The sequence below is a fragment of the Spirillospora sp. CA-108201 genome (genome assembly GCF_050936235.1).
Lineage (GTDB): Bacteria > Actinomycetota > Actinomycetes > Streptosporangiales > Streptosporangiaceae > Spirillospora.
The window spans coordinates 1,071,703-1,126,611 of the sequence record NZ_JBNJNE010000001.1; the positions used below are offsets into that span (position 1 = coordinate 1,071,703).

56 protein-coding genes and 1 tRNA gene (2 of these 57 cut by a window edge) are annotated in these 54,909 nt (G+C 74.3%); 31 read left to right on the forward strand and 26 right to left on the reverse strand.

Annotated elements, in window-relative coordinates; genetic code table 11:
• The 7 genes in view from sufB to ACQEU6_RS05155 are tightly spaced (at most 54 nt apart) and all read left to right on the forward strand, a layout consistent with a single transcriptional unit that may run on beyond the window.
• Positions 1 to 474, forward strand: the 3' portion of a protein-coding gene (gene sufB, locus ACQEU6_RS05125; RefSeq protein WP_499329433.1) for a Fe-S cluster assembly protein SufB. It extends 939 nt beyond the left edge of the window; only the last 474 of its 1,413 coding nucleotides appear in the window; its start codon lies off the left edge, out of view; it ends in the stop codon at positions 472 to 474.
• Entirely contained in the window at positions 474 to 1,610 is a 1,137-nt protein-coding gene (sufD, locus tag ACQEU6_RS05130; protein WP_499329434.1) for a Fe-S cluster assembly protein SufD, read from the forward strand. Before sufB ends, sufD begins: the two co-directional genes overlap by 1 nt.
• Positions 1,607 to 1,924 carry a non-heme iron oxygenase ferredoxin subunit gene (locus tag ACQEU6_RS05135; protein WP_499329435.1) on the forward strand — a complete coding sequence of 106 codons (318 nt, stop codon included), beginning with the start codon at positions 1,607 to 1,609 and terminating at the stop codon, positions 1,922 to 1,924. The genes sufD and ACQEU6_RS05135 overlap by 4 nt, the downstream gene beginning before the upstream one ends.
• A gap of 26 nt (positions 1,925 to 1,950) precedes the next feature.
• Positions 1,951 to 2,715 (forward strand): Fe-S cluster assembly ATPase SufC, encoded by a 765-nt coding sequence (gene sufC, locus ACQEU6_RS05140; RefSeq protein WP_149258180.1) that lies wholly within the window; start codon positions 1,951 to 1,953, stop codon positions 2,713 to 2,715.
• Positions 2,712 to 3,998, forward strand: coding sequence for a cysteine desulfurase (locus ACQEU6_RS05145; protein ID WP_499329436.1), 1,287 nt, complete (start codon positions 2,712 to 2,714; stop codon positions 3,996 to 3,998). The genes sufC and ACQEU6_RS05145 overlap by 4 nt, the downstream gene beginning before the upstream one ends.
• Positions 3,999 to 4,052: 54 nt before the next feature.
• Entirely contained in the window at positions 4,053 to 4,511 is a 459-nt protein-coding gene (sufU, locus tag ACQEU6_RS05150) for a Fe-S cluster assembly sulfur transfer protein SufU (RefSeq protein WP_499329437.1), read from the forward strand.
• Entirely contained in the window at positions 4,508 to 4,870 is a 363-nt protein-coding gene (locus tag ACQEU6_RS05155; protein ID WP_499329438.1) for a metal-sulfur cluster assembly factor, read from the forward strand. Before sufU ends, ACQEU6_RS05155 begins: the two co-directional genes overlap by 4 nt.
• Before the next feature lie 42 nt (positions 4,871 to 4,912).
• Here ACQEU6_RS05155 and ACQEU6_RS05160 read toward each other — a convergent pair whose 3' ends face one another.
• Positions 4,913 to 5,467, reverse strand: coding sequence for a hypothetical protein (locus ACQEU6_RS05160; protein WP_499329439.1), 555 nt, complete (start codon positions 5,465 to 5,467; stop codon positions 4,913 to 4,915).
• Positions 5,468 to 5,623: 156 nt separating this feature from the next.
• On the opposite strand from ACQEU6_RS05160, the gene ACQEU6_RS05165 reads away from it, so the two are divergent.
• Positions 5,624 to 6,799 carry a sensor histidine kinase gene (locus ACQEU6_RS05165; RefSeq protein WP_499329440.1) on the forward strand — a complete coding sequence of 392 codons (1,176 nt, stop codon included), beginning with the start codon at positions 5,624 to 5,626 and terminating at the stop codon, positions 6,797 to 6,799.
• Between the two features lie 17 nt (positions 6,800 to 6,816).
• Entirely contained in the window at positions 6,817 to 7,494 is a 678-nt protein-coding gene (locus tag ACQEU6_RS05170) for a response regulator (RefSeq protein ID WP_499340092.1), read from the forward strand.
• Between the two features lie 16 nt (positions 7,495 to 7,510).
• Here ACQEU6_RS05170 and ACQEU6_RS05175 read toward each other — a convergent pair whose 3' ends face one another.
• The 3 genes from ACQEU6_RS05175 to ACQEU6_RS05185 form a co-directional block, all read right to left on the reverse strand.
• The gene (locus ACQEU6_RS05175) at positions 7,511 to 7,960 is read right to left on the reverse strand and encodes a CBS domain-containing protein (protein ID WP_499329441.1); all 450 of its coding nucleotides are present in this window, start codon (positions 7,958 to 7,960) and stop codon (positions 7,511 to 7,513) included.
• The gene (locus ACQEU6_RS05180; protein ID WP_499329442.1) at positions 7,957 to 8,325 is read right to left on the reverse strand and encodes an EAL domain-containing protein; all 369 of its coding nucleotides are present in this window, start codon (positions 8,323 to 8,325) and stop codon (positions 7,957 to 7,959) included. Before ACQEU6_RS05180 ends, ACQEU6_RS05175 begins: the two co-directional genes overlap by 4 nt.
• Positions 8,326 to 8,757: 432 nt before the next feature.
• Positions 8,758 to 9,153, reverse strand: coding sequence for an ABC transporter permease (locus ACQEU6_RS05185; protein ID WP_499329443.1), 396 nt, complete (start codon positions 9,151 to 9,153; stop codon positions 8,758 to 8,760).
• A 67-nt stretch (positions 9,154 to 9,220) separates the two neighbouring features.
• Here ACQEU6_RS05185 and ACQEU6_RS05190 point away from each other — a divergent pair, with 67 nt between their 5' ends.
• From ACQEU6_RS05190 to ACQEU6_RS05200, 3 genes are read left to right on the forward strand one after another with little or no spacing between them, the layout of a single operon-like run.
• A complete protein-coding gene (locus tag ACQEU6_RS05190) occupies positions 9,221 to 9,859 on the forward strand; it encodes an AIM24 family protein (protein WP_499329444.1) in 639 nt (212 codons plus the stop codon).
• Complete coding sequence (locus ACQEU6_RS05195; protein WP_499329445.1) at positions 9,859 to 10,512, forward strand: AIM24 family protein; 654 nt, start codon at positions 9,859 to 9,861, stop codon at positions 10,510 to 10,512. The genes ACQEU6_RS05190 and ACQEU6_RS05195 overlap by 1 nt, the downstream gene beginning before the upstream one ends.
• A 2-nt stretch (positions 10,513 to 10,514) precedes the next feature.
• Complete coding sequence (locus ACQEU6_RS05200; protein ID WP_499329446.1) at positions 10,515 to 11,276, forward strand: AIM24 family protein; 762 nt, start codon at positions 10,515 to 10,517, stop codon at positions 11,274 to 11,276.
• A 48-nt stretch (positions 11,277 to 11,324) separates the two neighbouring features.
• Here the strand turns inward: ACQEU6_RS05200 and ACQEU6_RS05205 are convergent, their stop codons facing one another.
• Entirely contained in the window at positions 11,325 to 12,122 is a 798-nt protein-coding gene (locus ACQEU6_RS05205) for a VOC family protein (protein WP_499329447.1), read from the reverse strand.
• A 269-nt stretch (positions 12,123 to 12,391) separates the two neighbouring features.
• Between ACQEU6_RS05205 and ACQEU6_RS05210 the strand changes: the two genes are divergently transcribed.
• The 3 genes from ACQEU6_RS05210 to ACQEU6_RS05220 all read left to right on the forward strand — a co-directional run bounded on the left by ACQEU6_RS05210 (position 12,392) and on the right by ACQEU6_RS05220 (position 15,293).
• On the forward strand, positions 12,392 to 13,990 hold the full coding sequence (locus ACQEU6_RS05210; protein WP_499329448.1) for an ABC-F family ATP-binding cassette domain-containing protein: 1,599 nt from the start codon (positions 12,392 to 12,394) through the stop codon (positions 13,988 to 13,990).
• A gap of 116 nt (positions 13,991 to 14,106) precedes the next feature.
• Positions 14,107 to 14,319, forward strand: a complete 213-nt coding sequence (locus ACQEU6_RS05215) for a helix-turn-helix domain-containing protein (protein ID WP_021596738.1) — start codon at positions 14,107 to 14,109, stop codon at positions 14,317 to 14,319.
• Positions 14,320 to 14,465: 146 nt separating this feature from the next.
• Complete coding sequence (locus ACQEU6_RS05220) at positions 14,466 to 15,293, forward strand: enoyl-CoA hydratase/isomerase family protein (protein WP_499329449.1); 828 nt, start codon at positions 14,466 to 14,468, stop codon at positions 15,291 to 15,293.
• A gap of 51 nt (positions 15,294 to 15,344) precedes the next feature.
• Here ACQEU6_RS05220 and ACQEU6_RS05225 read toward each other — a convergent pair whose 3' ends face one another.
• Positions 15,345 to 17,273 (reverse strand): Xaa-Pro dipeptidyl-peptidase, encoded by a 1,929-nt coding sequence (locus ACQEU6_RS05225; protein ID WP_499329450.1) that lies wholly within the window; start codon positions 17,271 to 17,273, stop codon positions 15,345 to 15,347.
• A 198-nt stretch (positions 17,274 to 17,471) separates the two neighbouring features.
• Here ACQEU6_RS05225 and ACQEU6_RS05230 point away from each other — a divergent pair, with 198 nt between their 5' ends.
• Complete coding sequence (locus tag ACQEU6_RS05230; protein WP_499340093.1) at positions 17,472 to 19,433, forward strand: ABC transporter ATP-binding protein; 1,962 nt, start codon at positions 17,472 to 17,474, stop codon at positions 19,431 to 19,433.
• Positions 19,434 to 19,440: 7 nt separating this feature from the next.
• On the opposite strand, the gene ACQEU6_RS05235 is transcribed toward ACQEU6_RS05230, so the two are convergent.
• The gene (locus ACQEU6_RS05235; RefSeq protein WP_499329451.1) at positions 19,441 to 20,412 is read right to left on the reverse strand and encodes a sulfotransferase; all 972 of its coding nucleotides are present in this window, start codon (positions 20,410 to 20,412) and stop codon (positions 19,441 to 19,443) included.
• A gap of 140 nt (positions 20,413 to 20,552) precedes the next feature.
• On the opposite strand from ACQEU6_RS05235, the gene ACQEU6_RS05240 reads away from it, so the two are divergent.
• The 5 genes from ACQEU6_RS05240 to ACQEU6_RS05260 all read left to right on the forward strand — a co-directional run bounded on the left by ACQEU6_RS05240 (position 20,553) and on the right by ACQEU6_RS05260 (position 24,541).
• The gene (locus tag ACQEU6_RS05240; protein ID WP_499329452.1) at positions 20,553 to 21,320 is read left to right on the forward strand and encodes an SIR2 family NAD-dependent protein deacylase; all 768 of its coding nucleotides are present in this window, start codon (positions 20,553 to 20,555) and stop codon (positions 21,318 to 21,320) included.
• An 88-nt stretch (positions 21,321 to 21,408) separates the two neighbouring features.
• A complete protein-coding gene (locus tag ACQEU6_RS05245; protein ID WP_499329453.1) occupies positions 21,409 to 22,530 on the forward strand; it encodes a S66 peptidase family protein in 1,122 nt (373 codons plus the stop codon).
• Positions 22,527 to 23,417 carry a hypothetical protein gene (locus ACQEU6_RS05250; protein WP_499329454.1) on the forward strand — a complete coding sequence of 297 codons (891 nt, stop codon included), beginning with the start codon at positions 22,527 to 22,529 and terminating at the stop codon, positions 23,415 to 23,417. The genes ACQEU6_RS05245 and ACQEU6_RS05250 overlap by 4 nt, the downstream gene beginning before the upstream one ends.
• A complete protein-coding gene (locus ACQEU6_RS05255) occupies positions 23,417 to 23,998 on the forward strand; it encodes a glycerate kinase (RefSeq protein WP_499329455.1) in 582 nt (193 codons plus the stop codon). The genes ACQEU6_RS05250 and ACQEU6_RS05255 overlap by 1 nt, the downstream gene beginning before the upstream one ends.
• Positions 23,999 to 24,325: 327 nt before the next feature.
• The gene (locus tag ACQEU6_RS05260; protein ID WP_499329456.1) at positions 24,326 to 24,541 is read left to right on the forward strand and encodes a glycerate kinase; all 216 of its coding nucleotides are present in this window, start codon (positions 24,326 to 24,328) and stop codon (positions 24,539 to 24,541) included.
• On the opposite strand, the gene yczE is transcribed toward ACQEU6_RS05260, so the two are convergent.
• On the reverse strand, positions 24,538 to 25,176 hold the full coding sequence (yczE, locus tag ACQEU6_RS05265; RefSeq protein WP_499329457.1) for a membrane protein YczE: 639 nt from the start codon (positions 25,174 to 25,176) through the stop codon (positions 24,538 to 24,540). The two genes, ACQEU6_RS05260 and yczE, sit on opposite strands and share 4 nt — an antisense overlap.
• Positions 25,177 to 25,270: 94 nt before the next feature.
• Here yczE and yczR point away from each other — a divergent pair, with 94 nt between their 5' ends.
• On the forward strand, positions 25,271 to 26,764 hold the full coding sequence (gene yczR / locus ACQEU6_RS05270) for a MocR-like transcription factor YczR (RefSeq protein WP_499329458.1): 1,494 nt from the start codon (positions 25,271 to 25,273) through the stop codon (positions 26,762 to 26,764).
• Positions 26,765 to 26,792: 28 nt separating this feature from the next.
• On the opposite strand, the gene ACQEU6_RS05275 is transcribed toward yczR, so the two are convergent.
• The 10 genes from ACQEU6_RS05275 to ACQEU6_RS05320 form a co-directional block, all read right to left on the reverse strand.
• On the reverse strand, positions 26,793 to 27,227 hold the full coding sequence (locus ACQEU6_RS05275) for a CBS domain-containing protein (RefSeq protein WP_499329459.1): 435 nt from the start codon (positions 27,225 to 27,227) through the stop codon (positions 26,793 to 26,795).
• A 349-nt stretch (positions 27,228 to 27,576) separates the two neighbouring features.
• Positions 27,577 to 29,190, reverse strand: coding sequence for a phytoene desaturase family protein (locus tag ACQEU6_RS05280; protein WP_499329460.1), 1,614 nt, complete (start codon positions 29,188 to 29,190; stop codon positions 27,577 to 27,579).
• Between the two features lie 50 nt (positions 29,191 to 29,240).
• Positions 29,241 to 31,010 carry an SDR family oxidoreductase gene (locus ACQEU6_RS05285; RefSeq protein ID WP_499329461.1) on the reverse strand — a complete coding sequence of 590 codons (1,770 nt, stop codon included), beginning with the start codon at positions 31,008 to 31,010 and terminating at the stop codon, positions 29,241 to 29,243.
• Positions 31,007 to 31,852, reverse strand: a complete 846-nt coding sequence (locus ACQEU6_RS05290) for a M24 family metallopeptidase (protein ID WP_499329462.1) — start codon at positions 31,850 to 31,852, stop codon at positions 31,007 to 31,009. The genes ACQEU6_RS05285 and ACQEU6_RS05290 overlap by 4 nt, the downstream gene beginning before the upstream one ends.
• Positions 31,853 to 32,111: 259 nt before the next feature.
• Positions 32,112 to 33,044, reverse strand: coding sequence for a metal-dependent hydrolase (locus tag ACQEU6_RS05295; RefSeq protein WP_499329463.1), 933 nt, complete (start codon positions 33,042 to 33,044; stop codon positions 32,112 to 32,114).
• A 162-nt stretch (positions 33,045 to 33,206) separates the two neighbouring features.
• Positions 33,207 to 34,019 (reverse strand): formate dehydrogenase accessory sulfurtransferase FdhD, encoded by an 813-nt coding sequence (gene fdhD / locus ACQEU6_RS05300; protein WP_499329464.1) that lies wholly within the window; start codon positions 34,017 to 34,019, stop codon positions 33,207 to 33,209.
• 64 nt (positions 34,020 to 34,083) lie between these two features.
• Positions 34,084 to 34,710, reverse strand: coding sequence for a trimeric intracellular cation channel family protein (locus ACQEU6_RS05305; protein ID WP_499329465.1), 627 nt, complete (start codon positions 34,708 to 34,710; stop codon positions 34,084 to 34,086).
• Positions 34,707 to 34,898, reverse strand: coding sequence for a DUF3099 domain-containing protein (locus ACQEU6_RS05310; RefSeq protein WP_499329466.1), 192 nt, complete (start codon positions 34,896 to 34,898; stop codon positions 34,707 to 34,709). Before ACQEU6_RS05310 ends, ACQEU6_RS05305 begins: the two co-directional genes overlap by 4 nt.
• 51 nt (positions 34,899 to 34,949) lie before the next feature.
• Positions 34,950 to 35,042: transfer RNA gene (locus ACQEU6_RS05315), tRNA-Sec, on the reverse strand.
• Between the two features lie 10 nt (positions 35,043 to 35,052).
• Positions 35,053 to 36,894: an AMP-dependent synthetase/ligase gene (locus tag ACQEU6_RS05320; protein ID WP_499329467.1), complete on the reverse strand. Its 1,842-nt coding sequence runs from the start codon at positions 36,892 to 36,894 to the stop codon at positions 35,053 to 35,055.
• A 193-nt stretch (positions 36,895 to 37,087) separates the two neighbouring features.
• On the opposite strand from ACQEU6_RS05320, the gene selD reads away from it, so the two are divergent.
• Positions 37,088 to 38,077: a selenide, water dikinase SelD gene (gene selD / locus ACQEU6_RS05325; RefSeq protein ID WP_499329468.1), complete on the forward strand. Its 990-nt coding sequence runs from the start codon at positions 37,088 to 37,090 to the stop codon at positions 38,075 to 38,077.
• 262 nt (positions 38,078 to 38,339) lie between these two features.
• Entirely contained in the window at positions 38,340 to 38,615 is a 276-nt protein-coding gene (locus ACQEU6_RS05330; protein WP_499329469.1) for a GlsB/YeaQ/YmgE family stress response membrane protein, read from the forward strand.
• A 28-nt stretch (positions 38,616 to 38,643) separates the two neighbouring features.
• Here ACQEU6_RS05330 and ACQEU6_RS05335 read toward each other — a convergent pair whose 3' ends face one another.
• Positions 38,644 to 40,614 (reverse strand): propionyl-CoA synthetase, encoded by a 1,971-nt coding sequence (locus tag ACQEU6_RS05335; protein ID WP_499329470.1) that lies wholly within the window; start codon positions 40,612 to 40,614, stop codon positions 38,644 to 38,646.
• A 17-nt stretch (positions 40,615 to 40,631) separates the two neighbouring features.
• A complete protein-coding gene (locus ACQEU6_RS05340; protein ID WP_499329471.1) occupies positions 40,632 to 42,098 on the reverse strand; it encodes an MFS transporter in 1,467 nt (488 codons plus the stop codon).
• A gap of 276 nt (positions 42,099 to 42,374) precedes the next feature.
• On the opposite strand from ACQEU6_RS05340, the gene ACQEU6_RS05345 reads away from it, so the two are divergent.
• Together ACQEU6_RS05345 and ACQEU6_RS05350 are read left to right on the forward strand one after the other, a co-directional pair.
• On the forward strand, positions 42,375 to 44,138 hold the full coding sequence (locus ACQEU6_RS05345) for a SelB domain-containing protein (protein ID WP_499329472.1): 1,764 nt from the start codon (positions 42,375 to 42,377) through the stop codon (positions 44,136 to 44,138).
• Positions 44,139 to 44,186: 48 nt separating this feature from the next.
• Positions 44,187 to 45,380 carry an RtcB family protein gene (locus tag ACQEU6_RS05350; protein WP_499329473.1) on the forward strand — a complete coding sequence of 398 codons (1,194 nt, stop codon included), beginning with the start codon at positions 44,187 to 44,189 and terminating at the stop codon, positions 45,378 to 45,380.
• 51 nt (positions 45,381 to 45,431) lie between these two features.
• On the opposite strand, the gene ACQEU6_RS05355 is transcribed toward ACQEU6_RS05350, so the two are convergent.
• Together ACQEU6_RS05355 and ACQEU6_RS05360 are read right to left on the reverse strand one after the other, a co-directional pair.
• Positions 45,432 to 46,214 (reverse strand): hypothetical protein, encoded by a 783-nt coding sequence (locus ACQEU6_RS05355; protein ID WP_499329474.1) that lies wholly within the window; start codon positions 46,212 to 46,214, stop codon positions 45,432 to 45,434.
• Positions 46,215 to 46,458: 244 nt separating this feature from the next.
• Positions 46,459 to 47,286 (reverse strand): alpha/beta hydrolase, encoded by an 828-nt coding sequence (locus ACQEU6_RS05360; protein ID WP_499329475.1) that lies wholly within the window; start codon positions 47,284 to 47,286, stop codon positions 46,459 to 46,461.
• 107 nt (positions 47,287 to 47,393) lie between these two features.
• Here ACQEU6_RS05360 and moaA point away from each other — a divergent pair, with 107 nt between their 5' ends.
• From moaA to ACQEU6_RS05375, 3 genes are read left to right on the forward strand one after another with little or no spacing between them, the layout of a single operon-like run.
• Entirely contained in the window at positions 47,394 to 48,383 is a 990-nt protein-coding gene (gene moaA, locus ACQEU6_RS05365; protein ID WP_499329476.1) for a GTP 3',8-cyclase MoaA, read from the forward strand.
• Between the two features lie 5 nt (positions 48,384 to 48,388).
• Entirely contained in the window at positions 48,389 to 48,955 is a 567-nt protein-coding gene (mobA, locus tag ACQEU6_RS05370) for a molybdenum cofactor guanylyltransferase (protein WP_499329477.1), read from the forward strand.
• A gap of 49 nt (positions 48,956 to 49,004) precedes the next feature.
• Complete coding sequence (locus tag ACQEU6_RS05375) at positions 49,005 to 49,277, forward strand: DUF6457 domain-containing protein (protein WP_499329478.1); 273 nt, start codon at positions 49,005 to 49,007, stop codon at positions 49,275 to 49,277.
• On the opposite strand, the gene ACQEU6_RS05380 is transcribed toward ACQEU6_RS05375, so the two are convergent.
• Positions 49,274 to 49,516, reverse strand: coding sequence for a hypothetical protein (locus ACQEU6_RS05380; protein ID WP_499329479.1), 243 nt, complete (start codon positions 49,514 to 49,516; stop codon positions 49,274 to 49,276). The genes ACQEU6_RS05375 and ACQEU6_RS05380 overlap by 4 nt on opposite strands.
• Positions 49,517 to 49,745: 229 nt before the next feature.
• On the opposite strand from ACQEU6_RS05380, the gene ACQEU6_RS05385 reads away from it, so the two are divergent.
• Positions 49,746 to 51,197: a DHA2 family efflux MFS transporter permease subunit gene (locus ACQEU6_RS05385; protein ID WP_499329480.1), complete on the forward strand. Its 1,452-nt coding sequence runs from the start codon at positions 49,746 to 49,748 to the stop codon at positions 51,195 to 51,197.
• Here the strand turns inward: ACQEU6_RS05385 and ACQEU6_RS05390 are convergent.
• Positions 51,126 to 52,436: an FAD-dependent oxidoreductase gene (locus ACQEU6_RS05390; protein ID WP_499329481.1), complete on the reverse strand. Its 1,311-nt coding sequence runs from the start codon at positions 52,434 to 52,436 to the stop codon at positions 51,126 to 51,128. The two genes, ACQEU6_RS05385 and ACQEU6_RS05390, sit on opposite strands and share 72 nt — an antisense overlap.
• A complete protein-coding gene (locus ACQEU6_RS05395) occupies positions 52,426 to 53,226 on the reverse strand; it encodes a tryptophan 2,3-dioxygenase (RefSeq protein WP_499329482.1) in 801 nt (266 codons plus the stop codon). The genes ACQEU6_RS05390 and ACQEU6_RS05395 overlap by 11 nt, the downstream gene beginning before the upstream one ends.
• Positions 53,227 to 53,363: 137 nt before the next feature.
• On the opposite strand from ACQEU6_RS05395, the gene ACQEU6_RS05400 reads away from it, so the two are divergent.
• Complete coding sequence (locus ACQEU6_RS05400; protein WP_499329483.1) at positions 53,364 to 54,467, forward strand: alpha/beta hydrolase family protein; 1,104 nt, start codon at positions 53,364 to 53,366, stop codon at positions 54,465 to 54,467.
• 1 nt (position 54,468) lies between these two features.
• Here the strand turns inward: ACQEU6_RS05400 and ACQEU6_RS05405 are convergent, their stop codons facing one another.
• Positions 54,469 to 54,909, reverse strand: the final stretch of a protein-coding gene (locus ACQEU6_RS05405) for a hydroxyacid-oxoacid transhydrogenase (protein WP_499329484.1). Its footprint extends 831 nt past the window's final position; the window shows 441 of its 1,272 coding nt (coding positions 832–1,272); its start codon lies beyond the right edge, outside the window — the gene reads right to left on this strand; its stop codon occupies positions 54,469 to 54,471.

Sequence of the window (54,909 nt, forward strand, 5' to 3'; positions counted from 1 at the left end):
GCCAAGGGCGAGACGCTGTCGATCGCGTTCGCGGGCGAGGACCAGCACCAGGACGCCGGCGCGAAGATGGTGCACGCCGCGCCGAACACCTCCAGCAGCATCATCTCCAAGTCGGTGGCGCGCGGCGGCGGCCGCACCTCCTACCGCGGGCTGGTGCAGATCCAGGAGGGCGCCGAGCACAGCAAGTCCACGGTCAAGTGCGACGCGCTGCTGGTCGACCAGATCAGCCGGTCCGACACCTACCCCTACGTCGACGTCCGCGAGGACGACGTGGAGATGGGCCACGAGGCCACCGTCTCCAAGGTGTCCGAGCAGCAGCTGTTCTACCTGATGAGCCGCGGCCTCACCGAGGACGAGGCGATGGCGATGATCGTGCGCGGGTTCGTCGAGCCGATCGCGCGCGAGCTGCCGATGGAGTACGCCCTGGAGCTGAACCGGCTCATCGAGCTGCAGATGGAAGGAGCCGTCGGCTGATGGGGCTGGAGCAGAAGCCTCTCTCGACGCTGCACGAGAAGGCGTCCTACGAGGTCGCCGACTTCGACGTGCCCACGGGCCGCGAGGAGGAGTGGCGGTTCACCCCGCTGCGCCGCCTGCGCGGGCTGCACAACGGCACGGCCGAGGACGGCGGCAAGGTCCTGCTGGAGGTCGAGGCGGCGCCGGAGGTGACGGTCGAGACCGTCGGCCGCGACGACGAGCGCCTCGGCCGGGCCTACGTCCCCGCCGACCGGGTCAGCGCCCAGGCGTGGCACTCCTTCACCCAGGCCACGGTCGTGACCGTCCCGAAGGAGACCGTCGCGTCGGCGCCTACGGTGCTGCGGCTGCGCGGCGAGGACGCCTCGGCCGCCGCCTACGGGCACACCACGGTCGTCCTGGAGCCCTTCGCCGAGGCCACCGTCGTGCTGGCGCACCGGGGCTCGGCGACCTACGCCGACAACCTCGAGTTCGTCGTCGGCGACGGCGCCCGCCTGTCGGTGATCAGCCTGCAGGACTGGGCGGACGACGGCGTCCACGTCTCGCACCAGCACGCGAGGCTCGGCCGCGACGCCCGGTTCGTCTCGCACAACGTCTCGCTCGGCGGCGACGTCGTGCGGATCTCCCCGTCCGTCTCCTACGACGGGCCCGGCGGCGACGCCGAGCTGTACGGGGTGTACTTCGCCGACGGCGGCCAGCACCTGGAGCACCGCCTCCTGGTCGACCACGCCGTCCCGCACTGCCGCAGCCGCGTCGACTACCGCGGCGCCCTCCAGGACCGGGACGCGCACGCCGTCTGGATCGGCGACGTGATCATCCGCGCGGAGGCCGAGGGCACCGACACCTACGAGCTGAACCGCAACCTCGTGCTCACCGACGGGACGCGGGTCGACTCGGTGCCGAACCTGGAGATCCTCACCGGCGAGGTCGCCGGCGCCGGGCACGCCTCGGCGTCCGGGCGGCTGGACGACGAGCACCTGTTCTACCTCCAGGCGCGCGGCATCACCTTCGACGCGGCGCGCCGCATGGTGGTCCGGGGCTTCCTCGGCCAGCTCGTCGAGCGCATCGAGGTCGCCGAGGTGCGCGAGAAGGTGCGCGAGGCGATCGAGGCGGAGCTGGACCTGGGAGCGGCCAAGTGACCTACGTGAAGGTGTGCGCGCTGGACGAGGTCCCCGCCGAGGGGGCGCTCGGCGTCGAGGTCGACGACACGCCCGTCGCGATCGCGCGAAGCGGCGACGACGTGTTCGCGCTGAACGACATCTGCTCGCACGCCGAGGTCTCGCTCTCCGAGGGCGAGGTCTACAACGGCACCATCGAGTGCTGGCTGCACGGGTCCTGCTTCGACCTTCGCAGCGGCAAGCCCACCAACCCGCCGGCCACGCAGCCGGTCGCCACCTACAAGGTCAGGGTCGAGGACGGCGAGGTCTACGTCTCGCTCGCCGGCGACGACTGACCGCACGACGAAGGACTACACGCACTATGGCCACCCTTGAGATCCGCGACCTCCACGTCTCCGTCGGCGACGGCTCCGACGGCGCGAAGGAGATCCTGCGCGGGGTCGACCTGACCGTGAAGGCCGGCGAGACCCACGCGATCATGGGGCCGAACGGCTCCGGCAAGTCCACCCTCGCCTACGCGGTCGCGGGCCACCCGAAGTACGAGGTGACGTCCGGCTCGGTCACGCTGGACGGCGAGGACGTCCTGGCCATGTCGGTCGACGAGCGCGCCCGCGCCGGGCTGTTCCTGGCGATGCAGTACCCGGTCGAGGTGCCCGGCGTCTCGGTGTCCAACTTCCTGCGCTCGGCCGTCACCGCCGTGCGCGGCGAGGCCCCGAAGCTGCGCGAGTTCTCCAAGGAGATGAAGGCCGCGATGGACGCCCTGTCCATCGACCCGGCGTTCGCGCAGCGCAGCCTGAACGAGGGCTTCTCCGGCGGTGAGAAGAAGCGGCACGAGATCCTGCAGCTGGAGATGCTGAAGCCGAAGGTCGCCGTGCTGGACGAGACCGACTCCGGCCTCGACGTCGACGCGCTCAAGGTCGTCTCCGAGGGCGTCAACCGGTTCGCCTCCGGCGACACCGGCGTCCTGCTCATCACCCACTACACGCGCATCCTGCGCTACGTGAAGCCCGACTTCGTCCACGTGTTCGCCGGCGGCCGCGTCGTCGCCGAGGGCGGGCCGGAGCTGGCCGACGAGCTGGAGAACGAGGGCTACGAGAAGTACGTGAAGGCGGGCGCGTCCCTATGACAGGAGCGGCCCGGGGGCCGGGAGGCCTTCTGCCCGAGGAGCTGAAGAAGGACTTCCCGCTGCTCCAGCGCACGGTCCGCGGCGGCCGCCCGCTGGTGTACCTCGACTCGGGGGCGACGTCGCAGAAGCCCGTCCGGGTGCTGGACGCCGAGCGGGAGTTCTACGAGCGGCACAACGCGGCGCCGCACCGCGGGGCGCACCTGCTCGCCGAGGAGGCGACGGAGGCCTACGAGAACGCCCGCGCCTCGATCGCCCGGTTCGTCGGCGCGACGCCCGCCGAGATCGTGTTCACCAAGAACGCCACCGAGGGCATCAACCTGGTCGCCTACGCGATGAGCAACGCGGCCACCGCCGGGCCGGAGGCCGAGCGGTTCGCCGTCGGCCCCGGCGACGAGGTCGTGGTGTCGGAGATGGAGCACCACGCCAACCTCGTGCCGTGGCAGCAGCTCTGCCGGCGGACGGGCGCCACCCTGCGCTGGTTCGGCATCACCGACGAGGGCCGCCTCGACCTGGACGACCTCGACGGCATCGTCAACGAGCGCACGAAGATCGTCGCGTTGACGCACCAGTCGAACGTGCTCGGGACCGTTCCGCCGATCGAGCGGATCGTGGAGCGCGCCCACGCCGTCGGCGCGCTCGTCCTGCTGGACGCCGCGCAGTCGGTGCCGCACCAGCCCGTGGACGTGGCCCGGCTCGGCGCCGACTTCCTGGTGTTCTCCGGGCACAAGATGCTCGGTCCCACCGGCATCGGCGTGCTGTGGGGGCGCGGCGAACTGCTGGAGGCCATGCCGCCGTTCATCACCGGCGGCTCCATGATCGAGGTCGTCCACATGGAGGAGACCACGTTCATGCCGCCGCCGCAGCGGTTCGAGGCGGGCGTCCCGATGACCGCGCAGGCGGTCGGGCTGGGCGTGGCCTGCGACTACCTCGCCGAGATCGGCATGGACCGCGTGCACGCGCACGAGGAGGCCCTGGTCGGCTACTCGCTGGAGCAGCTCGCCGAGATCCCCGGCGTCCGCGTCATCGGCCCCGGCACCACCGAGGCGCGCGGCGGCGCCGTGTCGTTCACCGTCGACGGCATCCACCCGCACGACGTCGGGCAGGTCCTGGACGAGCTGGGCGTCGAGGTGCGCGTCGGCCACCACTGCGCGTGGCCGATCTGCCGCCGTTTCGGCATCCCGGCGACCACCCGCGCGACGTTCTACCTCTACAACACCCTCGGCGACGTGGACGCGCTCGCGGACGGGGTAAGGCAGGCGCAGAAGTTCTTCGGCACCGCCTGAGGAACACGCCCCGCCGCGCCCGGGTTGAAGCGAGAAAAGCTTGGAAAGGACGCCATGCAGCTGGAGGCGATGTACCAGGAGGTCATCCTGGACCACTATCGCAACCCCTTGAACAAGGGGCTGCGGGAGCCGTTCGAGGGGGAGGCGCACCACGTCAACCCCACGTGCGGCGACGAGGTGACGCTTCGCGTCCACCTGGAGGGCGAGGGCCAGGGCGCCACGGTCGCCGACGTGTCCTACGACGCCATGGGCTGCTCGATCAGCCAGGCCAGCGCCTCGGTGATGTCCGACCTCCTGATCGGCAAGTCCGTCAAGGAGGGGATGGCGGTCGGCGAGGAGTTCCTGGCGCTGATGCAGTCCCGCGGCCAGGACGTCGCGCCCGACGAGGACGTCCTGGAGGACGCCGTCGCCTTCGCCGGGGTCTCCAAGTACCCCGCCCGGATCAAATGCGCCCTGCTCGCCTGGATGGCGTGGAAGGACGCGACCGCCCGCGCACTCGGAGAGGCACCATGACCGACACGCCCGCGACCGACACGCCCGACGCCGAGGTGCCCGCGACCGCCGCCTCCCCCCAGGAGGAGGAGGTCCTGGAGGCCCTCAAGGACGTCGTCGACCCCGAGCTCGGCATCAACGTCGTCGACCTCGGCCTGGTGTACGGCGTCGACCTGACCGACGAGGTCGCCACCCTGGACATGACGCTCACCAGCGCCGCCTGCCCGCTCACCGACGTGATCGAGGACCAGGCCCACAGCGCGCTGGAGGGCCTCGCCAAGGACGTAAAGATCAACTGGGTCTGGCTCCCGCCGTGGGGCCCCGACAAGATCACCGACGAGGGCCGCGACCAGCTCCGCGCCCTCGGCTTCAACGTCTGACCCGCACCACGCCGTGAGGCCGCGCTCCGTCCGGGCGCGGCCTCACGCGTCCGGGGCGGGGCCGTCCTCCGGCCGCGGCGGCCACAGGGTGGTGGTGATCGGCCACAGGGACCAGATCGCCAGCACGAATCCGAGGCGCCCCAGCCACGCGTCGAGGGCCCGCGTGCGGTCGGCGTCGCCGACCAGGGCGATCATCGCCAGGAGCAGGGCGCAGGCGATCGCCGTGGCGAGGGCCGCCTTGCCGAACTCGCGCCACTCGTGGCGGGCGCGCGCCGCCCCGTACTTCGGGCTGCGGGTGGGCGGCGGGCCGCCGGCGAAGCGGTGGGCGAAGCGTTCGTCCGCCCAGCGCGTCATGCTGTGGCCGAACGCGACCGAGTAGCCGAGGTAGGCGGCCGACAGCCCGTGGGCGGCGCCGGCGGTCGCGCCGCCGCGCAGGTCGACCGCCGTGGCGGCCAGCAGGACCAGGTCGACCAGCGGGACGCACAGCAGGAGCGCCGCGCCGGTGCGGCGCAGGCGCAGCGGGTAGCGGGCGAGCAGGCCCGCGGCGAGCAGGACCCAGAAGCCGACCTCGCATCCGGCGATCACCCCTAGCAGCACGTGGACTCCCCTCTCGACGGCCGGGATCCCATCGTCGTCCCCGGTACAGGGGCGGATCGTCGTCTGCGGTGAGGTTCCGCGGGTCATTCGAAGGATGTACGCGCGCTCCTCATCCGGGCGGACGAGACACCCCGGGCGGGATGCTGAGATGGACCCGTGCACAGGCTCCGACGTCTCACCACGCGCCAGGACGCGCTGATCGCCGTCGCGGCGCTCGCGGGCGGTCTCGTGGTGCTCGCGGCGCACGGCCGCACCGTGTGGTCCGACGGCTGGGACCCCTCGTTCCGGCTGCGCCTGGTCCCGCTGCTCGGGCTGTGCGCGGCGATGCCGCTGAGGCGGAGGGCGCCGCTCACCGGGCTGCTGGTGGCGACGCCGTTCAACTTCGTCGACGTCGCGTTCGGGCCGAGCATCGCCACCGCCATGATCTACGGGGACGCGCTGTACGCGGCGAGCCTGTACGGGCGGCGCCGGACGGCGGAGTGGCTGCTCGGGGCGACGCTCGCGGCGAGCGCGGCGGTGGCGGTCGCGGGCGCGGCGGTGCTGCACGGCGTCGCGGTCGGCGTGCTCGGGGCGTCGGTCGCCGGGGTGGTGTGGGTGACGCCGGTGCTGACCGCGATGGCCGTCCGGGAGCACCGGTCCCGCGCCGAGGCCGAGCGGGAGCGCGCCGAGCAGGTCGCGCGGCTGGCCGAGATGGACCGGCGGGCCGCCGTGACCGCCGAGCGCGCCCGGATGGCCCGCGAGCTGCACGACGTGATCGCCAACCACCTCAGCGCGGTGGCGCTGCACTCCTCGGCCGTGCTGAAGGTGCAGGGCCTGGACCGGGAGGGGGTGAACCGGGCGATGGAGGTCATCCGGGAGAACAGCGTGCAGGGGCTCGCCGAGATGCGGCGGATGATCGGGCTGCTGCGGGAGGGCGACGGCGAGGATCCGGCGGCCCGGCCGCGGCTGGCGGAGCTGGACCGGCTCGTCCGGCACACCGCGCGGCCCGACCTGTCGGCCCGCCTGGAGGTCGCCGGGGAGCGGCCGGAGCTGCCGGCGGCGGTCGAGCTGGCCGCGTACCGGATCGTCCAGGAGGCGCTGACGAACGCGCTGAAGCACGCCGGGTCCGGGTGCGCCGACGTGCGGGTGGAGTACGCGGGCGGCCACGTGGTGATCGACGTGCTGAGCCCGCTCGGCCGGGGCGGCTCGCGGCTGCCCGGCACCGGCAGCGGCCTGGTCGGGATGCGCGAGCGCGCCGTGATGCTCGCCGGGAGGTTCGACGCCGGGCCGGACGGCGGCCGGTGGCGGGTGCACGCCGAGCTGCCCGTCGGCTCGCTGGGCGGGGTGGCGTGAGCACCGGGCGGGACGGCGTGATCGAGGTGCTGGTCGCCGACGACCAGGCGGCGGTGCGGGCGGGGCTGGTGCTGATCCTCGGCGCCGCGCCGGACGTCCGGGTGGTCGGCGAGGCCGCCGACGGGGCGAGGGCGGTGGAGCTGGCCGGCGAGCTGCGCCCCGACGTGGTGCTCATGGACGTCCGCATGCCCCGTCTGGACGGCATCGCCGCCACCCGGCGGATCGCCGCGTTCACCGAGGTCCTGGTGCTGACGACGTTCGACATGGACGAGTACGTGTTCGGGGCGCTGCGGGCGGGCGCCGCCGGGTTCCTGCTCAAGGACGTCGACGCCGACAGGCTGGTGGAGGCCGTGCGGACGGTCGCGGCGGGGGAGGGCGTCATCGCCCCCGGGGTCACCCGCCGGCTGATCGCCGCCTTCGCGGCCCGCCCGGCGGTCCCGGCGGAGGTGCCGGGGCTGGCGGAGCTGACCCGGCGCGAGCGCGAGGTGTTCGCCTGCCTCGGGGAGGGCCTGTCGAACGGGCAGATCGCGGCGCGCCTCGCCATGGCCGAGACGACCACCAAGACGCATGTGAGCCGCATCCTCGGCAAGCTCGGGCTCGGCAGCCGCGTCCAGGCGGCCATCCTCGCGCAGGAGGCGGCCGCCACGGGACTCTCCGGTCTTGATCCGCATAAGGGATCATCCGGGACCGTCTAGGCCCGCAGCGGCGGTCTCAGCGCGACATGGCCCGGATCAGGTCGGCCACCCGGACGATGCCGAGGCAGCGGCCGACCTCGTCCACCACGACCAGGTCGTCGTAGACGCGCTCGTCCGCGGCGCCGGCGGCCCGCAGCGCGGCGATCGCCGGGACGGTGCGCGGGACCGGCCGCGGCGGGTCGGCGAGCCGCGCGGCGGGCCGGCGCGCGTGCAGCGCGTGCCCGTACGCGCCCGACAGCCGGAGCAGGAAGCGCGTCCGGTCCACGGTGTAGCTCGGCCGCTGCCGCTCGTCCACCAGGACGACGCTGGTGGCGCCGGTCTCGGCGTTGAGCACGGTCAGCACCTCGCCGGCGGTCGCCGTCCGCGGCAGCGTCACCGCGGGGAGGGTGAACTCCGACACCCGCGGCCCGAGCCCGGCGCCGGGACGGGCGGGCGCCGGGCGCTCGCCCGTGACCGGGATGCTCACGGGCATCCCCGGGCGCCAGTCGGGCGGCGCGAGGGCCGGCCCTGGACGAGCCGGACTCCGGCCTCGCGCACGTGCAGCACCTGCTCGCGCGTGGCCATGCCCGGCGCCAGGACGTGCGTCTCCAGCCGGTGCGCCAGCTCGACCAGGCTCGCCACGAGCGCCGCGCGGCGCGGGTCGGCGGCCGCCGCCCGCGCCAGCCCGGGATCGAGCTTGAGCAGGTAGGAGGCGCCGTCGACCAGCAGGTCGAGCGGGGTGTGCGCGGCGCCGAGGCCGGAGAGCCCGACGGGGTACCCGGCGCGGCGCAGCGCCGACAGCGCGGCGGCGAGGGCCGGCCGCCGCGCGGGCGGAAGCCCCCGCCGACGCACAGGATGACCTCCTGCGGGCGCCGTCCCGTCTCGCCGAGGCCGCGGTGGAGTTCGGCCGGGAGGTCCGCGCCGCTCGCGAGGGTCTCGGCGCGCAGCCCGATCTGCAGCGGCAGCGGCGTGCGCAGCTCGGCGGCCGCGCGCGCCGCCTCGACCGCGCGCCGGACGTCCCCGGACGCCGGGTCGGGCCGCGGCGCGCCGCCGGACGGGCCGGGCTCCTCGGCCGGGCCGGGCGGGGCGGCGTGCGCCTCCACGGCGACGACGGCGCCCGTGCCGAGGTCGACCACGGGGTGGAACACGGCCCGGGCCGGGACGAGCGCATCGATGGTGCCGGTGGCGGACACAGGCGCATCATGCCGCGCGCGAACCCTCGAAACCGCATTTGTCAGGAGAAGTTAACCCACTATTCCCGCAGCTCAACCGGCCGGCGCCCGGTCACAGCCCGCGGCCCCCGGCGACCGCCGACAGCAGGTACGTGACGCCCGCGACGGCCGCCAGCCACACGTAGGCGGTGATGTCGGCGCCGCGCAGCGCCTGGACCACGAGGCCGCCGACGACCGCGACGGTCAGCACGTCGCCCGTCATGGCGGCGGCCCGCAGGTGCGCGCGGGCCCGGGTGCCCGACCCGAACCCCTCACTGAGCGGCAGCGCCGGCTCGTTGCGCCGGTAGGCGAGATACCCCGCGTACCCGGCCAACGAGGCCAGCGCGATGAGGGCCGTGCCGGACCGCCCGTCGGCGGCCAGGACGGCCCCGACCACCACACCGGCGCCCAGGACGAGCCCTGGGACGACCCACCGGCTGAGACTGCGGCGTTCGGGAGCGATCCACATGTGCTCATCCTCCCCGATCGGCGCACCGGGCGGACCGGCAACGCGCCGGGCTGTATCTTCTCGCTTCGTGGCGCAATTTCGAATGAACGGCTCGAAGATGCTCGCCGTCGACCTCGGCGGCGAGACGATCCGCGCGCTGAACGGCGCGATGGTGGCCTACGAGGGCCAGATGGCGTTCAAGCGGCAGGGCATGACGGGCGGCGAGGGGCTGCGCGGCGCCCTCAAGCGCAGGATCGCCGGCGAGGGCATGACCCTCATGGAGATCACCGGGCAGGGGACGGTCTACTTGGCGAGCGAGGCGACGGAGGTGACGCTCGTCCAGCTCACGGGCGACACCCTGTTCGTGGAGTCGGAGAGCCTGCTGGCGCTCGACGGGAACCTGCACACGGGCGTGCAGTTCGTGGGGCTGCGGGGGATGGGCACCGGCCAGGGCCTCGCCACCACCAAGGTCGACGGGCACGGGACGGTGGCGGTCCTGTCGGAGGGGCCGGCCATCGCGCTGGAGGTGACTCCGCAGACGCCGCTGTGCGTCGACCCGCACGCCTACGTCTGCCACCACGGGCAGTTGCAGCAGGACGTGGTCACCGACGTCAACTGGCGGACGGTGATGGGTCAGGGATCGGGGGAGAGCGTGCAGTTCCGGTACCAGGGGCACGGGCTGGTCTACGTCCAGCCGGCCGAGCGCGGCGGGATTCTGGAGATCTGATGCCCGGCTACCAGTCGATCAACTCCAAGATGCTCCAGGTGCAGATCGGCCCGGGGCAGGAGGTCTACAGCAAGCGCGGCGCCATGCTGGCCTACACCGGCCCGGTCTCGTTCGCCCCGACCACCACGGCGGGGCAGGGCATCGGCGGCACGCTCGGCCGCGCCGTCGCCGGCGAGCACAGCGCGATGATGCACGTCACCGGCCAGGGCAGCGTCATGTTCGGCCACGGCGGGCTCTACGTGTCCGTCGTCGAACTGAACGGCGCCGACACCCTGTACGCCGAGGCCGACCGGCTGCTGGTGCACGACGCGACCCTCCAGGTCGGCACCATGTTCATGGGCGAGCAGGGCGGCGTGCGCGGCATCGTGCGCGGCGCGGTCACCGGGCAGGGCCTGTTCACCACGACGCTCACCGGGCACGGCGCGTGCGCGCTGCTGTCGCACGGCGGCGTGATGGAGCTGCCGATCACCCCGCAGCGTCCCGTGCACGTCGACCCGCAGGCGTACGTGGCCCATCGCGGCCAGGTGCAGAACAAGCTCACCACGGCGGTCGGGCTGCGCGACCTGATCGGGCGCGGCTCCGGCGAGGGCTTCCAGCTGGAGCTGAGCGGCTCCGGCGTCGTCTACGTCCAGGCCAGCGAGAGGAAGATCTGACCGTGAGCACGTTCGGGACGCAGACCTGGAACCCCACGACGCTGCCGTCCAACGACAACGTCAACCCCTACGCCTTCAGCGTCGACCTCAACGGGCAGTGGTTCGCGCAGAAGGGCAAGATGATCGCCTACTACGGGCAGATCAAGTTCGAGGCGCTGTCGTCCGGCCCGCTGGACTCCCTCGTCGCGCACACCTTCAACTCCCCGCTGTACGCGCAGGACTGGATCGTCGCGCAGGGGCAGGGCAAGCTCGTCCTCGCCGACCGCGGGTTCGACGTCAACTCCTTCGACCTGGAGGAGGGCAACCTCACCGTCCGGGCGGGGAACCTGCTCGCCTTCGAACCGGGCCTGGAGCTCAAGCAGTCGATCATCCCCGGGTTCCTGACGCTGATCGGCACGGGGCGGTTCGTCGCCGCCTCCAACGGGCCCGTGCACTTCGTCGAACCGCCGATCCGCGTCGATCCGCAGGCGCTGCTCGGCTGGGCCGACTGCCCTTCGCCCTGCCACCACTACGACCACTCCTACATGCGCGGCGCGTTCGGCGCCGCCCGGATGATCTTCGGGATCGGCGGCTCGTCCGGCGAGGAGCACCAGTTCGACTTCACCGGCCAGGGCACCGTGATGATGCAGTCGTCGGAGGTCGTGATGAACGAGGACGTCCTGCTGCGCGACCTCGAAGGCCAGATCGGGACGGTCGGCACGTCCGGCCTCCAGCGCCTCCAGCACACGATCACGCAGCGGCTCGCCTCCGAGCGCCAGGGCTGACCGCGGCCGGGGGCCGGACGGAGCGCGTCCGGCCCCCGGCCCGCCTTGTCAGGGCTGCGGCTCCTCCGCCGGCCTCATCACGTGGAACGGGACCCCGAAGGGGTCGCGGACGTCCGCCGACCTCCCGTACGGGGTGTCCTGCGGCTCGGAGTCGACGGTGCCGCCGCCCGCGCGGACCCTGCGCACCGCCTCGTCGGCGTCGTCGACCGCGAAGTACGTCGTCCAGGACGAGGCGGGGCGGTCGCCGCCGCCGAGGACGATCTCGGATCCGCCGAGGATGCCGCCGATGTAGCGGCCGTCGCCCGCCCGCTTCAGGACGGTGTACTCCATGTCGCCCGGCATCTGCTCGAGCTCGTAGCCGAACACCGCCTTGTAGAACTCTCCGGCCGCGGCCGAGTCGCGCGTGACGAGCTCGTTCCAGACGAACGAGCCCGGGACGTTGACGATCTGCGAGCCGAAGTGGGAGCGGCCCTGCCACAGGCCGAAATGCGCGCCCTGCGGGTCGCGCAGGACGGCCATGCGGCCGAGGTCCATCACGTCCATGGGCGCGACCACGACCTCCCCGCCCCCGTCGGTGGCGCGCTTGACGAGCGCGTCGCAGTCGTCTGCGGCGAAGTAGACGCTCCACCAGAACACGTCCGCCTCGCCCTCGGGGTTCTGCATCATCCCGGCGACGGCCTCGCCGCGCAGGTTGCACATGTTGTAGTGGCCCGCCTCCGGCCCGGCGTCCTGGAACTGCCAGCCCAGCAGGGTCCCGTAGAACGTCCTGGCCCGGTCGAGATCGGGGACGCCGATGTCCAGCCAGTTGGGCGTCCCTTCCGGCGCGTTGCCCGTGACGTGGGTCATCCGACTCACACTCCTTGGTGCTGGGGACCGTGGCCCCGGTGTCGTCCCGCCGCACGCCGCCACCTTCCATCCTGGCCCGGCGCTCCGCGTCTACACATCGGGCCCCGCCGGACGCCGCGATGGCCGGGATCGGCCCGGCTTCACGTACACTGGGCGAATGGTTCCGCTCCCGAACTGACAGGCCGCCCAGCGCGCCCCGGTCACAGGACCGCGCGGCGCGCTTCTTCGTGCCTGTCCTCCGAGCCGTCCGTCAGGGGAGCCCTGTCACTGTGATCATCGCGAAAGACATCGAGCTGCGCGCCGGGCCCCGGCTGCTGATCGAGGCCGCCAGCTTCCGGGTCAACCCCGGCGACCGGGTGGGCTTCGTCGGCCGCAACGGCGCCGGCAAGACCACGCTCACCAAGGTCCTGGCGGGCGAGGCGCCGCCCGCGCAGGGCGCCGTGACGTCCTCCGGGACGATCGGCTACCTGCCGCAGGACCCCCGCGGCGTCGACCTGGACGAGCTGGCCCGCGACCGGATCCTGTCCGCCCGCGGGCTGGACGAGGTGATCCGCGAGCTGCGCGCCGCCGAGGAGGCGATGGCGACCGCCACCGGCGCCGGGCGCGACAAGGCCGTCCGCCGGTACGGCCGGCTGGAGGAGCGGCTGCACGTCCTCGGCGGCTACAGCGCCGAGGCCGAGGCCGCCTCGATCGCCTCCAGCCTCGGCCTGCCGGACCGGGTGCTGACCCAGCCGCTCGGCACGCTGTCGGGCGGCCAGCGGCGGCGCGTCGAACTGGCCCGCATCCTGTTCTCCGGCGCCGACACCCTGCTGCTGGACGAGCCCACCAACCACCTGGACGCCGACTCGATCGTCTGGCTGCGCGACTTCCTGAAGGGCCACCAGGGCGGCCTCGTCGTCATCAGCCACGACGTGGAGCTGCTGGACGCGGTGGTCAACCGGGTGTTCCACCTGGACGCCAACCGCAGCGTGGTCGACATCTACAACGTCGGCTGGAAGAAGTACCTCGCGCAGCGGGAGACCGACGAGCGGCGCCGCAAGCGCGAGTCGGCGAACGCGCAGCGGCAGGCGTCGGCCCTGCTGTCGCAGGCCGACAAGATGCGCGCCAAGGCCACCAAGGCGAAGGCGGCCCAGCAGATGGACCGGCGGGCCCGGCAACTGCTGGCGGGCGTCGAAGGTGAGCGGCAGGCCGACAAGGTGGCCAAAATTCGCTTCCCGGACCCGGCTTCCTGTGGCAAAACTCCTCTCACTGCGGAGGGTTTGTCGAAATCGTACGGATCTTTGGAGATATTCACCGACGTGGACCTCGCCATCGACCGGGGCAGCCGAGTCGTCATTCTGGGCCTGAACGGCGCCGGGAAAACGACCCTTCTGCGCCTGCTGGCGGGGGTCGACAAGGCCGACACGGGGTCGGTCGTGGCCGGGCACGGGCTGCGGCTCGGCTACTACGCCCAGGAGCACGAGACGCTGGAGGTCGAGCGGTCCGTCCTGGAGAACATGCAGTCCGCCGCCCCCGGCATGGCGCCGGTCGAGGTCCGCAAGATCCTCGGCTCGTTCCTGTTCTCCGGCGACGACGTCGACAAGCCCGCCGGAGTGCTGTCCGGCGGTGAGAAGACCCGGCTGGCGCTGGCGATGCTCGTGGTCTCCAGCGCCAACGTGCTGCTGCTGGACGAGCCCACCAACAACCTCGACCCGGCGAGCCGGGAGGAGATCCTCGCGGCGCTGCGGACGTTCGCCGGGGCGATCGTCATGGTGACCCACGACGAGGGCGCGGTGGAGGCGCTCGCACCGGAAAGAGTGATTTTGCTCCCGGATGGTGTGGAAGACATCTGGAGTGACGAGTTTGCCGATCTGGTGGCCCTCGCGTGACCTGCGGAGTGACTTCCGCAGATCTTTTCTGGCCGAGTGGGTAGCCGAACCGGCGGGAATGACTGATCATGGCGGGGGATAACGCAGCGGTCACCACATCACTACGGGAGGTACTCGTGGCCGAGACCCTGAAGAAGGGCACCCGCGTGACCGGTGCCGAGCGCGACAAGCTGGCGGCGGACCTGAAGAAGAGGTACGACTCCGGCGAGAGCATCCGCGCCCTGGCAGCCGCCACCGGCCGTTCGTACGGTTTCATCCACCGGATTCTGACCGAGTCCGGCGTCAACCTGCGCGGTCGCGGCGGCGCGACCCGGGGCAAGAAGTCCTGACCGGACACCGGCCCCCGGATGAGCGCACCGCCTGACCCGGCGCCGCGACCGACCGAGTAAGGTTCGGTCGCGGCGGCGGACAGGATTGCGGGTCCCGCCCCGTGGACGGCGGGGCGGGACCCGAACGCTCATCGGAAGGAAGACCCATGGGGGACGCGACCACGGCCGGCAGGCCGGAAACGGCCACGGCGCCGGAGGCGGCGGGGGGCGTCCCGCCCGGCCTCGACGAGGCGGGCCTGCGGCTCGACGTGGACGGCGCGGTCGCGACCGTCACCCTGAACCGGCCCGAGCGGCGCAACGCCATGACCTTCGCGACCTGGCGCGGACTCGCCGCGATCGGGCGCTCCCTGCCCTCGGACGTGCGCGTCGTCGTCCTGCGGGGCGAGGGCCCCTCGTTCTCGGCCGGCATCGACCTCGGCATGTTCTCCGGCGGCGGAGGCGGCGAGGGGTTCACCGACGGCGCCGACGCCGAGGGCACCGACCGCTTCATCGCCGAACTGCAGGAGGGCTACACCTGGCTGCGGCGCTCCGACATCGTCTCCGTCGCGGCGGTGCACGGCCACGCCATCGGCGCCGGCTTCCAGCTCGCGCTGGCCTGCGACATCCGCGTGGTCGCCGATGACGCCAGGTTCTGCATGAAGGAGCCCGCGCTCGGGCTCGTCCCGGACCTGACGGGTACCAAGCCGCTGGTCGAGATCGTGGGGGTGGGGCGCGCCCTGGAGCTGTGCCTGACCGCCCGGACGGTCCTCGCCGACGAGGCGGCCCGGATCGGGCTCGCCGAGACCGTCGTCCCGCGCGACGGCCTGGAGGGCGCCGTCCGCGACCTCGCGGACGCCCTGCTGGCGGTGAACCCGGGCGCGGCAGCCGCGACCAAGCGGCTGCTCTGGCAGGCCGCGGAGAACACCCTCGACGAGCAGTGCGCCGCCGAGCGCCGCGAGCAGATCGGCCGCCTCCGCGAGGTCTTCGGCTCGTGAACGGACGGGCCGGGGGAGGGGCGTTCCCCGCCCCCGGCCCGCCGCGCCGCGCTACCGGAGCGACTCCCGTCCGCCCGGCGCCAGCGGCAGCAGCACCCTGCTGACCCCCGGCCGGACGGCGACCTTCGTCCCCGCCGGGTAGCGGAGCGTGTAGTCGTGGTCGGTGGACAGCAGGACCACGCCGAGCCTGTGGCCGGCCTTCACCGTGTAGTCGGTCGGTTCGAGGTCCCAGCGGAAGGCGTAGGTCCGCCCCGCCTCGACCGGCTCGCTCCGGGCGAAGTCGTGGCGGTTCCGGGCGTCCAGCCACCCCCGTGTGATGATCTTGTAGGGGGCGGTCTCGGTGTGCAGCGCCTGCCGGATCGTGCAGCCGGAGTCGCCCGGCACGCCCTGGCCGTAGCAGACCTCCTCACCGGTCCCGACCCGCGCTCCCGTGGGACGGGTGTCGGTGCCGTAGTCGACCAGCAGCGCCGTCAGGTACGGCGACCGGCCGTCGAGGGAGGCCCGCAGCGACACCGACGGGATGCCGTCCACCCGGACGGGCCTCGCCAGCGGTCCGGTCAGGTAGGCGAGCCGGTTCGGGTCGGACCGGTCCTCGTTGGTCAGGAGCTGCTCGGCCGTGCGGGTCCTGCCCGCGTCCGTGAACGACTGCGCCGCGCCGGGCCGGGGCCTGAGGCCGAGGGAGCCCGGCTGCCCGGACGGGCCCGCGTTGAGGCTCACCGGGACGGTGCGGGTGCCGGGGACGGGCCAGTCCTCGGCCGTCTCCCACGTCCCGTCCGCGTGCTGGACGTCGACCCGCGGCTCGCGCTCGATCCCGTTGCGGACGCCGTAGAGGTAGCGGTCGAACCAGTGCAGGGTCTGGCGCAGCCACTCCTCGACCCGCCAGCGGAACGGCGTGGAGTGGTCGCCCTGGTGGAGCCACAGCTTGCGCGGCACGCCCGCCTCCTTCAGCGCGTTCCACCACTGCACGGAGTTCTTGATCTTGACGTTCCAGTCGTTGAGCCCGTGCACCACCATGACGGCGGCGCGCACCCTCCGCGCCTGCCCCACGTAGTCGCGCTCGGCCCACACCTCGGAGTAGTCGCCGGTCTCGCGGTCCTGGGCCGCCTCGATGCCGTCGACGACCTTCGCGCAGACCTCGGGGTCCCTCCGGGTCAGCACGGCCTTGGCCAGGACGTCCAGGTCCTCGCCCTGGTAGCCGCCGGGGGCGACCACGCCGCCGCCCGCGCGGTAGTAGTCGTACCAGCTGGAGATGCCCGCGATCGGGACGACGGCCTTCAGCCCCTCGACCCCCGTGGCGGCGGCCATGTTCGGCAGCGTCCCGTCGTAGGACTGCCCGATCATGCCGACGTTCCCGGTGGACCAGGTCGCCCTCACCGGCGCGCCGTCCGGCGACCAGCCCCGGGCCCGGCCGTTGAGCCAGTCCACGGCGGCCCTGGCGCCGGCCTGCTCGCTGCGGTCCCCGGAGGTCGGGCAGCCGGTCGAGCCGCCCGTCCCGATGCTGTCCAGGTCGGCCACGGCGTAGCCGCGCGGGAGGAAGTAGTTGTCGTAGTAGCCGGGGAAGACCTCGGCCAGGTCGCGCCGCGTCGTGGTGAGCGAGCGGGCCCGGGCGTCGCCGATGTCGACCGGATGGTTCGGGACGTCGTTGATCCCGGCCCAGTACGGACTGGGCTCCAGGATCGTCGGGACCCTGAGCCCGGCGGTGTCGGTCTCCCGGGGACGCATGATCCGCAGCTGCACGCGGTCCCGGACGCCGTCGCGGTCGCTGTCGGCGGTGGTCTCGATGTTCACGGTCTGGGTGACGGCGCCGGCGCGGGAGAACACCGGTTGCGTCTCCCCGTTCTCCACCGTGACCTGGCGTCCGCCCGGTGGCCGGGGCGCGGACCTGCTGGGTCCGGCAGCCGCGGCGGGCAGCACGGTGGCGGCGGCGAGCGCGGCGGTGAGGGTGATCACGCCGGCGCCGCCGGTGAGGCGTCGTCTCATGGGGGGCTCCTGGGGGTGTGAGCCGGAAAGTGGTGATCACGGTTACACCCGGGGACTGGCTTGTCCAGGGGCGTGTTACGCCGTGAGCGGAGCCGGGAAGAGGGGCGGGCGCGGGCGCGTTGTCTCCGCCGGACACTGAGATGCTTACTTGATTACGTACTTGTTCACGTCGACGCTCTACCGGAGGCGCTCGTGGGAATGCCGGGAATGCCGGGCAACGGCTGGCAGGTGATGGCGTCGTTCCGCAAGGACAGCACCGTCACCCGGCAGAAGCTGGCGCCCGGCACCGTCGGGCGGATCGCGGGCTACGCCCGGCCCTACGTCCGCGAGCTGACGCTGTTCCTCGCGCTGAACTCGCTGGCCGCGCTGATCGTCGTCGCCAACCCGCTGCTGCTCAAGGGGATCATCGACCGCGGCATCGTGCCGGGCCGGTCGGGCGTCGTGCTCTGGCTCGCCGGCGCCGTCGCGGGGCTCGCGCTGGTGGAGGCCGTGCTCGGCCTCGCGCAGCGCTGGTACTCGGCGCGCATCGGCGAGGGGCTCATCTACGACCTGCGCAGCCAGGTGTTCGCGCACGTCCAGCGGCAGCCCGTCGCGTTCTTCATGCGGGCGCAGACGGGCTCGCTCGTCAGCCGCCTCAACAACGACGTCATCGGCGCGCAGCGCGCCCTCACCACCACCCTGTCGTCGGTGGTGTCCAACGTGATCAGCCTGGTCCTGGTGCTGGTGACGATGCTCGTGCTGTCCTGGCAGGTCACGGTGATCGCGCTGCTGCTGCTCCCGATCTTCATCCTGCCGGCCAAGTGGGTCGGCAGGCGGCTGCAGCGGGTCAGCCGCGAGCAGATGGTGCTGGACGCCGAGATGGGCTCGCTGATGACCGAGCGGTTCAACGTCGCCGGGGCCATGCTCGCCAAGCTCTACGGGCGTCCCGCCGAGGAGGAGCAGAACTTCTCCGGCCGCGCCGCCCGCGTCCGCGACGTCGGCGTCGTCGCCGCCATGTACGGGCGCGTCTTCTTCACCGCGCTGACCCTGGTCGCGGCCCTGGCCACCGCCATGGTCTACGGCGTCGGCGGCTACCTGGTGGTGGACGGCACCTTCGAGCTCGGCACGCTCGTCGCGCTCGCCACCCTGCTGACCCGGATGTACGGGCCGCTGACCGCGCTGTCCAACGTGCACGTGGACGTGATGACCGCCCTCGTCAGCTTCGACCGCGTGTTCGAGGTGCTCGACCTGAAGCCGCTGGTCCGCGACCGCGAGGACGCCCGGGATCTGGCCGGTGCCCGCGCCCCGTCCGGCAACGGCTCGGGCCCGGCGCTCACGAAGGCGCCGTCGGTCGAGTTCGACCACGTCCGGTTCGCCTACCCGTCGGCGGACGAGGTGTCGCTCGCCTCGCTGGAGTCGATCGCGCGCACCGACACCGCGCCCGGCCGGGAGGTGCTGCACGACGTCGACTTCACCGCCGCGCCGGGGCAGCTGGTCGCGCTCGTCGGGCCGTCCGGCGCGGGCAAGTCGACGATCACGCACCTGGTGTCGCGGCTGTACGACGTGTCCGCCGGCGCGGTCCGGATCGGCGGCGCCGACGTCCGCGACGTCACGCTCGAATCGCTGCGCGCCGAGATCGGCGTCGTCAGCCAGGACGCGCACCTGTTCCACGACACGATCCGCGAGAACATGCGCTACGCCCGCCCGGACGCCTCCGACGAGGAGATCCTCGCCGCGCTGGAGGCCGCGCACATCGGCGGCCTCGTCTCCGACATGCCCGAGGGGCTGGACACCGTCGTCGGCGACCGCGGCTACCGGCTGTCGGGCGGGGAGAAGCAGCGGCTCGCGATCGCCCGGCTGCTGCTCAAGGCGCCGTCGGTGGTGGTGCTGGACGAGGCCACCGCGCACCTGGACTCCGAGTCCGAGGCGGCCGTCCAGCGGGCCCTGCGCACCGCCCTGGCGGGCCGGACGTCGCTGGTGATCGCGCACCGGCTGTCCACGATCCGGGAGGCCGACCAGATCCTGGTGATCGACGGCGGCCGGGTCGCCGAGCGCGGCCGGCACGAGGAGCTGCTGCTGGAGGGCGGCCTGTACGCCGAGCTCTACCGCACGCAGTTCTCGCACCAGCGGGGGCCCGGCCCCGAGGAGGAGCGGCGGGCCGAGCCGCTGGGCGCCGAGTAGCGGGCGCTCAGGCCTCGGAGCCGAGCGGGTAGCCGAGCCTCCGCAGCTCGGTGCCCGCGACCTTCTCGACCTGGGCGGCCTGCCGCGGGGTGAGGCGCTCGCGCCACACCCCGACCCCCGGCTCGTCGGCGTCCCGCGCCCCCACCCGCACCAGCCCCGACAGCGCCGACTTCGACAGCGGCGCGTCCAGGTACTGCGCCAGCTCGGCGCCGACGCGGCGCGGCCGGGCCACCAGCTCCTCGTAGCGGATCGTGGCCAGCTGCTCCTCGGGGACCTGGAGGCGGAGCCGCGCGCTCAGCCGCACCGCCCCCCGCCACCGCATGGCGCACTTCACCGCGGCCGCCGCCCGCGGCCACCGGCTCCGGTCCGTGTGGTCCTCGACGCCGAAGAACGGGTTGGGGAACACCGTGTCGAGGTTGGCCAGGCCCGGCTTGAACCAGGCCAGGCAGCGCTCGTCGGCCAGCATGTCGGCGACCACGTCCCGGCCGTCCCGGATCACCTGGACGAGCTGGGCGTCGGGGAAGGCGTCCAGCAGCACGTCGGTGCTGTAGATCAGGTCGGGGGACGCGTCGGCGTACCGGTCGAGCCCCTCCGCCCGCACGCACGGTCCGGGCGGCTCGGAGGCGGGCGCGGCGGCGGGCCCCTCCGCCCGTCCGGGCGGGTGCGGCGGCAGCCCGCCCATCTCGCGGCACTCGTCCGGGCACTCCCCGCAGGCCCGCGCCGACACCTGCCACGCCTGCGCGTAGGCGTCCCGCAGCACGCGGACGGCGCCCTCCCCGCGCTCGGCGATCGAGGGCTGCCGGGCGAAGGCGTAGGTGACACGCAGGACGTCGGGGCGGCCGGTGGTCAGGTGGAAGCCGGGGGAGCGCTTGACCGCGCGCGCCAGCAGCTCCGCACCCGAGTGCGGCGCGCCCAGGATGAACACCGGGCGGCGGACCTTGGTGCCGTTGATCACCAGGATGTGCGGCGTCGACCTCATAACCGGGCCAAGTTTGTCACCTTTTGAGGGCCGGTCGGTCCGTGACCCTCCGTAAGGGCCGGCCCGATACCCATCCGTTAACCGGCGCGGCCGAACCGTCACCGGGACGCGCGGGGCGGCGCTGGACCTACCATGGTGCGGTGGACGCTCCCCTCACGCTGGCCCGCCTTCTCCCGGAGGCCGAGGCGATCACGGTGCTCACCGGCGCCGGCATCTCCACCGACAGCGGGATCCCCGACTTCCGCGGCCCGAACGGCGTCTGGACGCGCGACCCGTCGGCCGAGGCGATGTCCACGATCGGCTCCTACCTCGCCGACCCCGAGGTGCGGCGCCGCGCCTGGCGGGCCCGGCGCGACGACCCCGTCTGGGAGGCCGAGCCCAACGCCGCGCACGCCGCGCTGGTCGAGCTGGAGCGGGCGGGACGGCTCCGCGCCCTGATCACCCAGAACATCGACGGCCTGCACCAGCGCGCCGGATCCTCCGCCGGCGCCGTCATCGAGATCCACGGGACCGCGCGCGAGGCCGCGTGCCTGTCCTGCGGGCTGCGCACCCCGATGCCGGAGATCATCGCGCGCGTCGAGGCCGGGGAGGCCGACCCGCCCTGCGCCGAGTGCGGCGGCATCCAGAAGTCCGCCACGATCTCCTTCGGCCAGGCCCTCGACCAGGACGTCCTGGACGCGGCGATCACCGCCGCGCGGTCCTGCGACCTGTTCCTGGCCGTCGGCACCTCGCTCACCGTGCAGCCCGCCGCCGGGCTGTGCCTGGAAGCGGTCGACCACGGCGCCCGCCTAGTGATCATCAACGCGGAGGAGACGCCGTACGATGGGCTGGCCGACGCGGTGCTGCGCCGGCCGATCGGCGAGACGCTGCCGCGCCTCGCCGGCCTCGCGCTCGGCACGGGGCGATGATCTGTTGGCGGGTCGTGACCGGTCGCCCCTTCCACTGGCGTCCGGATCCTGACAAGCTCTATCCGTCGCGGTGCGAGGAGGGATCGGGTTGAACAGCGGGGGCGCCCGCGCGGTGGCGGCCGGCGGGTCGCCGGACGCGCCCTCCGTCGGCACGGCCGGCGGTGCGGAGCGCGCGCGGAAGGCCCGCAGGTACGCGCGGTTGCGGCCCGGCGACCGCGTCGCGGTGGTCGCGCCCAGCGGCCCCGCCGAGCCCGCCCGGCTGGAGGCGGGATGCGCCGTTCTGCGCGATCTCGGCCTTGACGTCGTGGTCGGCAAGCACGCCCTCGACCGTGTCAACCTGGACGGGGCGGGCCCGGCGCGCGGCGACTGGCACCGGCTGGCCGGGACCGACGCCGACCGCGCCGCCGACCTCCAGGCCGCCTGGTGCGACCCCCGGGTCCGCGCGGTGGTCTGCGCGCGGGGCGGTTACGGCGCCACCCGCGTCCTGGACCGCCTCGACTGGGACGCCCTGCACGCCGCGACCGAGGCGTCCGCCGCCTCCGGCGGGCCGAAGATCCTGCACGGCTCCAGCGACATCACCGCACTGCACGGCGCTTTTGGAACGCGCCTGCGGACCACGACCTCCTTCGGCCCCATGCCCGCGGGAGTGGTCGCCGACCTCGACCCGGCGGCCCCGGACGCCTCCCTGGAGGCTCTGCGCGCCGCCCTGTTCGGCGGGGCCGCGCCCACCGTGCTGCCCGGCGCCCGCACACTGCGGCCCGGAAGCGCGGAGGGCCCGCTGACCGGCGGCACCCTCTCGCTCCTGGCGGCCGTGCTCGGCACCCCGTACGCCCCGCCGCCCGCCGCGGGCCGCATCGTCTTCCTGGAGGACGTGACCGAGGCGCCCTACCGGATCGACCGGATGCTCGTCCAGCTGCTCCAGGCCGGCTGGTTCGACGGCGCCGCCGGGTTCGCGCTCGGCTCCTGGAAGGACTGCGGCGACCCCGCCGAGCTCGACGCGGTGTTCGCCGCGCGGCTCGGCCCGCTCGGCGTCCCGGTCCTCGCGGGCCTCCCCGCCGGGCACGGGCCGCTCCAGCACACCCTGGAGCTCGGCGCCCCCGCCGCGCTGCACGCCCCGGCCCCGCCGGGCCACGACCCCGCACATCCGCACCCCGCCGTGCCGGACACCGGCGCGCTCACCCTCGAAGCGCCCCCGGGAGGTGCGCGATGAGCGGTCGCCACGCCCGTCCCGATCCATGGGACGACGGGACCCTCGACTCCCTGCTCGTCCTCGTGGCCGAGAGCCTCGGCTACCGGTGCAGCCGGGTGCCCGGCGAGGTCATGCTGCTGGAGGGCGCCAGCAGGCTGCACGTCAGCCTGCGCGACCTGCGGCAGCTCGCGCGGCTGGTGCCGCGCGACGACTGGCCCGCGCTGGTCTCCGACCACGTCACCACGATCGTCACGGCGATCGAGGAGCCGCTGGACCTCAGCGACTTCGACCTCGCCCAGCACCTGCTGCGCACCCGCATCTACCCGGCGGAGGCCGACAACGGGGTGCTCGCGGCCCGGCCGTTCGCACCCGGCCTGATCGAGGTGGTGGTGGTCGACACGCCCACCACCGTCCGGACCGTCACCACCGAGGAGATGGACGGCTGGCCGGTGTCGGGCGACGCGCTGTTCATGCTCGGCCGCGCGAACGTCCGCGCCGACGGCGCGCTCCAGCTCGACGAGCAGGACCTCGGCGGCGTCCGCGTCTCGGTCCTGCACGGATGGACGTTCTACGCCGTCACGCACCTGGCGTGGCTGGAGGAGTACCTGCCGATCGGCCCGTACGGCGCGCTGGTCATCGCGCCCAACCGCAGCCTCATCGTCGCCCACCCGCTCCGGATCGCCGAGGGCCACCCGAGGGCGCGCTACCGGGAGGCCGTGGCGGCGGCGACCGAGCTCCAGGCGCAGGCGCACCGCGCCTACGAGGAGGGTCCCGGCTCGCTCAGCCCGTCCCTGTACTGGTGGCGCGCGGGCGAGCTGACCTGCCTGGAGACCCGCTACGAGGGCGAGACGCTGGTCCTGCCGGAAGAGTTCGCCTCGGTGATCGCGACGCTGGCGGCGGAGCGCTGATGAAGGTCGTCGTCGCTCCCGACTCGTTCAAGGGCAGCCTGTCCGCCGCGCAGGTGTGCGCCGCCGTCGCGGCGGGCGTCCGCCGCGCCGCGCCCGGCGCGGAGGTGGCCGCCGTGCCGATGGCCGACGGGGGCGAGGGCACCCTCGACTGCTTCCTCAGCGCCCGCGGCGGCGACGCGGTCGAGGTCGCCGCCACCGACCCGGTCGGCCGCCCGGTCAAGGCGCGCTACGCGCTGTCCGGCGACGGGCGCTCCGCGGTGGTGGAGCTGGCCGCGGCGTCCGGGCTGCCGCTGGTCGAGGACGTCCCGCCCGACCCGATGAACGCCGGCACCGCCGGCACCGGCGAGCTGATCGCAGACGCGGTGCGGCGCGGCGCCCGCGACGTGCTGGTCTGCATCGGCGGCAGCGCCAGCACCGACGGCGGCGCCGGGCTGCTGCGCGCCCTCGGCGTGCGCTTCCTGGACGCCGCCGGCGGGAGCTGCCGCCGGGCGGCGCCGCGCTCGCCCGCCTGGCGTCGATCGACGACTCCGGGGTGCCGGAGGAGGTCCGCGCCGCCCGGTTCCGGGTGGCCTGCGACGTGACCAACCCGCTCGTCGGACCGGACGGCGCCGCCGCCGTGTTCGGCCCGCAGAAGGGCGCGTCCGCCGGCCAGGTCGCCGAGCTGGACGCCGCGCTCGCCGTCTTCGCCGACGTGGTCGCCGCGCGCGGCGGCCCCGCGTGCACGACCTGCCCGGAGCGGGCGCGGCCGGGGGCACCTGCGGCGGGCTCGTCGGCCTGCTCGGGGCCGAGCCGTCCGGTGGAGCCCTCCTGGTCGCCGAGGCCGTCGGCCTGCCCGCCGCGCTCGACGGCGCCGACCTCGTCGTCACGGGGAGGGCCGCGTCGACGGGCAGAGCGCCGGCGGCAAGGTGGTGTCCGCGGTCGCGGCGCTCGCCCAGGACCGCGGCGTCCCGTGCGTCGCCCTGGCCGGCGGCGTCGCGGGCCCGCTGGAGGAGCTGCACGCGCTCGGGCTGACCGCCGCGTTCAGCCTCGCCGACGGCCCCCGCACGCTGGAGGAGCTGAAGGCGGGCGCCGCACCCCTGCTCACCGCCGTCGCCGAGCAGGCGGTCCGCCTGTTCCGCCGCTAGCAGGCCCCGGCGGGCGCGGGATCCGGCTCGGGATCCGGCGCGGGCGCGGGCGTGCGGGCCCCGACCGTCAGCCGGGGCAGCAGGACGTGGGTCAGCGGCCCGATCGCCACGGCGTAGAGGACCGTTCCAACGCCGACGGTGCCGCCGAGCAGCCAGCCGACGGCCAGCACGGCCAGCTCGATCGCCGTCCGGACCACCCGGATCGAGTGGCCGCGCGCCGCGAGCCCGGTCATCAGCCCGTCCCGGGGGCCCGGGCCGAGGCCGGCGCCGATGTAGCACCCGGTGGCGAAGCCGCCCACGAGCACGGCGGCGACCAGGTAGGCCCAGCGTCCGGCGAGCGCGTCCGGCGCGGGCAGCAGCCAGAGGAACAGGTCGGCGAAGACGCCGACGAGGACGACGTTGCTGAGGGTCCCGACGCCGGGCCGCTGCCGCATCGGGATCCACGCGAGCATCACGACCGCGCCCGTGATGATGATCCAGGCGCCGATCGACAGGCCGAAGCGCCGGGAGAGCCCCTGGTGGAAGACGTCCCAGGGGTCGTTGCCGAGGCCGGACGACACCTGGAGGGCGATTCCGAGCCCGTACAAGGCCAATCCAACGTAGAGCTGCACCAGGCGGCGCACCATCAAGGCCATTTCGAGCTTTCCCTCCGCAGTCGGCCAACGTTCCGGACCACTCTGCCGCCCAATGGTCTGGTGTAGATAGAGCCAATGTGCGAAAGTGGCCCGTATGAGTACGCGCTACGTGAGCGGCCCGAACCTGGCCCGGCTGCTCGGGGACGTGTCGGGTGAGCGCCCCGTCTACGCGGCGGTGGCCCGGTCGCTGCGCGCCCTCGTCCTGGACGGCAGGCTCGCGCTGCGCACGCGGCTGCCCGCCGAACGCGACCTCGCCGCCGCCCTCGGCGTCAGCCGCACCACCGTGACCACCGCCTACGACCGGCTCCGCGACGAGGGCTACGTCCAGAGCAGGCAGGGGGCGGGGAGCTGGACGGCTCTGCCCGCGGTCCGCATGTCCTCGGCCGGGCCGCCCGGCGCGCTCCACGGGGCGCCGGGCGACGCCGCCCCCGCCGGGCACCGGTACGGCATGGCCCACCCCGCGCCGGACGACCCGTCGTTCATCGACCTCGGCTGCGCCACCCCCGGCGCCCCCGCGATCTTCGAGGAGGCCGTCGCCGCGGCCGTCGACGAGCTGCCCCGCTACAGCTCGGGCCCCGGCTACGAGCCCGCGGGGCTGGCGAGCCTGCGGCAGGTCATCGCGGACGGCTACACCGCGCGCGGCGTCGCGACCCGCGCCGACCAGATCGTCGTCACCACCGGCGCGCAGCACGCGTTCACGCTGCTGACCCACCTGCTGGTGGAACCGGGCGACGCCGTGATGGTCGAGCGCCCGACCTACCCGCACGCGCTCGGCGCGCTGCGCAGCCGCGGCGCCCGGCTCGTCCCCGTCGGCGTCAACGAGGGATGGGACGTCGAGCTCGCCGCCGGCGCCATGCGGCAGGCCGCCGTCCGGATGGCGTACCTGATCCCCGACTTCCAGAACCCGACCGGGTACCTGATGCGGGCGGGGGACCGGGCCGGGATCGTCGACGCCGGGCGGCGCGCGGACGCGTTCCTCGTCGCCGACGAGACCTTCGCCGAGCTCGCCCACGACCCCGAGGCGCCGCGCGAGCCGCCGCTGGCCTCCTACGACGCGGGCGGCCGGGTCGTCACGATCGGGTCGGCCTCCAAGCTGCTGTGGGGCGGGCTGCGGATCGGGTGGATCCGCGCCACCGCCCCGCTGGCCCGCCGCCTCGTGCTGGCCCGCGAGCCGTTCGACATGGCGAGCCCGGTCCTGGACCAGCTGATCGTCCGGGAGCTGCTGCTGCGGGTCGAGGAGGTCCGCGCCGAGCGCGCGGCGACCCTGCTGCGCGGCCGCGACGCGCTCGCCGAGGCGCTGCGCGAGCACCTGCCCGGCTGGGAGTTCCGGCTCCCGGACGGGGGCATGTCGCTGTGGGCGAGGATCGGCGCGCCGATCGCCTCCCGGCTCGCCGAGGCGTCCGAGCGGCTCGGCGTGCGCGTCGTGGCCGGCCCGGTGTTCGGGGCGGACGGCGTGCTGGAGGACTACGTGCGGCTCCCGTACGTGCTGCCGCCGGACACGCTGCGCCTGGCCGTGCGGCGGCTGGCCGTCGCCCGGCGGGAGGCCGAGGCGGCGCCGGCGGCCCGGCCCCTGCCCGCCTACGTCTGACAGGGGCGGGCGCCGCGTCCGGCAGGCGTCAGGGAGCGCGCTGGATGTAGTCGACCAGGTGCTCGCGCTCGCTCTCCAGCTCGTCGATGGCGCTCTTGACGACGTCGCCGATGCTGACGATCCCGACGAGCCGGTCGTCCTCGACGACGGGCACGTGCCGGAACCGGTGCTCGGTCATGGCGCGGCGGAGGTCCTCCACCTGGTCGCCCGGGCCGCAGGTGCGGACCTCGGCGGTCATGATCTCCGAGACGGGGCGGTCGAGCAGCGCCGCGCCGTGCTCGTGCAGCCGCCGCACCACGTCCCGCTCGGACGCGATGCCGGCGATCGAGGCGCCGTCGGGCGAGACCACCGTCGCCCCGATGTTGTGCTCCGCCAGGACGGCGAGGAGCTGCCGTACGGTGGCCTCGGGCCGCACCGTGGCCACCGCGTCTCCCTTCCTCCGCAGGATGTCGCGAATCCGCATGCCTCACGCTCCGGTGCCGGTTTCGGGTCCGGGGAACGGCGGGCCGCCGGGGGCGGGGCCGCTGGCCGGGCCTTGTTCCTGCCAAGTTCGCATGTTCCGGCCTCCAGCGAAACCCCCGCTCGAGAACCCTCCCCGCCAGGCGATGGCATCGAGACCGCATAGACGCCGTACGGTCGGCCGCAGGACGATGGTCACGGCCTCCCACGTCGTCTCCGGTCAGCGAGATCTTCCCGATGGAGACCCGGGCGACGGCGATCCCCGCGGGGCTGGTGGAGCCGGCCGTCGCCGCCGTCGGCGGGGAGGCCGCGGCGGCCTGACGGCCCCCGCCTCGCCGTGCCCCTTGCTCCGGTCAGGGGGCGAGGAGGCGGGACACCGCGCCGAGGGCCGGGGTGAGCAGGCGCCCCGCCGGTCCGGCGTGGGCGAGGGCGGCACGGGCCGCGTTGGCGCCGCACGCGCCGTGCACGCCGCCGCCCGGGTGCGCGGAGGCCGACGCCAGGTACAGGCCCGCGACCGGTGTCTCGGGGCGTCCGAGGCCGGGGACGGGCCGGAACACCAGTTGCTGGTGGAGCATCGCGGTGCCGCCGTTGAGCGCGCCGCCGCGCAGGTTGGCGTCGTGGTCCTGGAACGCGGGCGGCGCGGTGACGCGGCGGTCGAGGACGCGGGAGCGGAAGCCCGGGGCGAGGCGCTCGACGACGTCCTCGACCCGGTCCGCCATGGCGTCGCGTTCGCGCTCGTCCCAGACCCCGGTGATGCCGTCCGGCCCCGCGTCGGCCTTCACCCGGTGCGGGACGTGCGTGTACGCCCAGACCGACTCCGTTCCGGCGGGGGAGCGGGCGGGGTCGGCGGTCGTCATCTGGCCGAGGAGCGCGAACGGGTCGGACGGAACGCGCCCGGTGGAGAGCTGCGCGCTGTAGTCGGTCATCGCGTCCAGGCCGGGGGACAGGTGGACGGTCCCGGCGCGACCGGCGCCGTCCGCGGCCCAGGGGATCGGCCCGGACAGCGCCCAGTCGACCTTGAAGGTGGCGTGGTCCCAGACGAAGCGGCGCATGTCGGCGCGCAGCGAGGCGGGCAGGTCCGCCCAGCCGACCAGGCCCCCGTAGAGCGCGGGCGCCGACACGTCGGCGAGGACGGCCTTCGCGGCGCGCACGGGTTCGCCGGACGCGGTGCGGACGCCGAGCGCGCGCCCGTCCCGCACGACGACGGAGACGACCGGGGCGCCGCAGCGGACGCGGCCGCCGCGCGACTCCAGCCGGCGCACGAGCGCGGCCGTGAGCTCGCCCGCGCCGCCCTCGGGCACCGGCCATCCGTACCGCTGCCCGGTCATGGCGAGCAGCCACCCGAACAGCGACCCGGCGGTCGACTCGGGGAACATGTCGGTGTGGAGCGTCGACCCGGCGAGCAGCAGCGGCCCGCCCGGCCCGGAGAACTCCTGCTCCCCGAGCGTGCGGACGGGGGCCAGCAGGGTGCGCAGCGCGCGGAGCCCGCCCGCGCGGCGCGCCGACGCCAGCAGCGGCAGCGCGGCCCGCACCGGCGGGAACGGGCCGAGCAGGGCGCGCAGGACGTCCTCTCCCATCGCGTCCCACAGGCGGCAGAGCCGGAGCCACGCCTCGCCGTCGCCCGCGCCGAGCGCGTCGAGGCCGGCGGCGGTCGCGTCGCGGTCGCGTTCGAGGACGGCGCAGCGCCCGTCCGGGAGCGGGTGGGCGAGGACGGCGGGCGCGTGCCGCCAGCGCAGTCCGTGCCGTTCCAGTTCGAGCGCCCGCATCGCGGGCGAGGCGACGCCGAGCGGGTGGAACGCGCTGCACAGGTCGCTCACGTAGTCGGGGTGGACGCCCCGGTCGCTGCGCACCGCGCCGCCCGGTTCGGGCTGCGCTTCGAGCACCTCCACGTCCCACCCGGCGTCGGCCAGCATGTTGGCGGCGACGAGCCCGTTGTGCCCCGCGCCGACGACCACGGCGTCAGCCATGCGGCATCCCTCCCCACGATCACCCTACGGCGCGCCCGGGAGGGGCGCGGTCAGCCCGCGTCGAGACGGGCCAGCAGCCGCATCACGCCCGGCGCCACGCGCGACCCGAGGTAGCCCAGGTGCGCCTCCGGGGTCACCGGGACGACCGCGCGGTCGTCGCGGACGGCCGCGACGATCTGCTCCGCCACGCGGTCCGGGCCGTAGTTCCGGCGCGCGTAGGCGCGCGCGGCCCGCTCCCGGCTGCGGGCCTCGTCCCGCTCGCCCTGGCCGACGAAGCGGGACGTGCGGGTGATGTTGGTGTTGACGATCCCCGGGCAGACGGCGCTGACGCCGATGCCCTCGCCCTTCAGTTCGGCGCGCAGGCACTGCGACAGCATCAGCACGGCCGCCTTGCTCGTCGCGTAGGCGGGCAGCGCGCGGGACGGCGTGAACGCGGCCGCCGAGGAGGTGTTGACGATGTGGCCGCCCTGCCCCCGCTCCACCATCTGCTTGGCGAAGAGCCGCGAGCCGTGGAGGACGCCCCACAGGTTGACGTCCAGCACCCTGCGCCAGTCGTCGGCGCCGTGCTCCAGGAAGGGGCCGGCCATGCCGATCCCGGCGTTGTTGACCACGACGTCCGGCACCCCGTGCTCGTGCATGACCGCCTTGGCGAAGTCCTCCATCGCGCCGCGGTCGGACACGTCCACCTGGAAGGCGTGCCCCGCCGGGCCGAGGAGGCCGGCGAGCTCGGCGGTGCGCTCGGCGGCGGCCGCGTCGAGGTCGGCGGCGACCACCTCCGCGCCGCGTTCGGCGAAGGCCAGCGCGGTCGCGCGGCCGATCCCGCTCCCCGCGCCCGTGACGACGACGAGGGACCCGTCGCAGGGCCGCCGGTCCCGGGTCACCCTGGCCCGCCTGAGCGCGCGCGACTCGGCGGCGGCGAGCGGCCCGCCCCCGACTCCGGCGATGTGCTCGGCGACCCAGCGGGCGACGACGTCCGGGTGGCTGCGCGGCACCCAGTGCCCGGCCTTGAGCGTGCGCAGCGACAGGTTCGGCACGCGCCCGGCCAGCCCGCCGACCAGGTGCGGCGAGACGAACAGGTCCCTGGTCGGGACGATGACCTGCGTCGGGACGGCCGTGCGCCGGTCGCGCGGGCGGCGCAGCCGCTGGAGCATGTTCGCCCGGTACAGCCCGACCCCGGCCGCGGCGTCGCGCGCCATCGTCCTGGCCGGGTGGCCCTGCCGGGGCGGGACGCCCTCGCCCAGCTCCAGGGCCTTGGCGAACGGCCTGGCCATCCCGGCCCGCCACAGCAGCTCCGGCAGCACGGGCGTCTGGAAGAAGGCGATGTACCAGGAGCGGACGGCCTGCCCGGCCGCCCGCCGCAGGTTGGCCGGGGTGGGGCGTGCCAGGTTCCGCCGCGTCCAGTGCGCGACGTGGTCCAGGCACGGGCCGGAGATCGACGTGAACGAGGCGAAGCGGTCCGGCATCGTGCAGACCGCCTCCCACGACTGGATGGAGCCCCAGTCGTGCCCGACCAGGTGCACCTTGCGGTCGGGCGCGGCCGCGTCCAGGACGGCCTCCATGTCGGCCATCAGGTAGTCGAAGGTGTAGCGCCTGCGCCCGAACGGGCGGGACGAGGCGCCCGCGCCGCGCACGTCGTAGCGGACGACGTGGAACCGCTCGGCGAGCCGCGCGGCCACCTCGTCCCAGACGGCGTGGGTGTCGGGGTAGCCGTGGACCAGCAGCACGGTGGGGCGCGACCGGTCGCCCTGCTCGTAGACGGCGAGGTCGACGCCGTCGCCGCGGACGCGCCGCCGCGCGACGGGTGGGGCGGGGTGTGTCATGCGGTCGTCTCCCGTCGGGCCCACCGGTGCACGTGGGGAAGGTCGTCGTCGAGCCAGTGCGCGTCGTCCTCGGTGACCACGAGGATCTCCTCGAACTTCACGCCGACGCCGCGGAACCCGATGTGGGGCTCGACCGCCCACAGCCCGGGCGTCGGGGGATGCTGGGACTGCGCGGCCCCGTTCCAGAGCGGGGAGCGCCCTTCCAGGCGCTCCTTGACCAGTTCGCGGCCGATGGTCTGGAGGAACCGTACACCGAATGGGAATCCCACGCGCTTCGGGAGGATCCCGCCTATGACGCCGATCTGATGGCCGATGACGCGCCCCGGATACGCGCGGTGGCGGCTTTCGTAGCCCTGCCGCTCGATGAGCGCGTCGACCGCGGCGTAGACGTCGGCGAACGTGCGCCGCTCGCGGACGAGGCCGAGGATGAGCGCCCGGTATCCGGCGAGGTCGGCGTCGAGCCTCTCCCAGATCCGGTTCTCGCCGAGGACGCCGCCGTACCCGATGTCGGCGGAGTAGCCGTCCCGCACCGGCGCCATGTCCAGGATGTAGGGCATGCCCTCCTCCAGGCGCGTGCCGCCGGGCAGGAACTGCGTGGGCAGCCGGAAGCCGCGGAACGCCGACCGGTCGCCGAACCAGGCGAACGGGGTGTGCAGCCAGTCGTCGACGCCGCGATCGCGCAGCCACCGGCGCATGCGGCGGCACGCCTCGCGCTCGGTCACGCCCGGTTCGAGCGTGCCGGCGACCTCCTCGGCGCACCGGTAGGACAGGCGCTGGACCGCGCGGAACCGCTCCAGTTCCGCCGCGTCGCGCACGCGGGCGAGCGACACTTTATTGGACACGCTGTTAATAAATCGCCGATCCGTGCCCGGGTCAAGGGCCCGCGGAGTGACGCCCGCCACCGCGCGGCGCGGGCTGCGGCTTTTAGGGCCTGTCGCGAAGTGGCTTCGGCCACGCGCGCGAACGCGTGACCTGGCCGGTGGAGCGAAGCGGGAGGCGAGCGGAGCCGGGCGGATCGCGAAGCGATGCCGCGTTCGCTCAGGCCCGGTCGCATAGCGGGCCGCCAGGCGAGCGAAGCGGGCCGGGACTCTGAAACACAGCCTAGTAGGGGTCGTAGCCCGCGGCCCTGGCGGCGGGCGACTGCGTGAGGTAGTCCAGCGCGCGGGGCGTGGAGCACACCTTGGACGGGTGGTGGTCCGGCCTGAGGTAGACGGGCGCCTCGCCGAGCAGGAGCCGGAAGACGCCGGGCACGTGGCCGAGCCGGACGGACCGCCGGTAGGAGCGGTAGACGCGCAGCGGGGTCACCCGCCCCTTGATCGTCGGGTCCTGCTTGAGCAGGTAGAGCGAGCCGCCGATCAGCGCCCAGTACAGGAAGAACAGCGACACGACCCACGCGGCGACACGGGTCGGGTACCGGCCGCCCATGGCCTTGTAGACGTCGAACACCACCGAGCGGTGCTCGACCTCCTCGGCGCCGTGCCAGCGCAGCAGGTCCAGCATCGTCGGGTCCACACCGGCCTTGTCGAGCCTGTCGTTGTCCATGATCCACTGACCGAGGACGGCGGTGTAGTGCTCGATCGAGGCGACCGCGGCCAGTTCGAAGCGCAGCCGGCGCCGCCACGCCCGCGGGTTGCGCTCCTTCAGCGCCGCCATCTGGGCGGGGCGCTCGGCGTTGCCCCGGCCCGCCGCGCCGGTGATCCTGGAGACGTCGATGCCGGTGCGCTGCAGGATCTGGTCCAGGACGCCCTGGTGGGAGCGGGCGTGCACCATCTCCTGCCCGATGAAGCCCTTGATCTCCTCCAGCAGCCGCTCGTCCCGGATGTGCGGGCGGGCGTCCTTGACGCACTGGATGAACCACTTCTCGCCCTCGGGCAGGACGATGTGGAACGAGTTGATGATGTGGGTGGCGACAGGGTCGCCCGGGACCCAGTGCAGCGGGGTCTCCGACCAGTCGAAGGAGACGCGCCGCGGCCTGATCGGCGGGTGGCGCTCGTCGACGGGCGCCGTTCCGCCGTTCGCCTGGGGCCTCGTCATGCGGTCCTCGCCTTCCACGCGTCAGGGTCGGCCGCGACGTGCCCCCGCGCCGCGCGTATGCCATTGGCAGTGCAGTCAACTCCTGCCGGGACCGCGGTTTCTTGAGGGGAACCCAACAAGTTACCGCTTGGTTTTCGAGCCGAGGTGACAATGCGGGCACGCTCAGAGCGCGATACGCTCCGCTCCCGTGTAGACGTTCATGGTCTCGCCGCGCAGGAACCCGACGAGCGTCATCCCCGCGTCCTCGGCGAGGTCCACCGCCAGCGAGGACGGCGCCGACACCGCCGCCAGCACCGGGACGCCGGCCGTCATCGCCTTCTGCGTCAGCTCGAACGACGCGCGCCCGCTCACCATGAGGACCGTCCCGGTCAGCGGCAGCCGCCCCTGCCGCAGGGCCCACCCGACCACCTTGTCGACGGCGTTGTGGCGGCCGACGTCCTCGCGCAGGGCCAGGAGCCCGCCTCCGGCGTCGAACAGCCCGGCGGCGTGCAGGCCGCCCGTCCGGTCGAACACCCGCTGCGCCTCGCGCAGCCGCTCCGGCATGGCCGCCAGCACGTCCGGGGTGAGCCGCACCGGGTCGCCCGCCACCTCGTAGGGCCGGTCGGCGCGCAGCGCCTCGATGCTCGACTTCCCGCACACCCCGCAGGCGCTGGTGGTGGTGAACGCCCGCGTCATGGAGTCGTCCGGCGGCGGCACCCCGGGGGAGAGCACGACGTCCAGGGTGTTCTGCTCCTCGGTGTCCGCGCAGTACCGCATCGTCGCGATGTCGCCGGCCCGCCCGACCACGCCCTCGGCCGCCAGGAACCCGGCGACCAGGTCGAAGTCGTGCCCCGGCGTGCGCATCGTGATCGTCAGCGGCTTGCCGGCGACGCGGATCTCCAGCGGCTCCTCGGCCGCGAGCGTGTCGGGGCGGCGCACCCGCGACCCGGACGCGCTCAGCCGCAGCACGGGCCTGCGCACGGTGATCCGCCCCATGACCGTTGACGGTACCCCGGAAACCCGCCGCAAACGAAGCCCTGCGCCGGGCGGCCGCTCCCCGCTAGTCGGGCACGCCGCGGGGGCGGGGGGCTCGCCACCCCTGGCGCATCGCGAGGACGCGCAGCCCGAAGGCCAGTGCGGCGGCGCCCGCGGTGACGGCGCCGCCGTGCAGTCCCGCGCTCTCGGCGCCCGCGGTCACCGCCGCGCCGAGCAGCGCGGGCACCGCGTACAGCTGCCGGTCGTACAGCACCGCGGGGATCCGCCCGGCCAGCACGTCGCGCAGGATGCCGCCGCCCACCGCCGTGACGAGGCCGAGCAGCACCGCGTGCACCGGTGAGAGGCCGTATTCGAGCGCCTTGACCGTCCCCGTCGCGCAGAACAGCCCGAGCCCGGCCGCGTCGAACAGCAGCACCGCCGGCAGCAGCCGCGTCACCTGCGGATGCCAGAAGAACACGAGCGCCGACGCCGCCATCGGCACCAGCACGTACCCGAGGTCGGTGAACGCCGCCGGGGGGACGGCCCCGATGATCAGGTCGCGCAGGATCCCGCCGCCGAGCGCGGTGATCTCCGCCAGCACCACCATCCCGACGACGTCCAGCCGCTGCCGGACGGCCGCGAGCGCCCCCGACACGGCGAACACGAAGATCCCGGCGAGGTCCAGCAGCCACGCGACCCCGTGACCGCTCACTCGCGGTGGTCCCTCCGGTCGATGTTCCAGTTCGCCACCACCGCCGCGAACGGGGGGATCACCAGCGCCGCCACCGTCATCGCGATCGCGGCCGTGTGCGAGTACAGCCGGACCACCGCCCAGGCCAGCACGAACAGCGTGAGGCACGTGCCCATCATGATCCCGTAGGCCAGCTTGCGACGCCTCATGCCCTCACGTTACGTCGCGCCCGCCGCCCGCCCCCCCACGGGGCGAGGCGGCGGAGGCGTACGGGAATCGAACCCGCCGTCCCGAGATCCTCGGGACCGTCGGCTTTGAAGGCCGGGGAGGCCACCAGGCGCTCACACGCCTCCGGCGGTGATCTTAGCCGGTGTAGAGCCCGTCGAGGTCGGAGGCGTACTTGGTGTGCACGACGCGCCGCTTCAGCTTGAGGGTCGGGGTGAGCTCCTCGCTCTCGGCGGTCCACTCGGCGGTGAGCAGGCGCCACCGCTTCACCTGCTGGACGCGGGCGAGCCGGGCGTTGGCGTCCTCGACGGCCCGGGCGACCTCCTCCAGGACGAGCGGGTGGTCGGCGAGGGCGGCGAGGTCGGTGGTGTCGACGCCGTGGGCGGCCGCCCAGACGGGCGCGACCTCGCCGTCGAGGGTGATGAGCGCGACGACGTAGGGGCGGCGGTCCCCGAAGGCGAGGGCCTGGCCGATGAGCGGGTGCTCCTTGAGGCGGTTCTCCACCAGGGACGGGGCGATGTTCTCCCCGCCGGCGGTGATGATCAGCTCCTTCTTGCGGTCGACGACGGTGAGGAAGCCGTCCTCGTCCAGGCGGCCGACGTCGCCGGTGCGCACCCAGCCGTCGGCGTCGACGAGGGCGGCCGTGGCGTCGGGGCGGTCCAGGTAGCCGGGGGTGCAGGTGGCGCCGCGGACGAGGATCTCGCCGTCGTCCGCGAGCCTCAGCTCGACGCCGGGGAACGGGCGGCCGACGGTGCCGAGCTTGAAGGAGTCGGCGAGGTTGGCGGTGACGGCGCCGGTCGTCTCCGTCATCCCGTAGGCGTCGAAGATCTTCAGACCGAGGCCGGCGAAGAAGCGGGCCACCTCGACGGGCAGCGGCGCGGCGGCGCTGGAGGCCTGCCGGACGCGGTCCAGGCCGAGCAGGGCCCGCATGGGGGTGAGGACGGCCTGGTCGGCCCGCTCGAAGGCCTCGGCGATCGGCGGGGTGAGGGTGTTGCCGTGCTCCTGCGCCGTCACGTACGCGCGGCCGGCGTCGAGGGCCGCGGCGACCGCGCGCTTCTTCGCCTCGTCCTGCTCGGCGGACAGTACGGCCTGGATGCCGGCCATGATCTTCTCCCAGACGCGCGGGACGCCGAAGAAGGAGTGCGGCCGCACCTCGCCGAGGATCGTCGTCAGCTGGGCCGGGTCGGGGCAGAAGTGGACGTGGGAGGCCAGCCGGACCGGCAGGTAGTAGCTGAGCACGCGGTCGGCGATGTGGGCGAACGGCAGGTAGGAGATGCCGGCCGGGTGCTCGGGCAGGACGGAGCTGCGCTCGACCATCTCCGCCTCGTGCAGCGCCATCGAGTGCGTGATCAGCACGCCCTTGGGGTCGCCGGTGGTGCCGGAGGTGTACAGGAGGGTGACGGTGTCCCCGGGCCCGACCGCCTGCCAGCGCCGGTCGATCGCGGCCGGGTCGGCGGCCAGCTCGCGGCGGCCGAGCTCGGTGAGGGCGTCCCAGGTCAGGAAGCGGTCGCCGGGCGGGCAGGCGCCGGCGTCCACCACGATGATCTTGCGGAGGTCCGGGAGGCGGTCCAGGACGGGCAGCCAGCGGCCGAGCTGGTCCGCGCCGTCCAGCACGGCGTACCTGGCCGAGCAGTGGCCGGCGACGAACGCGACCTGGTCGGGCGCGAGCGTCGCGTACACGGTGGTGGGCACGCCGCCGGCGTGCACGGCGCCGAGGTCGGCCAGGACGTGCTCGGAGCGGTTCGGCATCATCAGCGCGACGACGTCGCCGGCCTCCAGGCCGAGGGCGGCGAACCCGGCGGCGGTCTCCAGTGCGCGGGTCCGGGTGTCCGCCCAGGTGAGGGTGCGCCACTCGCCGCCGGTCCGGTCGGAGTAGGCGGGCCTGGCGCCGTGCCGTGCGGCGGTCGCGGCGAGGGCGGAGCAGATCGTCTGCCCCGCGACGGCCCGGTCGAGGTCGGCCCGCTGTTCCTGGATCCCCATGTCGCCCCTCGTGGTCGGTGGTGATCGTAGTAAGTGAAGACTTGCAAAGGGGGATCGCATCACGCCGAACCGGGTTCGGACAAGGGGTCCGCGGGTTTTCCCGCACTGGTCGCGGGGCCGGTCGGCGATCGGTGACCGGGCGCGTACCGTCCGTTTGTTGATCATTTGAGATAGTTATGCGTTAAATTCAGCGGTGACCCGACTCGCCCCCGTGGCCCGCCTGACGCAGTACGCGCGCGGCGGCGGCTCCAGCAAGATTCCGCCAGGGGAGCTGGAGCGGGTCGTGGCCGGCCTCACCGGCGGGGACGACGCCCTCCTCGTCGGCGGCCCCGACGGCGACGGCGCCGCCGTGCTGCGGATCGGGGGCGGCCGGGCCGTGGTCTCCACCGCCGACTTCTGCACCCCCGTCGTCGACGACGCCTACGACTGGGGCCGCATCGCCGCCGCCAACGCGCTCTCCGGCGTCTACGCGGTCGGGGGCGTGCCGCTGATGGCCCTGAACCTGCTCGGCTGGCCCGCCGACGCGCTCCCCGCCGAGCTGGCCCGCGAGGTGCTGCGCGGCGGACGGGACACGGCGGCCCTCGCCGGCGTGGTGATCGCCGGCGGGCACAGCATCGAGGACCCCGAGCCGAAGTACGGCCTCGCGGTCACCGGGGTCGCCGACCCGGACCGGCTGCTGCGGCTGGACGCGGGCCGGCCCGGCGTCCCGCTCACGCTGACCAAGCCGCTCGGCGTCGGCGCGCTGGGCGCCCGGCACCGGGCGACCGGGGAGGTGTTCGCGCACGCGGTCGCGGCCATGACGGAGCTGAACGCGGCGGCGGGCCTGGCCGCCCTCGAACGCGGCGCCGCGTGCGCCACCGACGTCTCCGGCTTCGGGCTGCTCGGCCACCTGTACAAGCTGGCGCGGGCGAGCGGCGTCACCGCCGTCGTGGACGCCTCCGCCGTCCCCTACCTCGACGGCGCGCGCGCCGCGGTGCGGGACGGGTTCGTGCCGGGCGGCACCCGCCGCAACCTCGCCTGGGTGTCGCCGCACACCGACTTCCGCCGGATCGCCGAGGTAGAGCGGCTGCTGCTCGCCGACGCGCAGGCCTCCGGCGGACTGCTGGTCGCCGGGGAGATCCCGGGCGCGCCGGTCATCGGGGAGCTCGTCGGCCGGGGCCGGCGCACCCTCGTCATCCGCTAGGCGGTTTTTCGAAGTCCCGACCCACTTCGCTCGCCTGGCGGCTCGCTACGTGACCGCGCCTGGGGCGAACGCGGCATCGCTTCGCGATCTGCCCGGTTCCGCTCGCCTCCGGCTTCGCTCCACCGGGCAGGTCACGCGTTCGCGCGCGGGCCCAGGCCACTTCGAGCCAGGCCGTAGCCGCCCGGCCCGCGCCGCCCGTGTCGTCGGCAGGGGGCGCGGGTAGGTTCCCGGGACGGCCTCATCGGGACGGGGGAGGCGAGGCATGACCATCGGCGGACTCGCGGCCGCCGTCGCTCTGGGCGCGCTCATCGGGGCCCTGGGCCGGCTCGTCGTGCCCGGGCGCGAGAACATGCCGGTACTGCTGCTGATGGCGGTCGGCGTCGTCGCGGCGTTCGGCGGGACGGGCCTGGTCCACCTGTGCGGCCTCGGCGAGGGCGGCTGGAACCTGTGGGAGGCGCTCTTCCAGATCCTCCTCTCGGCCGCCGGGGTCCTCCTCGTGGCGGCGTTCTGGCCCAAGCAGACCGGCCGCCACCCGTGACGCCGGGGCCGTTCCGCGCGGAACGGCCTCAGGGGCGGCGCAGGACGGGCCGCAGGCCGTCCAGCACGTCCGGGTCCTCGATCGTGGACGGGACGGGCACCTCCTGCCCGTCGGCGATGCCCCGCATCACGCCCCGGAGGATCTTGCCCGACCGCGTCTTCGGCAGCGCGGGCACGACCGAGATCTCCTTGAGCGCGGCGACGGGCCCGACCTGCTCGCGCACCATCGCGACCAGCTCCGCGCACACCTCGCCGGGCTCGGCCAGGATCCCGCTCTTGAGCACCACCAGCCCGCGCGGCACCTGCCCCTTGAGCGCGTCCTGGACGCCGATGACCGCGCACTCGGCCACCGCCGGGTGGGACGCGATGACCTCCTCCATCGTCCCGGTGGACAGCCGGTGCCCGGCCACGTTGATCACGTCGTCGGTGCGGCCCATCACCCAGACGTAGCCGTCCTCGTCGACGTGCCCGCCGTCGCCGGTCAGGTAGTGGCCGGGGTACTTCGTCAGGTACGACTCGACGAAGCGCTCGTCGTCGTGCCACAGCGTGGGCAGCGTGCCCGGCGGCAGCGGCAGCCGGATCGCGATGTCGCCGTCGGAGCCCGGCGGGACGGGCGACCCGTCCGGGCCGAGGACCCGCACGTCGTACCCGGGCACCGGCACCGACGGCGACCCCGCCTTGACCGGCATCGGCTCCAGCCCGCGCAGGTTCGCCACGATCGGCCAGCCCGTCTCGGTCTGCCACCAGTGGTCGATCACCGGGCGGTCCAGGACGCGCGAGGCCCACCGGTAGGTGTCGGGGTCGAGGCGCTCGCCGGCGAGGAACAGGGTGTCCAGGGCGGACAGGTCGTGCCCCGCGAGCAGCGCGCCCTCGGGATCCTCCTTCTTGATCGCCCGGATCGCGGTCGGCGCGGTGAACAGCGCCTTCACCCTGTGCCGCGCGGCCACGCGCCAGAACGCGCCCGCGTCCGGCGTCCCGACCGGCTTGCCCTCGTACAGCACGGTCGTGCAGCCGGTGAGCAGCGGCGCGTACACGATGTAGGAGTGCCCGACGACCCAGCCGACGTCGGAGGCCGCCCAGAACACGTCGCCCCGCCCCACGCCGAACACGTTCTCCATCGACCAGCGCAGCGCCACCGCGTGCCCGCCGTTGTCGCGCACGACGCCCTTCGGCCGGCCGGTCGTGCCGGAGGTGTAGAGGATGTAGAGCGGGTCGGTGGCGGCGACCGGCACGCACCCGGCGGGCTCGGCGGCCGCGACGGCCTCCTCCCACTCCACGTCCCGCGGCCGGACGAGGTCGGCGTGCAGCTGCTCGCGCTGCCGGATCACGCACCGCTCGACCTTGTGCCGGGCCAGCTCCAGCGCCCGGTCGAGCAGCGGCTTGTAGGGGACCACCCGGCCCGCCTCGATGCCGCAGGACGCCGACACGACCACCTTCGGGCGGGCGTCGTCGATGCGCACGGCCAGCTCCCGCGCGGCGAACCCGCCGAACACCACCGAGTGCACCGCGCCGAGCCGCGCGCACGCCAGCATCGCGATGACGGCCTCGGGCACCATCGGCAGGTAGATGACCACCCGGTCGCCGCGGTCGACGCCCTGCGCGCGCAGGGCCCCGGCGAACCGCGCGACGAGGCCGGTCAGCTCCCGGAAGGTGTAGGTGCGCACGGTCCCGGTGACGGGGCTGTCGTAGATCAGCGCGGCCTGCTCGCCGCGGCCCTCCTCGACGTGCCGGTCCAGGGCGTTGTCGCAGGTGTTGAGCTCGCCGCCGGTGAACCACCGGTAGAAGGGCGGCGCCCCGTCGTCCAGCACCCGGTCCGGCGGGACGAGCCACCGCACGTCCCGCGCCGCCAGCCCCCAGAAGCGGGTCGGATCGGCGATGCTGCGTTCGTACGCGGCCGCGTAGGCGCCCATGTCGTCCTCCCGGTGACGGGTCCTGGCCCGGATCTGCGCGGAGGCCCGGACCGGCGTCTCCGCGATTCGGGCCGCACCCCTATAGGGCATGGCGCGGGGCCGGTTCGTCAAGGGCCCGCGCCGCCGGGCGCGGTCTGGTCGGGGTGGCGCAGGGCGTGCGCGACGGCGATGAGGGCCGCCAGCGCCGCCCCCGCGGAGACGACCCAGAAGCACAGCTCGTAGGCGCCGAGGGAGGGGACGCCGGCGCCGGCGGCCCGTCCGGCCAGGATCGACGCGGTGACGGCGCCCGCGACGCTGCCGCCCGTGGTGCGGACGAGCGAGTTGATGCCGCTGGCGATCCCGCTCTGGTCCATCGGGACGTGCTGGACCGCGAGGGTGCCGAGCGCGGCGTAGGCGATCCCGAACCCGATGCCCTGGATGGCGCTGAAAGCCAGCATGTCGTACACGTGCGAGTTCGAGACCGCGAGCCAGGCGTAGCACAGCCCGGCGAAGGCCGACCCGATCGCGAGCGTGCAGGCCGGGCCGAGCCGGGCCGCGAGCCGTCCGGCCATCGCCGAGAACACCAGCATCGTCACGGTGCTCGGCAGCATGTAGAGCCCGACGTCCAGCACCGAGCCGCCGAGGCCGTACCCGACCTCCTCCGGCCGCGCCTGCACGAAGCCGGCGATGAGCGTGAACGCGGCGAACATCGAGAAGCCGAGCAGCGCCGAGACGACGTTGGCCGACAGCGACCGGGGGCCGACCAGCAGGTTCAGCCGCACCAGCGGCGCGCGGACCCGCAGCTCGACCATCACCCAGACCGCGCACAGCGCGGCCGCGGCGCCGAACAGGGCCAGGACCCCGCCGGACGTCCAGCCCCACGCGTTGCCCTGGCTGATGCCGAGCAGCAGGCAGACCAGCCAGCAGGCGAGGAGGGCCGCGCCGGGCAGGTCCGGGCGCCCGCCGGCGCGGACGCCGACGTCGCGTGCCGTGGCCGCGACCAGCACCAGCCCGGCCGCCGCCAGCGCCGCGGCGATCCAGAAGACCGGGTGGTGACTGCCGGTGCGGGTGGCGATCAGCCCTGTCACGATCATGCCGGCGCTGCCGCCGACGCCCATGGTGGCGCTGACGATGCCGATCGCCGTGGTCACCCGCTCGGGCGGGAACGTGTCCCGGATCATGCCGATGGCCAGCGGGATCATCGCCGCGGAGACGCCCTGCAGGGCGCGCCCGGCGATCAGCGCCGGCAGCGTGCCGGACACCGCGCACACCACCGAGCCGGCCAGCAGCAGCACGAGGGCGAGGAGGATCATCCGTTTCTTGCCGTACATGTCGCCGAACCGGGTCAGCAGCGGGGTGGCGACGGCGCCGGCCAGCAGGGACGCGGTGAACACCCACGTCACGTCCGTGATGGGGGCGTCGAACCGGGTCATGAGCTGCGGCAGCAGCGGCAGCACGAGCGTCTGCTGCACCGACACGACCATTCCGGCGACGGCGAGCGCGAGCAGGGTGGGGGCGGTGGGCCCGGCGGCCGGGGCGCCGGCTCCGGCCGCCGCCGGGGCGCCCGTCCTGCGAGCCGCCGGGGCGCCGGTCATGCGAACCTCCCGCATCGGCCGGGCGCCGGCTCCCCGGCGCGCGGCATGTACTTATTTAACCTAAATAAGTGTAGGGCGGGGGATTTGTGGCTCGGCATGCGCCGCCGCGGGCGCGACGCGCCAGCGCGTCGGCGTTTTGCGCGGGGCCCGGGCGTCCCTAGGGTTGCCTTTCGTGGACCTTCGTCTGCGCAACCCCCGCATCTCCCCTCGCACCGCCACTCCCCGCACGGTCCGCCCTCGCGCGGTCATCGGCGTTCACGCCCGGAAAGGACGCTGATGCACGTCGTCACCACCGCCGGTCACGGTGGGCACGGCAAGTCGGCGCTCGTGCGCGCCCTCACGGGCAGGGAGCCCGGTGAGACGGGCGCCTGGACGGAGCTGCCCTCGGGGCGGCGCGTCGCGTTCGTGGACGCGCCCGGGGACGAGCGGTCCGTCCCGGACCTGCTCGCCGTCGCGGCGCCCGCGTCCGCGGTCCTGCTCGCCGTCGCGGCCGACGAGGGGTGGATGCCGCAGACGCGCGAGCACCTGGAGGCCCTCGGCGCGCTCGGCGTCCGGTTCGGCGTCCTCGCCGTCACCAAGGCCGACGCCGCCGACCCCAGGCCCGCGCTGCGCCAGGTCCGCGACCGGCTGGCCGGGACCGCGCTGCGCGGCGCGGAGGCCGTCGCGGTGAGCGCCGCCACCGGCGCCGGGGTGGCCGAGCTGACCGCCGCGCTCGACCGCCTCGCCGGCCGGCTGCCCGTGCCCGACCCGGCCGCCCCGGTGCGGCTGTGGGCGGACCGGGCGTTCACCGCCGGGCGGCAGACCGTCATCGCCGGCACCCTCGCCGCCGGGACGCTCGCCGTGGGCGACGAGCTGCTCCTCATGCCGGCGGGCGAGCGGGTCCGCATCCGCACGATCGGCTGCGCCGGCGAGCCCCGCGAGTCGGTCGGCGGCGTCTCCCGCGTCGTGCTGACGCTGCGCGACGCCGGGCGTGTCGACGCCGGCATGGCCCTGGTCACCCCGGGCGCCTGGACGCACACCACCTGCGTCGACGTCCGGACCCGCTTCGGCGAGGCGTCCGGCAGGCTCGCGCGGCGGATGACGCTGCACATCGGATCGGCCGCCGTCGCGGTCGGGCTGCGGCCCCTCGGCCCCGACACCGCGCGCCTGACCCTCAACGCCCGGCTCGCCCTGCACCTCGGCGACACCGGGCTCCTGCGCGACCCCGAGCGCCGCTCCACCGCCGGGGTGAGCGTCCTGGACGTCCGGCCGCCGACCCTCGTGCGGCGCGGCGCGGGCGCCGCCCGCGCCCGGGAGCTGGCGACGTGGCCCGACCGCCCGGACGGCGCCGTGGTGCTGCGGCGGCACGGCGTGCTGCGGCGTGCGGAGCTGTCGCTCATGGGCTGCGCGCCGCCGTCCGACGCCGTCGCCCTGAACGGCGAGTGGGTCGCCGACGCGGCGCACTGGCGGTCGCTGTTCGAGCGGCTCGCCGAGGAGACGTCCCGGCACGCCGCCGCGAGCCCGAGCGCGCCGGGGGTCCCGCTGGAGGCGGTCCGGCTGCGCCTCGGCCTGCCCTCCCGGGAGCTCGCCGCCGCGCTCGTGCGGCCGCCGCTGCGCCTGGACGCGGGACGCGTCTACGGCCCGGCTCCGGACTCCGCCGCCGCGCCGGCCGCCGAGCCCGCTCCCACGGCGGTCGCCGCGGCCCCGCCGCCGCCCTGGGCCTCGGCCGTGGAGCGGCTCCGCGCCGACCTCGCGGACGCCCCGTTCGCACCGCCCAGCGACGGCCGCCTCGAAGAGCTGGGCCTCACGGGCGACACCCTCGCCGGCGCGGAACGCGCGGGGGCCGTCCTGCGGATCGACGACGGTTTCGTGCTGCTCCCCGGCGCCGACCGGGAGGCGCTGCGCGTCCTGTCCGGGCTGCCGCAGCCGTTCACGCCCGCCCAGGCCGGCGACGCCCTCGGGACCGGCCGCGACGTCGCCGTCGCCCTGCTGCGCCATCTCGACCGGCTCGGCCTCACCGAGCGCCGCCAGGGCGAAAACCGGTTGAACCGGGACGGGTGACTCTGGCGTCATAGATCGCGGTCCGGTTCCGTCGATCAAGGAGTGGGAATGCCGTACCAGACCCTGAAGGGCGGCCGCGTCCCGATCCGGATGTGGACCGATCCCGAGACCGTCGAGGACCTCGCCCTCGACCAGCTGCGCAACGTCTCCGCCCTGCCGTGGGTGGAGGGCCTCGCGGTGATGCCCGACGTCCACTACGGCAAGGGCGCCACCGTCGGCTCGGTCATCGCGATGCGGGACGCGGTGTCCCCGGCCGCCGTGGGCGTCGACATCGGCTGCGGCATGACCGCCGTCAGGTCGTCCCTCACCGTCGAGGACATGCCGGACGATCTGGCCGGGCTGCGCAGCCGGCTGGAGAAGGCGATCCCCGTGGGCCGCGGCTCTCACAGGTCCGCCGTCGACCCGTCCGCGCTTCCGGGCCTCAAGGAACGCGGCTGGTACGACTTCTGGGCGGGCTTCGACGACCTGCACCCGGCGGTCCGGTCCCGCCTCGGCCGCGCCCGCTCGCAGATGGGCACGCTCGGCGGGGGCAACCACTTCCTGGAGCTGTGCGCCGACGACGACGGCGCGATCTGGCTCGTCCTGCACTCGGGGTCGCGCAACATCGGCAACGAGCTGGCCGAGCACCACATCGAGGCGGCCCGCAAGCTGCCGCACAACCAGGACCTGCCGGACGGCGACCTCGCCGTGTTCCTCACGGGCACCGCGAAGATGGACGCCTACCGCCACGACCTGTTCTGGGCGCAGGAGTACGCGCGCCGCAACCGCGCCGTCATGACCGCGCTGGCGCAGAACGTCGTCACCAAGCGGTTCGGCGAGAAGCGCTGCCGGTGGGGCGAGGTCATCTCCTGCCACCACAACTACGTGGCCGAGGAGGAGTACGGCGGCGTCGAACTGCTCGTCACCCGCAAGGGCGCGATCCGCGCCGGCCGCGGCGACCTCGGGATCATCCCGGGCTCCATGGCGACCGGCACCTACATCGTCCGCGGCCTCGGCAACGAGACCGCCTACAACTCCGCGTCCCACGGCGCGGGGCGCAGGATGAGCCGGACCAAGGCCCGCAGGCACTTCACCGTCGAGGACCTGGTCGAGCAGACCAGGGGGGTCGAGTGCCGCAAGGACGGCGGCGTCGTGGACGAGATCCCCGGCGCCTACAAGGACCTGGACGCGGTGATCGAGGCCCAGTCCGACCTCGTCGAGGTCGTGGCGCACCTCCGCCAGCTCATCTGCGTGAAGGGCTGACCCCGCCGCCCGGCGACCCGCGTGGAGCGGGTCGCCGGGCCCGGCCGGGCCCTACTTCAGCAGCCGGGCCGCGTCGCCGTAGGCGTCCAGGTGCTCTTCGTGCGTCAGCCGGTAGCCGCCGGAGTGGAAGTAGGTCGCCCACCGCAGGGGATGGCCGAGGCCCGCGCGGGCCCGGCCCCAGTCGGTGACCGACCGCATCCACCTGTCGGACTTGGTGACGTCCCAGGAGGCGTCCACGCCGTACTCGGCCAATCCCAGGGGGATGCCGCGCGCGTCCGCGAACTGGCACACCCGCCGCGTGCGGGCCTCCATCGGCGCGGCGTCGGTGGTGGAGGTGATCTCGCCGACCGGGTACTCGTCGATCGCGATGAAGTCGACCATACCCTGGTCCGGCCAGTAGTTCCGCAGCGCGGAGCGCGGATCGGAGTAGGGCAGGTTGCACGAGTAGTTGGTGAAGCACACCCCCACCTTCACCCCGACGGCGCGGAACGGCGGCGCCGATCTCCGGTAGAGGCCGACGAAGGCCGCGCCGGACATGTTGTCGACCGGCTCGTGATAAATGATCACGTCGCACTGGGCGCCCTTGGCGACGATGTCGGACGCGAGCGCCTGCAGCGTCGGCAGCGGCGTCGACATCGTCGGCTTGATGCTGTAGACGCTCCTGCGCACTCCCACGTCGTAGCGGAGCTGCGAGCCGCTCACCGTGGACGGCGGGGCGCCGTCGTAGCAGCGGCGCACGGGCATCGGGCGGTCCGTGAGCGTCTCGAACGCGCTGATCGCCCCCGCCCACGTCTGGCCGGTGAGGGGGGTGACGGCCGCCCCCACGAGCGTCATGGGCCGGTCTCCTCGCGGGGGACCGCGCGGTCGCGGCCCTCGGCGGCGGCCGCCCGGTGGTCGATTCTCGTCCGGCGCATGGATGCGTCCCCCCTCGGATCGCGAGATGGCTCCTCTCGGTAGAGATAATGCTACGTAGAGCGATATCGACTCGGTGGTCTTCTTTATGTGGCTAATGCAGTCAGAACGGGGTGGCCGCGAGGACGGCAGAGGACCGCGGAGGGCTGCCGGCTGCTCTCACGCGTCACGAGCCGGACTTCGGCGCCTCCGGCAGCACGCGGTCGATGAAGGCCGTGACGTCGGCGAGGACCTCGTCGCGGTTGGTCTCGTTGAAGACCTCGTGGCGGGCGCCCGGGTAGAGGCGCTCGGTGAGGTCGCCCCCGCGGACCGCCTCGATGCCGACGCGGGTGTCCCGAGGGCGGACGAGCTCGTCGGCCTCGCCGTGGACGTAGAAGGTCGGCAGCGGGCCCAGGGACCCGTGCTCGCCGACGCGGCGCAGGGCGGCGTCCAGCGCCCGGACGGTGGGCTTCTTGAACGGGCCGTGCCAGATCAGCGGGTCGTCGGTGTAGGCCTTGCCGACGGCGGGGTCGCGCGACAGCGTGGAGGTGTCGATCGGCTCGTCCGGCATCGCGTCGAGGGGCAGCAGCTCCTCGACGACGTGCCAGCGGCCGAGGACCGGGCCGGACAGCACGAGCGCGGCGAGCACGTCACCGTGGAGCTGGGCGTACCGGGTGGCGATCAGCCCGCCCATGGAGTGGCCGATCACGATGACGGGCAGGCCCGGGTGGTCGCCGCGGGCCGCCTCCACGACCGTGTGCAGGTCGGCGACGACGTCGTCGAAGTCCTCGACCAGCACGCGCTCGCCGCCCGAGCGGCCGTGGCCGGCGTGGTCCGGGCCGCAGACGACGGCCCCGTGCCGCACCAGGACGTCCGCGACGTGGTCGTAGCGGCCGAGGTGCTCGCCGTAGCCGTGCACGAGCACCGCCGCGTAGCGCGGCTCTCCGCCCGCCCAGATCCGGGCCGTGACCGCTCCCCGCGCGCCCGCGAACTCCCACTCCCGCGACGTCGCCACTGCGGCCTCCCTGATCCTCGGCGGAAGATCACCGTCTCCCGCGGGGGAACGAATCGTCAACCGCCGCAATAGGCTGGAGATCCAGACCGCGACAGGAAGGGGTGCCCGTGCTGGTCGACACCTTCGGCCGTACCGCGACGGACCTGCGGGTCTCCCTCACCGACCGGTGCAACCTGCGGTGCTCCTACTGCATGCCGCCCCAGGGCCTGGACTGGCTGCCGAAGCCGGAGCTGCTCACCGACGACGAGGTCGTCCGGCTGGTCGGGCTCGCCGTGCGCGACCTCGGCGTCACGGAGGTCCGCTACACCGGCGGCGAGCCGCTGCTGCGGCGCGGGCTCGCCGGCATCGTGGGGCGGACCGCCGAGCTGGCGCCGCGCCCTCGGACGTCGCTGACCACCAACGGGATCGGGCTCGACCGGCTGGCCGCGCCGCTGGCCGAGGCCGGGCTCGACCGGGTGAACGTCTCCCTCGACACCCTCGACCGCGAGACCTTCCGGCGCCTGGCGCACCGCGACCGGCTCGCCGACGTCCTGGAGGGGCTGGAGGCGGCGCGGCGGGCGGGCCTCGCCCCGGTCAAGATCAACACGGTGCTGATGCGCGGGGTCAACGACCACGAGGCCGTCCCGCTGCTGCGCTTCTGCCTGGAGCACGGCTACCGGCTGCGGTTCATCGAGCAGATGCCGCTGGACGCCCAGCACGGCTGGACCCGCGAGAACATGATCACCGCGGACGAGATCCTGGACCGGCTGTCCGCCGAGTTCACCCTCGTGCCGGGCGACGAGCACGAGCGCGGCAGCGCGCCCGCCGAGTCGTTCCTGGTCGACGGCGGTCCCGCGACGGTCGGCGTGATCGGCTCGGTGACCCGGCCGTTCTGCGGGGCCTGCGACCGGGTGCGGCTCACCGCCGACGGGCAGGTCCGCAACTGCCTGTTCGCCACCGAGGAGTCCAACCTGCGCGACGCGATGCGCGGCGGCGCCGCCGACGCCGAACTGGCCGACCGCTGGCGCGCCGCCGTGCGGACCAAGCGCGCCGGGCACGGCATCGACGACCCGGCCTTCCTCCAGCCCGCCCGGCCCATGTCGGCGATCGGCGGCTGAGCCGCGTGGACGCCGGCACGACCTTCGACGCCGTGCTGCTCGCCGGCGGGCGCGCCCGCAGGTTCGGCGCCGACAAACCCGCCGCCGCCTTCGGGGGACGCCCGCTGATCGAATGGGCGGCGGCGGCCGCGGCCGGAGCGTCCCGGCTGATCGTGGTGGGTCCGCCCCGCGACGTCCTGCCGGGGGCCCTCGTCGTCCGCGAGGACCCGCCCGGCGGCGGGCCGGTGCCCGCGCTGCGCGCCGGGCTCGCCGAGGTCCGCGCGCCGCGGCTGGCGCTGCTGGCCGCCGACCTGCCGTTCCTGCGCCCCGCCCACGTCGCCGCGCTGCTGGAGGCGGCGGGGGAGCGGGGCGGCGCCGTCCTGGTGGACGGGGACGGCCGCGAGCAGTGGCTCGCGGGCTGCTGGAGCGCGGACGCCCTGCGGGCGGCGCTGGCCGCCTACGACGGCGCGTCCCTGCGCGGCCTCCTCGGTCCCCTGGACCCTGTGCAGGTCACGCCCCCCTCGGACGGCCGCCCCGCGTGGTACGACTGCGACACCCCCGAACAGCTGGCCGCCGCCGAGCGCCTGCTTTGACCGTGCGAGAGTGGGCACACCACCAGGACCATGCGCGAAGGGGGAACCGATGTCCGTCCTCGAGGACTGGATCAACGCGACGTGCCTCGAACTGGGCCTGGAACGCGGAGACGTCGACCAGGGCCTGGTACTCGACCTCGCCCGCGACGTCGCCCACAACGTCGCGCGGCCCGGCGCGCCGCTGACGGCCTACCTGCTCGGCCTCGCGGTCGGCCGCGGCGTGCCCGCGCGCGACGCCGCCGCACGGCTGACCGAGATGGCCGAGGGCTGGCGGACCGAGGTGCCCGAGCAGGCCGCCGCCCCCGTCCTCGACGACGCCTAGCCGCGCCCGGCGGGCTCGTCGCGGTCGGCGACCGGAACCACGTCCTTCAGGAAGTCGCGGCGGGACAGGAACGCCGACAGGCTCTCGCGGTGCTCGTCGCAGGCGAGCCAGACCTTCCGCCGCTCCGGCGTGTGGATCTTCGGGTTGTTCCACCGCAGCGCCCACACGGCGTCGGCACGACACCCCTTGGCGGAGCACTGCAGTTCCTCGGGCCCGTTCCCCGGATCGACGTCGGTCATGAGCCGACCCTAGCCGCCACAGCAACCTCAGCCACCACCACAACCTCAGCCACCACAACCTCAGCCACGCGACGACCTCCATGGTCGCGATCGCGTCCGAAGACAGATTCAAGCGAAGCAAGAATCTGATCGCGAAGCGAGCCGCAAGGCGAGCCGAAGCGATGCCAGCGATCGCCCGCCTTTATCGACGATGGAGGGCCCTCCGGGCCCGAAGGAGGAGAAAAAGGCCATGAACACACGACGCTGGCAGGCGTTGTCGGTCTGCCTCGTCGCGGCGTTCATGACGCTGCTGGACGTCAGCATCGTCAACGTGGCGCTGCCGTCGATCCGGGCGGGCCTGGACGCGTCGGACGCGCAGTTGCAGTGGATCCTGTCGGGGTACGCGCTGACGTTCGGGCTCGTCCTGGTCCCGGCCGGGCGGCTCGGCGACGCCCGCAGCCGCCGGGCGGTGTTCATGTCCGGGCTCGCCCTGTTCACGGCGGCGAGCGCGGGGGCGGGCATCGCCCCGACGATCCTGTTCCTCGTCCTCGCCCGGCTCGTGCAGGGGGTCGCGGGCGGCATCCTCAACCCGCAGGTCGCGGGGCTCATCCAGCAGCTGTTCCAGGGCGCCGAGCGGGGGCGGGCGTTCGGGGCGCTCGGCGCCGTCATCGGGATCGCCACCGCCGTCGGCCCGCTGCTCGGCGGCGGGCTCATCGCGATCGCCGGTCCGGCGGAGGGCTGGCGGTGGGTGTTCTACGTCAACATCCCGGTCGGGATCGCGGCGCTGTTCCTGGCGTGGCGGCTGCTGCCCGCTCCGGTCTACGGGCAGCGGCAGGGCCTGGATCCGCTCGGGGTGCTGCTGCTGGGCGCGGGCGTCCTGTGCGTGCTGCTGCCCCTCGTCCAGGAGCAGCAGTGGCACGGCGCCCTGAAGTGGCTGCTGATGCCCGCGGGCGCGGTGCTGCTGGTGGCCTTCGCGGCCTGGGAGCGCCGGGCGCGGACGCCGATGGTCGTCCTCGCGCTGTTCCGGCTCCGCTCCTACACGCTGGGGTTGGTGATCGCGCTGCTGTTCTTCGCCGGGTTCACCGCGGTCTTCTTCATCTTCACCCTCTACCTGCAGAACGGTCTCGGCTACAGCGCGCTCGGCGCGGGGCTCGCCATCACGCCGTTCGCCGTCGGGTCCGGGGTCGCGTCGGCGCTCGGCGGCCGGATCGTGTCCCGCTACGGCCGTCCCCTGGTCGCCGTCGGCCTGTGCCTGGTGCTGGCCGGGCTCGGCGCGGCGTGGCTCGCCGTCGAGCTGAGGCCCGGCGGCGGCGTGGCCTGGGCGACCGCGGCGCCGCTGCTGCTGGCCGGGCTCGGCACCGGCCTGGTGATCTCGCCGAACCAGACGATCACGCTGTCGGAGGTGGACTACACCGAGGGCGGCAGCGCGGCGGGCGTCCTGCAGACCGGTCAGCGGGTCGGGACCGCGATGGGGGTCGCCGCCGTCGGGGCGGTGTTCTTCGCCACGATGGCCGGGACGGGCGGGGACTGGGCGGCCGCGTTCCGGCACGGGCTGATCGTCGTGCTGGGGTTCGTGCTGGCGGCGCTGGCGGCGGCCGTCGCCGACCTGGTCGCCGGCAGCCGCCCGGGGTCAGCGGCGCCGGACGAGGGCGCGCAGGCCCAGGCCGAGGGCCGCGGCGGAGGCGACGGCGGCCGCGGCTAGCACCCGGTTCTGCCGCCTGATCCGCGCCGGGATCCGCGCGTACGGGATCGTGGAGAACGACACCAGTTCGTAGCGGGAGACGTAGCGGCCGGCCAGGCGCCGCTCCAGCGCGTGCGCCGCCGCCTGCTTCGCCCGGTACACCGGCGACGACACCCGGTCGCGCATCTCGACGAAGTTGTCCAGCGCCATCTCGGCGATCGCGTCGGTGTTGGCCTTGCGCCGCTCCTGGTAGAGCGACAGCGCGCGGGCCCAGTCGCCGCCGGTCTCGGTCAGGCACCGGTCGATCTCGATGCAGTCCTCGAACGCGCAGTTCGCGCCCTGCCCGAAGAACGGCACGATCGCGTGGGCGGCGTCGCCCAGCAGCGCCACCAGGGCGCCCCTGCCGTACCGCGTCCACGGCCAGCACCGGACGGTCACCAGCGACCCGACGGGGTTGCGCTCGTAGTCGCCGGCGAGGTCCGGCATCAGGCCCGCGACATCGGGATAGTGCCGCTCGAAGTAGGCGGCGACCTTCCCGGGGGTGTCGAGGGCGGCGAAGTCGTCCTTCGGCCAGAACAGCGTGCAGGTGAACGAGCGGTCCAGGTTCGGCAGCGCGATCATCATCGAGGTGCCGCGCGGCCAGATGTGCAGTGCGTCCGGGTCGAGCGCGAACCCGCCGTCCTTCGGCGGGACGGTCAGCTCCTTGTAGCCGTGCTCCAGGAAGTCGGCGTCCTCGTCCAGGCGCAGCGACCGGCGGACCGCGCTGTAGGCGCCGTCCCCGGCCAGGACGACGTCGGCGGGCTCGGGGGCCGCGTCCTCCAGCAGGAGGGCGCCGGCCTCGACGTCCACGCCGGTGACGCGCTGGGAGAACCGCAGTGTGACTCCCGGCGTGCCCTCGGCGGTGTCCAGCAGCGACCGGTTCAGCTCGGCGCGGCTGATGGAGTTGATGGCGCGCTCGCCGTCGGCGCTGTAGGGCTGGAAGTTCTGCGCGCCCGCCAGGGGATGGACCATGCGCCCGTGCATGGGCAGCGCCTGCTTGAGCGACTGGTCGCGCAGGCCGACCTGCTCGAGCGCGGCCAGGCCGCGGGCCGAGACCGCCAGGTTGATCGAGCGGCCCCGCTCGGCGCCCGCGACGCGCGGGTCGGGGCGCCGCTCGTACACCGTCACCGCGATGCCGCGTCGGCCGAGCAGCACCGCGAGCAGGCAGCCCGCCAGGCCGGCGCCGACGATCGCGACCCGCTCGCCGCCCTCAGCCGCCATGGACGGGGACCTCCTCGGTCTGCGAGCGGACCTCCCACAGGTCGGGGAAGGCGGGGGCGAACAGGGTGCTGCGCAGGTAGTCGGCGCCGGCCGAGCCGCCCGTGCCGATCTTCGCGCCGATCGTCCGCTCGACCATCTTCAGGTGCCGGTACCGCCACTCCTGAATGCCCTCGTCCACGTCGACGAGCGCCTCGCAGACCTCGGCGGCCGGCCCGGACTCGTCCGCGTAGACGGCGACCAGGACCTTCTGCACCCCCGGGTCGGGCTCCCACGGCAGGGAGAAGTCCCGCTCGAGGGCCGCGCGCGGGACGGGGTGGCCGCGCCCGTCGAGGTAGCGCAGGAGCGAGTCGAACACCGAGGGGCGGGACACGGCCGCCTGGAGGCGCTCGTCGCCGCGCAGGTCGGAGGCGGGGAAGGAGCGCCGTCCGAGGACGGCCTCGATCTCGCGGAACTGCTCGCTCTGGAAGCCGCTGGAGCTGCCGAGCGCGTCCCGGAACGCGGCGAACTGCCGGGGCGTCATCGTCTCCAGCACGTCCAGCTGCCCGACGACGGTCTTGAGGATCTTGGCGATGCGGCGGGCGGTGTGCAGCGACCCGGCGCTGTTGCCCTCCTCCATCCGGCGCTGCAGCAGCGCCGCCTCGTGCAGGATCTGCTTGAACCACAGCTCGTAGACCTGATGGATGATCACGAAGAGCAGCTCGTCGTGCGCGCGGGTCTTCGGCTCCTGGCACGCCAGCAGGTCGTCGAGCCTCAGGTAGCCGCCGTACGTCATCGTCGGCGAATCCGCCATCACGCCTCCTTGCGACACAACGGATGTGATCCGCAGCATAGGTGATGGACGGGCACGTCCAGGCGGTGGGTGGCCGTGCGGTGGCCATATCCCCCTACGATCAGAACCTGATTCGGTATCGAGCCGGGAGGCGCCGGATGGGCGAGATCGTCAGGGAGTTCGTGGGGCTGCCGTCGCCTCTGGCGGGCCGGGCGGGGGCGGGCGGCCATCCGTGCCAGGGGGTCTACCACCGCCCGGCCGGGCCCGCGCCGAAGACCGCGTTCATCGCGACCCACTACAACGTCGACTTCTCCGAGCACTACCTCGCCGAGCACCTCGCGGCCCGCGGCCACGGCTTCCTCGGCTGGAACACCCGCTTCCGCGGCGACGAGGCGCACTTCCTGCTGGACCACGCCCTGGCCGAGATCGGCGAGGGCGTCCGCTGGCTCCGCGAACGGGCGGGCGCCGAGCGGGTCGTCCTGCTCGGCAACTCCGGCGGCGGCTCCCTGATGGCCGCCTACCAGTCCCAGGCCGTCGACCCGAACGTCACGCCCGTCGCCGGGATGCGTCCCGTCGCCGCCATCGAGGACCTGCCCGCCGGGGACCTGTTCGTCGCGCTCGCCGCCCACTCCGGCCGCCCCGAGGTCCTCACCGCCTGGATGGACCCCTCGGTCACCGACGAGACCGACCCGCTGTCGGCCGACCCGTCCCTCGACCCCTTCGATCCCGGCAACGGCCCCCCGTACAGCGCGGAGTTCCAGGCCCGCTACCGCGCCGCCCAACGCGCCCGCAACGAGCGCATCACCGACCGGGTCCTGGCCCGCCTGGACGCGCTGAAGGGCACCCGCGCCCGCGACGCCCTGTTCACCGTCCACCGCACCTGGGCCGACCTGCGGATGATCGACCCCGCCATCGAGCCGTCCGACCGCGAGCCCAACCGCTGCTACCTCGGCGATCCCGCCAGGGCGAACTACGGCGTGTTCGGCATCGGCTCGCTGTGCACGCTGCGCTCCTGGCTGTCGATGTGGAGCCTGCGCACCTCGCAGTGCACCGCCGCCCCGCACCTGGCGCGCGTCACCGTCCCGTCCCTGGTGGTGCACGCCACCGCGGACGAGTGCGTCTACGACGGCGACGCCCGCGCGATCATCGGGGCCCTCGCCGCGTCCGACAAGACCCTCCACCGCATCAGGGACACCCACTACCTGCCGGACAGCAGGCCCGAGGCCGCCGACCTGGTCGACGCCTGGGTCCGCGCCCGCTAGGTCACCACAGCCGCAGCGACCGCGTGAAGATGCCGGCCACGGCCTCCTCGTCCACCGGGCGCGGCGAGATCGCCAGCAGCCGCCGCTGCCTCATCGCGCCCTCCACCAGCGCGGGGACGTCGCCCTCCCCGTACCCGACGCCGCCGATCCCGTCCGGGATGCCGATGTCGCGCATCAGCCGCAGCACCGCCAGCGGCAGGTGCTCGGCCGGGTCGTCCGGCCGCTCCGTCCGAGGGTCGAGCAGTTCCGCGGCGCGGACGTGCCGCTCGGGGCGCGCCTCGAAGGTGAACCGGAACGCCTCGGGCGCGGTCAGCGCCACCGACATGCCGTGCGGGATCATCGGTTCCCCGGCCGGGTAGCCGTCCGGCCGGAAGTCTCTGACCCGCCCGGCGATGGGGTAGGCGTTCGCGTGCGGGATGTGCACCCCGGCGTTGCCGAACCC

Bases quoted from the DNA above. Each gene is read 5' to 3' on its own strand.
- sufD (WP_499329434.1), top strand. From the start codon at position 474: ATGGGGCTGGAGCAGAAGCCTCTCTCGACGCTGCACGAGAAGGCGTCC.
- sufC (WP_149258180.1), top strand. From the start codon at position 1,951: ATGGCCACCCTTGAGATCCGCGACCTCCACGTCTCCGTCGGCGACGGC.
- ACQEU6_RS05145 (WP_499329436.1), top strand. From the start codon at position 2,712: ATGACAGGAGCGGCCCGGGGGCCGGGAGGCCTTCTGCCCGAGGAGCTG.
- sufU (WP_499329437.1), top strand. From the start codon at position 4,053: ATGCAGCTGGAGGCGATGTACCAGGAGGTCATCCTGGACCACTATCGC.
- ACQEU6_RS05155 (WP_499329438.1), top strand. From the start codon at position 4,508: ATGACCGACACGCCCGCGACCGACACGCCCGACGCCGAGGTGCCCGCG.
- ACQEU6_RS05185 (WP_499329443.1), bottom strand. From the start codon at position 9,153: ATGTGGATCGCTCCCGAACGCCGCAGTCTCAGCCGGTGGGTCGTCCCA.
- ACQEU6_RS05195 (WP_499329445.1), top strand. From the start codon at position 9,859: ATGCCCGGCTACCAGTCGATCAACTCCAAGATGCTCCAGGTGCAGATC.
- ACQEU6_RS05205 (WP_499329447.1), bottom strand. From the start codon at position 12,122: ATGACCCACGTCACGGGCAACGCGCCGGAAGGGACGCCCAACTGGCTG.
- ACQEU6_RS05220 (WP_499329449.1), top strand. From the start codon at position 14,466: ATGGGGGACGCGACCACGGCCGGCAGGCCGGAAACGGCCACGGCGCCG.
- ACQEU6_RS05225 (WP_499329450.1), bottom strand. From the start codon at position 17,273: ATGAGACGACGCCTCACCGGCGGCGCCGGCGTGATCACCCTCACCGCC.
- ACQEU6_RS05230 (WP_499340093.1), top strand. From the start codon at position 17,472: ATGCCGGGAATGCCGGGCAACGGCTGGCAGGTGATGGCGTCGTTCCGC.
- ACQEU6_RS05235 (WP_499329451.1), bottom strand. From the start codon at position 20,412: ATGAGGTCGACGCCGCACATCCTGGTGATCAACGGCACCAAGGTCCGC.
- ACQEU6_RS05250 (WP_499329454.1), top strand. From the start codon at position 22,527: ATGAGCGGTCGCCACGCCCGTCCCGATCCATGGGACGACGGGACCCTC.
- ACQEU6_RS05255 (WP_499329455.1), top strand. From the start codon at position 23,417: ATGAAGGTCGTCGTCGCTCCCGACTCGTTCAAGGGCAGCCTGTCCGCC.
- yczE (WP_499329457.1), bottom strand. From the start codon at position 25,176: ATGGCCTTGATGGTGCGCCGCCTGGTGCAGCTCTACGTTGGATTGGCC.
- yczR (WP_499329458.1), top strand. From the start codon at position 25,271: ATGAGTACGCGCTACGTGAGCGGCCCGAACCTGGCCCGGCTGCTCGGG.
- ACQEU6_RS05275 (WP_499329459.1), bottom strand. From the start codon at position 27,227: ATGCGGATTCGCGACATCCTGCGGAGGAAGGGAGACGCGGTGGCCACG.
- ACQEU6_RS05280 (WP_499329460.1), bottom strand. From the start codon at position 29,190: ATGGCTGACGCCGTGGTCGTCGGCGCGGGGCACAACGGGCTCGTCGCC.
- ACQEU6_RS05285 (WP_499329461.1), bottom strand. From the start codon at position 31,010: ATGACACACCCCGCCCCACCCGTCGCGCGGCGGCGCGTCCGCGGCGAC.
- ACQEU6_RS05295 (WP_499329463.1), bottom strand. From the start codon at position 33,044: ATGACGAGGCCCCAGGCGAACGGCGGAACGGCGCCCGTCGACGAGCGC.
- fdhD (WP_499329464.1), bottom strand. From the start codon at position 34,019: ATGGGGCGGATCACCGTGCGCAGGCCCGTGCTGCGGCTGAGCGCGTCC.
- ACQEU6_RS05310 (WP_499329466.1), bottom strand. From the start codon at position 34,898: ATGAGGCGTCGCAAGCTGGCCTACGGGATCATGATGGGCACGTGCCTC.
- ACQEU6_RS05320 (WP_499329467.1), bottom strand. From the start codon at position 36,894: ATGGGGATCCAGGAACAGCGGGCCGACCTCGACCGGGCCGTCGCGGGG.
- ACQEU6_RS05330 (WP_499329469.1), top strand. From the start codon at position 38,340: ATGACCATCGGCGGACTCGCGGCCGCCGTCGCTCTGGGCGCGCTCATC.
- ACQEU6_RS05335 (WP_499329470.1), bottom strand. From the start codon at position 40,614: ATGCCCTATAGGGGTGCGGCCCGAATCGCGGAGACGCCGGTCCGGGCC.
- ACQEU6_RS05340 (WP_499329471.1), bottom strand. From the start codon at position 42,098: ATGACCGGCGCCCCGGCGGCTCGCAGGACGGGCGCCCCGGCGGCGGCC.
- ACQEU6_RS05345 (WP_499329472.1), top strand. From the start codon at position 42,375: ATGCACGTCGTCACCACCGCCGGTCACGGTGGGCACGGCAAGTCGGCG.
- ACQEU6_RS05350 (WP_499329473.1), top strand. From the start codon at position 44,187: ATGCCGTACCAGACCCTGAAGGGCGGCCGCGTCCCGATCCGGATGTGG.
- ACQEU6_RS05355 (WP_499329474.1), bottom strand. From the start codon at position 46,214: ATGACGCTCGTGGGGGCGGCCGTCACCCCCCTCACCGGCCAGACGTGG.
- ACQEU6_RS05375 (WP_499329478.1), top strand. From the start codon at position 49,005: ATGTCCGTCCTCGAGGACTGGATCAACGCGACGTGCCTCGAACTGGGC.
- ACQEU6_RS05380 (WP_499329479.1), bottom strand. From the start codon at position 49,516: ATGACCGACGTCGATCCGGGGAACGGGCCCGAGGAACTGCAGTGCTCC.
- ACQEU6_RS05385 (WP_499329480.1), top strand. From the start codon at position 49,746: ATGAACACACGACGCTGGCAGGCGTTGTCGGTCTGCCTCGTCGCGGCG.
- ACQEU6_RS05390 (WP_499329481.1), bottom strand. From the start codon at position 52,436: ATGGCGGCTGAGGGCGGCGAGCGGGTCGCGATCGTCGGCGCCGGCCTG.
- ACQEU6_RS05395 (WP_499329482.1), bottom strand. From the start codon at position 53,226: ATGGCGGATTCGCCGACGATGACGTACGGCGGCTACCTGAGGCTCGAC.
- ACQEU6_RS05400 (WP_499329483.1), top strand. From the start codon at position 53,364: ATGGGCGAGATCGTCAGGGAGTTCGTGGGGCTGCCGTCGCCTCTGGCG.